The organism is Streptomyces sp. Ru72 (assembly GCF_002920635.1).
Taxonomy (GTDB): Bacteria; Actinomycetota; Actinomycetes; order Streptomycetales; family Streptomycetaceae; genus Streptomyces.
The window spans coordinates 55608-108484 of record NZ_PQSR01000019.1 but is presented as its reverse complement, the minus strand read 5'-3'; the positions used below and the strand labels follow the sequence as shown (position 1 = coordinate 108484).

Genomic DNA, 52877 nt, shown 5'->3' with positions numbered 1-52877 from the left:
AGGTGGTACGGCGGCGGGGTCGCCGCGGACTGCTGCGGCGCGTACCCGGCGTTCTGCGGGGGCGTCCGGTAGCCGCCCTGCTGCGGGTAGCCGTAGGTGGGCGACGGGACCGGGCCGCCGTACGGGCCGGGCTGGTACGGCGTCTGGACGGGACCCGCGGGGGCCGGCGTCGACTGGCCGACCGGCGGGACGACGGCCGAGCCGACGCCGGCGCCGCTCGGGGTCTGCGTGCCCGGCACGATGCTCGGCGCGGCGGCCGTGAGCGACGCGGCCACCCGCAGGCACCCGTCCCGCATCGTCTCGGCGCTCGGGAAGCGTTCGTTCGGGTTCTTCTTCAGCGCGCGGGCGACCAGCGCGTCCACCGCGGGCGGCAGTGAACGGTTGATCGAGGACGGAGCCACCGGCTCCTCCTGCACATGCGCGTACGCGATCGCGAGCGGTGAATCCGCGTCGAACGGCAGCCGCCCGGTGACCAGTTGGAACAGCATGATCCCGACCGAGTACAGGTCGGACCGCGCGTCCACGCCCCGGCCGAGGGCCTGCTCCGGCGACAGGTACTGCGGGGTGCCGACCACCATGCCCGTCTGGGTCATCGAGGTGACGCCGGACTGCATGGCACGGGCGATGCCGAAGTCCATGACCTTGACGACGTTGCGCTTCGTCATCATCACGTTGCCCGGCTTGATGTCCCGGTGGACCAGCCCCATCTCGTGGCTGATCTCCAGGGCCGCCAGCACATCCGCGGTGATCTTCAGCGCCTTGTCGGCCGGCATCGCGCCGTACTGCCGGATGTCCGCGTCGAGGACCGAGCCGAGCGGCCTGCCCTCGATGTACTCCATGACGATGTACGGGGTCGTCGTCCCCGCCAGTTCGTCCTCGCCGGTGTCGAAGACCGAGACGATGTTCGTGTGCGTGAGTTTCGCCACGGCCTGGGCTTCGCGGCGGAAACGCTCCCGGAAGGCCTGCTCGCGTCCGAGTTCGGTGTGGAGTGTCTTGATCGCGACCTGGCGGTCGAGGACCGAGTCGTACGCCAGGTGCACCGAGGCCATGCCGCCCTCGCCGAGCAAGTCGCGCAGCTGGTAGCGGCCGCCGGCGAGCGCGCGCCCCGCATACCGGCCGTGTGCGCCGTCCTGGCTCATGTTCTGCGTCCCCCATCGGCGCGGCGGCAGCGGCTGCTGGTGCTCCCGCGGTCCGTGATCGATATGCGTGTTGTCGACGTCGACAGCCACTGTTCCGTGATCGACTGGTCCATTCCCGGCCAAGTGTGCCCCAGGGCAAGGACACGTCAAGCTCGGTGCCCGTTCCGTGACCGTACGCGAAAGAAGCGTCGCGGAAGCGTTACAGGGGTCGAACGGCCGGCACACGGAATTTGCACGTGGGACAGGGCTCACGGTTGGATGGCCGGTCCATCTCGAATCCATCTCGGACCGGTGACTTGCGCGGAGCCTGTAGCGTGGCCCGTCGGAGACCGTAACAACCACCGCGCAGACCGCGGGCAGAAACGACGGCGAGGACCGATGGCACAGACGCAGCGCGCCCAGGGCCCGTCCGACCCCGAGGCGACTGGCGGCGGGATGTCGGACGCGCCGGAGACCTGGGGCAACGGCGGACTTGTCGGGGACGGCCGGTACCGGCTGACCCGCAGGCTCGGCCGGGGCGGCATGGCCGAGGTGTTCGCGGCCGAGGACGTGCGCCTCGGCCGGACGGTGGCGGTCAAGCTGCTCCGTTCCGACCTCGCCGAGGACCCGGTCTCCAAGGCGCGTTTCACCCGCGAGGCCCAGTCGGTGGCCGGGCTCAACCACCACGCGATCGTCGCCGTGTACGACTCCGGCGAGGACGTCGTGGGCGGCCAGTCGGTGCCGTACATCGTGATGGAGCTGGTCGAGGGCCGTACGATCCGCGACCTGCTGCTCAACGCCGAGGCGCCCGGCCCTGAGCAGGCCCTGATCATCGTCTCGGGCGTCCTGGAGGCGCTCGCCTACTCGCACCAGCACGGCATCGTGCACCGCGACATCAAGCCGGCCAACGTCATCATCACCAACAACGGCGCCGTGAAGGTGATGGACTTCGGCATCGCACGCGCCCTGCACGGGGCGTCCACGACGATGACGCAGACCGGCATGGTGATGGGCACCCCGCAGTACCTCTCCCCGGAGCAGGCGCTCGGCAAGGCCGTGGACCACCGCTCCGACCTGTACGCGACGGGCTGCCTGCTGTACGAACTGCTGGCGCTGCGGCCCCCCTTCGTCGGCGAGACGCCGCTGTCCGTCGTCTACCAGCATGTGCAGGACATCCCGGTGCCGCCCTCCCAGATCTCGGAGGGGGCGGCGCCGCCGGAGCTGGACGGGCTCGTGATGCGCTCCCTCGCCAAGGAGCCGGACGACCGGTTCCAGACCGCCGAGGAGATGCGCGGGCTGGTCCAGTACGCGCTGCAGATGCTCTACGACCAGGGCGGCCACACCGGCACCTGGAACACCGGCCCGGTGGGCGTGCACGACGGCCGGCACACTCCGGCCGCGGGCCTCGCCGGCACGGCGGTGCTGCCGCATCCGGGCGAGTCGGGCACCGCTCAGATCCCGCAGTCGATCCTGCCCGCGGGATACGGCTCCGGGGACGACGGCGGTTTCGAGGGACACGGCAACAAGGGCAGCGGGCGCGGCAAGCTGTGGGTCCTCGCGGTGCTCGCGGTCATCGCGATCGCGGCGGGTGTCGCGCTGGCGCTGCAGCACAAGGGGGACGGCCGCGATACCGGGCCGACGACGTCGCCGACCGTCACGAAGTCGCAGGAGGAGAAGCAGTCCAGCCAGACGCCGACGGACGAGGAGACCGCCACCACCCCGGGCGACGACTCGGACACGAGCGGCGACTCGAACTGGACGCCCACGTCCCGGCCGTCGCAGAGCTACAGCCAGAAGCCGCCGGTCGAGCCCTCGGTCACGCCGTCGCAGACGAGCGAGCAGCCGACCGAGTCGACACCTTCGCAGGAGCAGCCGTCCTCCACGTCCACGGACGGCGGGGGCGGCGGCTCCACCCCTCCGGCCGGCTCGACGAACGGCGGCGGCGACAGCTCGGGCGGGAGCAAGGGGCCCTGACGCCCCCGCGGTGAAGCGTCCTGCACGCGCGCGTGCCCCGGAGACGGGCTCCACGCGCGCGTGGCTTTTTCCGGCCGTGTCGAGGTCGTTGCCCAAGGCTTGTACCGGCTCATACTCGAACGCTTGCACCAGCTCGTGCTCCGACGCCTGTAACCGGTCGTGCTCCGGGCGTCACCTGGTGCGTGCCCACGATCATGTCCCTCCGGTCGTGCTCACGGGGCGGACCCGCGTACGACACCCGTGTCACTCCAGATGACGTCTTCCCGTGCTCCGGGCGGGCGGGATAACGTGCCGTTGTTCCGGCCCCCTGCAAGGCTGTGACCAGCACCTGTACCCGACTGACTCGATTTACTTGGATTTCCAAGCAAAATCCCAGGTCAGGAGGGGTTTCACAGAAATGTGGCGCGCTGGGTAACGTGCCCCTTGCAGGGTGCTCGCCGGGGCACCTTCCACGTCTGTTCGGGCGCGACGCACCCACCCCGTGCGTCCGTGCGCTGCAGGCGGAGCCGCTCCCACCGGCCCGAACGGGCCGAGGGGAACCCAGGCACCCGGCGAACCCGGGGGCCGGACCGACGGAGGAGCACACGTGACCGTGGAGAGCACTGCCGCGCGCAAGCCGCGACGCAGCGCCGGAAGCAAGGCCGGCACCACCGGCACCAAGCGCACCACCAGCAACACGCCCAAGAAGGACAGCGACCCCGACCTCGTCCAGTTGCTGACGCCCGAGGGCACGCGGGTCGCGAACCCCGAGTACGACCGGTACGTCGAGGACATCACGCCCGAGCAGCTGCGCGGGCTGTACCGGGACATGGTGCTGACCCGCCGCTTCGACGCCGAGGCCACGTCCCTCCAGCGCCAGGGCGAGCTGGGCCTGTGGGCCTCGCTGCTCGGCCAGGAGGCCGCCCAGATCGGCTCCGGCCGGGCCCTGCGCGACGACGACTACGTCTTCCCGACCTACCGCGAGCACGGCGTCGCCTGGTGCCGCGGCGTGGACCCGACCAACCTGCTCGGCATGTTCCGCGGTGTGAACAACGGCGGCTGGGACCCCAACAGCAACAACTTCCACCTCTACACGATCGTCATCGGCTCGCAGACGCTGCACGCCACCGGCTACGCCATGGGCGTGGCCAAGGACGGCGCCGACTCGGCCGTGATCGCGTACTTCGGTGATGGTGCCTCCAGCCAGGGCGACGTCGCGGAGTCGTTCACGTTCGCGGCGGTCTACAACGCCCCGGTGGTGTTCTTCTGCCAGAACAACCAGTGGGCGATCTCCGAGCCCACCGAGAAGCAGACCCGGGTGCCGCTCTACCAGCGTGCGAAGGGTTACGGCTTCCCCGGGGTGCGGGTCGACGGCAACGACGTGCTGGCCTGCCTCGCGGTGACCAAGTGGGCGCTGGAGCGGGCGCGCAACGGCGAGGGCCCCACCCTGGTGGAGGCGTTCACCTACCGCATGGGCGCCCACACCACCTCCGACGACCCGACCCGCTACCGCCTCGACGACGAGCGGGCCGCCTGGGAGGCGAAGGACCCGATCGCCCGCCTGCGCGCCTACCTCGAAGCCTCAAACCACGCGGACGAGGGATTCTTCGCGGAACTCGAGGCGGAGAACGAGGCGTTGGGAAGGCGGGTGCGTGAAGCGGTCCGTGCCATGCCGGACCCGGACCACTTCGCCATCTTCGAGCACGTGTACGCGGACGGGCACGCGCTCGTCGACGAGGAGCGGGCGCAGTTCGCCGCCTACCAGGCGTCGTTCGCGGACGTAGAAGGGGGACGGTGACATGGCCGAGAAGATGGCGATCGCCAAGGCGATCAACGAGTCGCTGCGCAAGGCCCTGGAGTCGGACCCCAAGGTCCTGGTGATGGGCGAGGACGTCGGCAAGCTCGGCGGTGTCTTCCGGGTGACGGACGGCCTGCAGAAGGACTTCGGCGAGGAACGGGTGATCGACACCCCGCTCGCGGAGTCGGGCATCATCGGCACGGCGATCGGTCTCGCGCTGCGCGGCTACCGGCCGGTGGCGGAGATCCAGTTCGACGGGTTCGTCTTCCCCGCCTACGACCAGATCGTCACCCAGCTGGCGAAGATGCACGCCCGCTCGCTGGGCAAGGTCAAGCTGCCGGTCGTCATCCGCATCCCCTACGGCGGCGGCATCGGCGCGGTCGAGCACCACAGCGAGTCGCCCGAGGCACTGTTCGCGCACGTGGCGGGCCTGAAGATCGTCTCTCCGTCCGACGCCTCGGACGCGTACTGGATGATGCAGCAGGCGATCCAGAGCGACGACCCGGTGATCTTCTTCGAGCCGAAGCGGCGCTACTGGGACAAGTCCGAGGTCAACACGGAGGCGATTCCAGGCCCGCTGCACAAGGCGCGCGTGGTGCGCGAGGGCACCGACCTGACCCTGGCCGCGTACGGTCCGATGGTGAAGGTGTGCCAGGAGGCCGCCGCGGCCGCGCAGGAGGAGGGCAGGTCGCTGGAGGTGCTGGACCTGCGGTCGGTCTCCCCGCTCGACTTCGACTCCGTCCAGGCGTCGGTGGAGAAGACCCGCCGTCTGGTGGTGGTGCACGAGGCGCCGGTGTTCTTCGGTTCGGGCGCGGAGATCGCCGCTCGCATCACGGAGCGGTGCTTCTACCACCTGGAGGCGCCCGTGCTGAGGGTCGGCGGCTACCACGCGCCGTACCCGCCGGCGCGGCTGGAGGAGGAGTACCTGCCAGGCCTGGACCGGGTGCTGGACGCCGTCGACCGCGCCCTGGCGTACTGAGGAGAGGGTCGTGACGACGATGACTGACGCGTCCGTGCGCGAGTTCAAGATGCCCGACGTGGGTGAGGGGCTCACCGAGGCCGAGATCCTCAAGTGGTACGTCCAGCCGGGTGACACGGTCACCGACGGGCAGGTCGTGTGCGAGGTGGAGACGGCGAAGGCGGCCGTGGAGCTGCCGATCCCGTACGACGGGGTGGTCCGCGAGCTGCACTTCCCCGAGGGCACCACGGTGGACGTCGGCACCCCGATCATCGCGGTGGACGTGACCGGTGGCGCCCCCGCCGGGGAGGCGCAGGCGCCCGTCGAGACGGCGGCGCCGGAGAAGTCCGAGGCGAAGGAGACCCAGAAGGAGGGCCGCAAGCCGGTCCTCGTCGGGTACGGCGTCGCCGAGACCTCCACCCGGCGCCGCCCCCGCAAGGCGCCCGCGCCGGTGGCCGAGGAAACCCTCTCCGTGTTGCAGGGCGACCTGAACGGGCACGGCAAGCAGGCCCGTCCGCTGGCCAAGCCGCCGGTGCGCAAGCTGGCGAAGGACCTGGGCGTCGATCTGGCGACGGTACGGCCGTCGGGCCCGGACGGGATCATCACGCGCGAGGACGTACAGGCGGCCGTGGCCTCCGCACCGGCTCCCGAGGCTCCCGCGGTCCCGGCGGCGCCCGCTCCCGTCCAGGCGCCGGTGGTGACGTACGACAGCGGGCGGGAGACCCGTATCCCGGTGAAGGGCGTCCGCAAGGCCACCGCGCAGGCGATGGTCGGCTCGGCGTTCACCGCGCCGCACGTCACGGAGTTCGTGACCGTCGACGTCACCCGCACGATGAAGCTGGTCGAGGAGCTCAAGCAGGACAGGGACTTCGAGGGTCTGCGTGTCAATCCCCTGCTGCTGATCGCCAAGGCCCTGCTGGTCGCCATCAAGCGGAACCCGGACATCAACGCGTCCTGGGACGAGGCCAACCAGGAGATCGTGCGCAAGCACTACGTGAACCTGGGCATCGCCGCGGCCACCCCGCGCGGTCTGATCGTGCCGAACATCAAGGACGCGCACGACAAGACCCTCCCCCAACTGGCCGAGGCCCTGGGCGAGCTGGTGGCCACGGCCCGGGAGGGCAGGACAAGTCCCGCGGCGATGCAGGGCGGCACGATCACGATCACGAACGTGGGCGTCTTCGGTGTCGACACCGGCACGCCGATCCTCAACCCGGGCGAGTCGGCGATCCTCGCGGTCGGCGCGATCAAGCTCCAGCCGTGGGTCCACAAGGGCAAGGTGAAGCCCCGACAGGTCACGACCCTGGCCCTGAGCTTCGACCACCGCCTGGTCGACGGCGAACTGGGCTCGAAGGTCCTCGCGGACGTCGCGGCGATCCTGGAACAGCCGAAGCGGCTCATCACCTGGGCGTAACCCGGGACGACATGCCTGTGGCGAAGGGGGTCTGCCGCTGACCAGCAGCGGCAGACCCCCTTGGCGTGTGGCCGATGTCAGCCGAGCCTGGCGAAGCCGTAGTTCAGCAGCTTCGTGGCGTCGGCGGCACGCTGATTGATCGACGACGAGGCGAGGACCGTGCCGATGACGGTCTTGCCGTTGCGGGTGGCGGCGAAGACGAGGCAGTACTTGGCCTCCGGGCCGGATCCGGTCTTCACGCCGATCGCGCCGCTGTAGCTGCTGAGCAGCGTGTTGGTGTTGGTCCACGGCGCCATGGTGCGGACGGTGCCGGACTTGGTGATGGTCTTCGCCGTGTACGACTTGGTCTTCACGATCGTGCGGAACGTGGAGTTCTTCATCGCGCTGCTCGCGATCTTCGTCAGATCGCGCGGCGTCGAGTAGTTGCTGCCGTTGCCGATGCCGTCGAACGAATCGAAGTGCGTGTTCCTCAGGCCGAGGCTCGTGGCGGCGCTGTTCATCTTGCCGATGAACGACTTCACGCGCGCGGCACGCGTCGTGCCGGAACCGAACTTGTCGGCGAGCGCGTAGGCCGCGTCACAGCCGGAGGGGAGCATCAGCCCGTACAGCAGCTGACGGACGGTGACCTTGTCGCCGACGATCAGGTGCGCCTGGGAGGCGTTGTTGGCGACGACGTAGTCGCTGTACGCCTTCTGGATCGTCACCTTGGCGTCGAGGTTGAGGTTCGGCTGTGCGAGCACGACCTTCGCGGTCATGATCTTGGTGGTGGAGCCGGTGGAACGCCTGGTGTCCGCGGCCTTCGTGTACAGCGTCGCGCCGTTCGCGTTGTTCATCGCGAAGCCGCCCGCGGCCACGATCGAGGGCGTGGTGACGGCCTGAGCGGGCGCCGCGGTGAGGGCTCCGGTGGTGAGCACGGCTCCGGTGGTGACCACTGCCGCGACTGCCCTGCGAACTCGCGTGCCCTTAATGCCGGTAATCAAAGTTGAACGCTCCGATTGCGTCTCTGATGCCTCTGAATGCATCCAAATGCCCCTGGAGGGCGGCCAGATGACGAGGCCGCCTTCTCGTGTGACTCGTAGGTAGCACAAAAGGATGTGCGGTTGCCCGGGTGAAATTCGAAACGGGTGTGCCGGGTCCACATGGTGGACGGTCATCGGCATGCGTACGTGTTGTATCTATGATGTGCTCATGCCTGCAGCACCGTCCGTCGCCCACGCCCCCGAGAAGATGCCCCTCAAACAACCCCCCGCCGCCGACCGTGTCTACACGCACGTCAAACAGGGTGTCCTGGAGCGCCGTTACCAGGGCGGGACGCTGCTGACCGAAGGTGAGCTGGCCGACGAGGTCGGCGTCTCGCGGACGCCGGTGCGCGAGGCGCTGCTGCGGCTGGAGGTCGAAGGGCTGATCAAGCTCTACCCGAAGAAGGGCGCTCTCGTCCTCGCCGTCTCCGCACAGGAGATCGCGGACGTGATCGAGACGCGCCAGCTCGTCGAGGAACACGCGGCCCGCAAGGCCGTTTCCGCCCCGCCGGGGCTGATCGAGCGGCTCGAGGAACTGCTCGCCCGCCAGAAGGAGCAGGCCGCCGCCGGTGATCTGGCCGGTGCGGCGCTCACCGACCGGACCTTCCACGCCGAGATCGTGCGCAGCGGCGGCAACGAGATCCTCTCCCGCCTGTACGACCAACTCCGCGACCGTCAGCTCCGGATGGGCGTCGCCGTCATGCACTCGCACCCCGACCGCATCGCCAAGACCCTCTCCGAGCACGAGGAGATCCTTCAGGCGCTGCGCTCCGGCGACGCCGAGGCGGCCGTGGACATCGTGCACCGGCACGTCAGCTGGTTCTCCCACCTGGCGCGGGGTGAGGTGCGATGAGGTCGGGGTCGGTGAGCTCCCGCTCCGTGTCCCTGCCCGGTGATCCGCCGGGCGGCCGGCGTGCCGTCGCCGTGTGGTCCATCGGCGTCTCGGTCTACTTCGTCGCCGTCATCTTCCGTACGTCGCTGGGCGTGGCCGGCCTGGACGCGGCGGACCGCTTCCACGTGAACGCGTCCGCCCTGTCCACCTTCTCCATCCTCCAACTGCTCGTGTACGCGGGCATGCAGATACCCGTCGGCCTGCTCGTGGACCGGCTCGGCACCAAGAAGGTGCTGACCATCGGGGTCGTCCTGTTCACGGCGGGTCAGCTGGGGTTCGCGTTCTCCCCGTCGTACGCGACGGCGCTCGCCTCGCGCGCGCTGCTGGGCTGCGGTGACGCGATGACGTTCATCAGCGTGCTGCGGCTCGGCGCGCGCTGGTTCCCGGTCCGTCGCGGCCCGCTGGTCGCGCAGCTCGCCGGTCTGGTGGGCATGGCGGGCAACCTCGTCTCCACGCTCGTGCTCGCCCGGCTGCTGCACGGGGTGGGCTGGACGGTGGCGTTCGGCGGCAGCGCGCTCGCCGGAGTGGTCGTCCTCGTCCTGCTGCTGGCGTTCCTGAAGGACCATCCGGAGGGGTACGAGCCGGAGCCGTTCCCGCACCGCGGTTCGGCGTACGTGCGGCGGCAGATCGTGGCGTCGTGGAAGGAACCTGGGACCCGGCTCGGCATGTGGGTGCACTTCACGACGCAGTTCCCGGCGATGGTGTTCCTGCTGCTGTGGGGCCTGCCGTTCCTGGTGCAGGCGCAGGGACTGTCCCGGGCCACGGCCGGTGAACTCCTCACCCTAGTCGTGCTGTCGAACATGCTGATCGGACTGGTGTACGGCCAGATCATCGCCCGCCACCACGCGGCGCGGCTGCCGCTGGCCCTCGGCACGGTCGGGGCGACGGCGGCGGTGTGGGCGGCCACGCTCGCCTACCCGGCCGCGCATGCGCCGATGTGGCTGCTCATCGTGCTGTGCACGGTGCTCGGGGCGTGCGGTCCGGCCTCGATGATCGGCTTCGACTTCGCCCGGCCGGCGAATCCGCCGGAGCGTCAGGGGACGGCGTCCGGGATCACCAACATGGGCGGCTTCGTCGCCTCCATGACGACGCTGCTGGCGATCGGGGTGCTGCTGGACGCGACGGGGGACGACTACACCGTTGCGTTCTGCGCCGTGTTCGTGCTCCAGGCGGTGGGGCTCAGCCAGATACTGCGGCTGCGGAAGCGGGCGGCGCGCAGGGAGCGGGAGCGGCTCGTCGCCAGCCGGGTGGAGACGGTTCACGTCCCTGCGTGAGGGGGGCTCCAGGTGCCGTCTAGAGCGGACGACGCGGGGGCTCAAGGCCCAGGACGCGGTCCTTCAGCGCCGGGAACTGCTCCCTCGTCGTCGCCACTCTCGCCGGGTCGAACTCCACCGTGAGGATCTCCTCCTCCGCGCCCGCCTCGGCGAGTACCTCCCCCCACGGATCGACCACGATCGAGTGACCCGCCTGCGGAACTCCCGCATGCGTTCCGGCCGTTCCGCACGCAAGGACGTACGCCTGGTTCTCGACCGCCCGCGCCTGGGCCAGCAACGTCCAGTGGGACCGGCGGCGCTCCGGCCAGCCCGCCGGGATCACGAGCGTCTCGGCCCCCGCGTCCACGAGCGAACGGAACAGCTCGGGGAAGCGGAGGTCGTAACAGGTGGCCACGCCGACGGTCGTCCCCGGCAGCCGCACCGTCACCTGCTCGGTCCCCGCACCCATCAGCACGGCCTCGCCCTTGTCGAAGCCGAAGCGGTGGATCTTGCGGTAGCACGCGGCCAGTTCACCGGAGGGGGAGAAGATGAGAGACGTGTTGTAGAGAACGCCCCCGGGTGCGCGCTCGGGGACCGATCCGGCGTGCAGCCACACGCCCGCGTCGGCCGCCGCCTTCGCCATCGCCTCGTGGGTCGGCCCTTCAAGCGGCTCGGCCTCGGCGCCGAACCGCTCGTAGGCGAACGCCCCGGTGGTCCACAGCTCGGGCAGCACCACGAGATCGGCTCCAGCTTGATCACGTACCAGCGAGGCGGCTCGCCGCCGACGGGAATCGACCGATTCGTCCTCGTCCACCCGCATCTGGATCAGGGAGGCGCGCACACTACCACCGTCCTGGTAATCGAGCCTTCTCAACGGGCCTACGATCGTCACACCAAAGCACTGCCGGGGTGCCTCGCAGCAGCGTAACTTAACGTCCCAAGACACCCGCTGACAGCCACCTCCCGCAGTACAACCACCGACAACGCCGTCGACCAACGCCCGTGCACCGACCGCCGAGGGGTCCCGTTCCGTGAGTCTGCATCCCACTCTTCAGCCCTACGCCGATGCCTGGACCCACTCCATCGAAGCGATATCCGAACTGGTGCAGCCGCTCGTGGAGGGCGAGTGGAACCGGCGGACACCGTGCCCCGGCTGGTCGGTGCGCGACGTGGTCTCGCACGTCATCGGCATGGACTGCGAGATGCTCGGCGATCCGCGCCCCATCCACACGCTCCCGCGCGACCTGTTCCACGTCACGAACGATCACCAGCGCTACATGGAGATGCAGGTCGACGTGCGCCGCCACCACACGGCGCCGGAGATGACGTCCGAACTGGAGTACACGATCATCCGCCGCAACCGCCAGCTGCGGAACGACTCGCGGGACCCGGGCACCAAGGTGCGCGGCCCGCTCGGCACCGAACAGACTCTCGAAGAGGCCATGCGGTACCGCGCGTTCGACGTCTGGGTGCACGAACAGGACCTGCGCACGGCGCTCGGCCGGCCGGGGAACCTCGACTCCCCGGGCGCGCACATCACCCGGGACGAGCTGCTGGCCGCCCTGCCGGAGGTGGTCGCCAAGGGCGCGGGCGCGCCGCCCGGCTCGGCGGTCGTCATCGACGTGCACGGTCCCGTGGAGTTCCTGCGCACGGTCCGGGTCGACGCGGAGGGGCGCGGCTCGATAGACGGCACGCCCTCGCTGGGCCCGGCGGTGACGCTGACGCTCGACTGGGAGACGTACGTCCGCCTGGCCTGCGGCCGGGTGGGCGCGGACGCCGCGGCCGACCGGATCAAGGCGGAGGGCGACCCGGAGCTGACGGCGGCGATCCTGCGCTCGTTCGCGGTGACGAAGTAGACGACGCGGACGGACCCTGGAGCGTCCTGGCGCACCCGGGGCCCGATCAGTCCTCCTCCCGCTCCTTGTCCGCCAGGTGGATCACGCACACGGCCACCGCGATCAGCAGTGCGGGGTCCGCGTCCTCCCGCACGATGTCGACGCCGTACGTCTCACGGACATGCAGCCAGCGCCGGGAGATCTGTGCGAGCAGTTCGCCGTCGTACTCGACGGCGAACTCACGGTCGAGGATCTTGCCGCTGACGTCGAGCTCCGTGCCGTCCGCCAGCGAGACGCGGTAGTGGTTGCGCAGCAGGGAGAGCCGCTTGCGCTTGATCGTGGCCAGCCGCTCGCCGTCACGCTCGATGATCATCGTGTCGCGCAGGGCGAACATCTTCTGGTGGATGTCGATCAGGACGCGCCCCTGCGGGTCCTTCAGCTCGAAGGTGTCCCTCAGCCGCATCGCCTTGCCGTCGACCAGGAAGACCTTGGTGCCGTCCTGGTCCTCGATCCAGTAGTCCTCGCCGATGCCGAGGAGCCGGTCGCGCACAAAAAATCTCATACGGTCAGAGCTTCCCCCGGGGCGGGCCCGAAACGCCGCCGGTAGGCCGACGGACTGAGCCCGGTCCCGGCTCGAAGCCGGGCCCGCAGATTGGCGGCCGTGCCGAGGCCGCTGCGCGCGGCGACCACGTCCAGCCGCTCCTCCCCGCGCTCGATCAGCCGGCAGGCGAGGGCCACCCGCTCCCCCGTCAGCCAAGCCAGTGGTGTGGTGCCGAGCTGGGCGCGGAACCGGCGGTGCAGGGTGGCGGGGCTGACCGCGGCGCGGGCTGCGAGGTCGCCGACGGTGAGCGGTTCGTCCAGTCGCTCCTGGGCCCAGGCCAGCACCGGGGCCAGCGACTCGTCCGGCACGTCCGGAACGGGCCGCTCCACGAACTGCCGCTGTCCGCCGTCGCGGTGCGCGGCGAAGACCAGGCGGCGGGAGACGGCGTTCGCGACCTCGGCGCCGTGGTCGCGGCGTACGACGTGCAGGCCGAGATCGAGTGCGGAGGCGCTGCCGGAGGCGGTCAGGATGTCGCCATCATCCACGAACAGTACGTCCGGCTCCAGCCTGACCTGGGGAAACCGCGCCCGGAACGAATCCGCCCACATCCAGTGGCAGGCCGCTCGCCGGCCGTCGAGCAGCCCGGCCTCCGCGATGGTGAACGCGCCGGAGCAGAAGCCGACCAGCCGTGCGCCCCGCGCGTGCGCCCGGCGTACCGCGTCCAGGACCTTCGGGGAGCGCGGGGTGTCGGTGTCGGGCCTGTTCGGCACGATCAGCGTGTCCGCGTCGTCGGCCGCCTCGAGCCCGGCGACATCGGAGAGCGTGAAGAAGCCGTCCCGCATCCGGATCCGGGGCCCGACCGCGCACAACCGGAAGTCGTACAACTCACGGCCGAGTTCCGGCCGCCGTAGGCCGAACACCTCGATGGCGCAGCTCATCTCGAAGGGATTCGAGTTCTCGTCCACGACGAGCACGACCCGGTGCCGGCGCGACGGCTGAGAGGATCCTTGCGGCATGTGCGATTTCTAGCACTCGTGCGGCGGCAGGTCACCCCGCAGGATGACGGCATGGAACCCAAGGAACCCGTCTCCCTCGCCGCGGCCCTCGCCTCCTTCGCCGAGCTGTGGAGCCCCCGCATCGTCACCACGGTCAACGACTACGACGTCCGCGTCGCGAAGGTCGAGGGCGAGCACCTGTGGCACACGCACGACCACACCGACGAGTTCTTCCTCGTCCTCGACGGTGAACTGCACATCGCGCTGCGCGAACCGGCCGGCGAGCGCACGGTCACCCTTGCCAGGGGCTCGGTCTTCACGGTTCCGCGCGGCACGGAGCACAAGCCGTCCGCGCCCGCCGGGGCATCGATCCTCCTGTTCGAGCCCACCGGCACGATGACGGTCGGCGACCGGCATGAGGAGGTCCCCGGCCACGTGGACGCGACGACCGGACACGCACTGGCCTGAGCCGGCTCCTTGCCGGCATCCGCCGCCCCGGGACGTGGACGAGTCCCCCGCACCGCGGCGGGGGACCCGTGAACGGACCGCGAGGGACCGCGCAGGCGCGAAACGGTCTACCGGTAGCCCTCGCGCCTGTCCTGCTCGTCGAGCTCGTCCTCGTCCCAGGACGAGCGCCGGTCCTCGCGGTCACCCCGCGTGCGGGACCTGTCCAGGTCCTGGTCCGAGAAGTCGGAGCCGCTCATGTCGGGGTCGCGGCGCTTCCGGTCGCGGATCTCCTCGCCGCTCGTCTCACCGCGCTCGCGGTCGCGGTTCGGGCGGCGCATCTGGTCGTCGATGTCACGAGGCATGGAACTGCTCCCTTGCACTGACCCCCCTGTGTGAGACGAGCATCTCTCCGTCACGCCATGTGCGCATCCCGTAGGAGAGGTTGTACGCACAGTCACCGAGTTGTCCACAGGCCCCCGGGGCATGCCGAACCCGGATGGCACCCTTGACCCATGAACGACTCCACTTCGCGTCGCGTCCGTGTCCGCGCCCCCGAGCTGATCGGCAAGGGTGGCTGGCTGAACACGGGCGGAGAGCAGTACAGCCTCGCCGACCTGCGAGGACGCATCGTCATCCTCGACTTCTGGACGTTCTGCTGCATCAACTGCCTGCACGTCCTGGACGAGCTGCGCGAGCTGGAGGAGAAGCACCGCGACACCGTGGTGATCATCGGCGTGCACTCTCCGAAGTTCGTCCATGAGGCGGAGCACCGGGCGGTGGTGGACGCGGTGGAGCGGTACGGGGTGGAGCACCCGGTCCTCGACGACCCGGAGCTCGCCACCTGGAAGCAGTACGCCGTCCGGGCCTGGCCCACTCTGGTGGTCATCGACCCCGAGGGTTATGTGGTCGCCCAGCACGCGGGTGAGGGCCACGCCCATGCGATCGCCCGGCTCGTCGAGGAGCTGGAGGAGGAGCACGCGGCCAAGGGCACGCTGCGCCGGGGCGACGGCCCGTACGTGGCACCGGAGCCCGAGCCCACGACCCTCCGCTTCCCGGGCAAGGCGCTCCTGCTGCCGTCCGGCTCCTTTCTGGTCAGCGACACCACCCGGCACCAGCTGGTGGAGCTTGCGGCGGACGGCGAGACGGTGGTGCGGCGCATCGGCTCCGGCGTACGGGGCTTCGCGGACGGCCCGGCTGGGGCGGCGAGCTTCAGCGAGCCGCAGGGCCTGGCCCTGCTCGGTGAGGGAGCGGTGGTCGTCGCGGACACCGTGAACCACGCGCTGCGCCGCCTGGACCTGGCGACCGGCGAGGTCAGCACGCTGGCGGGCACCGGCAAGCAGTGGTGGCAGGGCTCGCCGACGTCGGGGCCGGCCCTGGAGGTGGACCTCTCCTCGCCCTGGGACGTGGCGGTCTTCGGCGACCGGGTGTGGATCGCCATGGCGGGCGTGCACCAGCTGTGGACGTACGACCCCGCCACGGCCACGGCCGCGGTGGCGGCCGGCACCACGAACGAGGGGCTGGTGGACGGCCCGGGCGCCGAAGCCTGGTTCGCGCAGCCTTCGGGGCTCGCGGTGTCGCCCGACGGGGAGCGCCTGTGGCTGGCGGACTCCGAGACGAGCGCGCTTCGCTGGGTGGACCGGGACGGCGCGGTGCACACGGCGGTCGGGACGGGGCTGTTCGACTTCGGACACCGGGACGGCGCGGCGGAACAGGCGCTTCTCCAGCACCCGCTGGGGGTGACGGCGCTGCCGGACGGCTCGGTGGCGGTCAGCGACACCTACAACCACGCGCTGCGGCGCTACGACCCGGCGACGGGTGAGGTGAGCACGCTGGCGACGGATCTGCGGGAGCCGTCGGACGCGGTGCTCGTCGGCGAGGACATCGTGGTGGTGGAGTCGGCCCGGCACCGGCTGACCCGGCTGCGGCTGCCGGAGGAGGCGGTACAGGTCGCCGCGGTCGCCCACCGCACGCAGCGTGCCGCGACCGAGGTGACGCCCGGGAAGCTCCGACTCGACGTGATCTTCCAGGCCCCGGCCGGCCAGAAGCTGGACACGCGCTACGGACCGTCGACCCGGCTGCTGGTCTCCTCGACCCCGCCGGAGCTGCTGCTGAAGGGCGAGGGCGCCGGCACGGACCTGGAGCGCGAGCTGGAGCTGAACCCGGCGATAGCCGAGGGCGTCCTGCACGTCTCGGCGATGGCGGCGTCCTGCGACGACGACCCGGCCAACGAATACCCGGCGTGCCATGTCCACCAGCAGGACTGGGGCGTCCCGGTCCGCCTCACCGAGGGCGGGACGGACCGGCTGCCGCTCGTCCTGGCGGGGATGGACGACAACAGGTAGGCGGGGCGGCCCGAGCGTCCCCGGGCGGAGTCCCCGCCGGAGCGTCCCCCGGGCGCGGGAGGGCGCGACCGGGGGACGACGGCATCGCTGGGGTGTCAGCGGCGGCGCGGGCGCGGCGCCAGCTTGAACAGGGCCACTCCGGCCGCCACCAGGGTGGTGGCCGCCACCATCAGCGCCATGCTGTTCATCCACAGGCCGGTGGCGGCCAGTGTGGCGCCGCCCGCGCCGGTGGTGCCGGCGCCTATCACTCTTCCGTACATCGTCGAATCTCCTTGCTGCGGTGGTGCGAGAGAGGTGGGGGGCGGGCTCAGGTGGCCACCCACTTCTCCTCGCTGCGGCGCACGAGGCCCCACAGCGAGGTGAAGTAGACGGCGTGCTGGAACAGGTCGTAGAGCATCTCCGGGATCATCAGCGCGGCCACCAGGACGGCCAGGGGCCCGGCGCGGCGAACGGAGACGGTCTTCTCGACCACGAAGATCAGGCCGATCGCGGTCCAGAACGGCGACAGTCCGGGCCAGCCGTACATGGTCGTGTAGGTGCTCATGAAGACCAGGTAGACGAGGAAGGAGAGCGCGCCGAAACCCATCAGGAACTGCTGCATGAAGTAGCGGACGGTGACCCGGGTCCAGCCGTAGTCGCGCAGGTTCTCCAGAGCGCCCCGCTGCCAGCGCAGGCGTTGGTGCCAGAGCTTGCGCAGGGTGGGCATGACCTCGGTGGTGACCGCGCAGCCGGCCGGGGACATGGCGCGGTAGCCGAGAGTCTTGACCGCCTTGGTCATCTCGTCGTCCTCGGTGAGCGAGGCCAGGCTGTAGTAGCCGTCGCCGCCACCGATCAGTCCGGACAGGCGGGCGGCCCGGACCTCGCGCAGCACCCGGGCCCGGAACATGGTGCCGGTTCCGGTGAGCACCTGGGCCCGGCCGCCGGTGCGCTCGACTTCCCAGGCGTAGCGGTGGAACTCCATGCGCTGCAGCAGACCGAGGAATCCGCCGCCCGGTTCGCCGTAGAAGACGCCGCCGACCGCTCCCACCTTGCGGTTGAAGGTGCCCATGGCGGTCTCGTTGAACCACGGGTTGAGGACCGTGTCCGCGTCCTGCACGAGCAGGAGGTCGCGGTCGTCGAGGTGGGGGAGTATCCAGTCGATGGCCTGGTTGAGGGCACCCGCCTTCTTGTGGGTGTTGCCCCGGGTGTGGAAGACCTGCGCGCCGTGGGCGGCCGCGACGGCGGCGGTGTCGTCGGTGCAGTTGTCGGCGACCACCACGATCAGATCGGGGCGGTGGGTCTGGCGCCACAGGCCGTCGATGGCGGCGGCGATACGTTGCTGCTCGTTGTGGGCGGGGATCAGGACCGTCAGATACGGTCTGCCGCCCGTTGCCGCCGGGTCGTGCACGGCAGGAGCCCCCCGTCGTGAAGCTGTGGCACGCCCGGCACCTCCACCCCCCCGGGCGCTCATGAGGCCACAGTCTTCACGATTTTCACACAAAACGACAAGATGGCCCTGGTAACGGAATACCCAAGCTTGTCTGTTGTCGTCCCAAGGTCGGCGCATCGCCCCTTGCGTGCCGTACACGGGCTGAACGCCGTGCACGCCTTACTTCGCTTACAGCCCTTACGGAGCCTCTGCAGCCCTCGGCCTTACCGAAGTCGCAGCCCCTACACGCCGTATCCATCGGTGTAGCCGTCGCCGCGGTGGTGCCGGTTCTCCTCGACGACGGTCGTCGGGGGCGGCACGACGACCCGCCTGCGGCGGTAGATGCCGCTGAAGGTGGTCACTCCTATCAGCCCGACGATCATGAGTATGACGCCGACCAAGTGGATGTTGACGCCTTGCATGTGCCAGTCGGTCGCAAACGCGAGGATGGCCCCCACGGCGATCAGGATGATGCATCCACCCAGGCCCATGAGTCCTGCCCTCCCTGTGGGTCCGGTCCTTCCGGCCCCGAACCCGGGTACCCGGGACATCCGTGGACATGCCGGGACGGTCGGCGGCGGGCGGGAGTGTCAGCCTTCCAGGAACGCCGTCAGGGCGTTGGCCAGGAGGTACGGGTCCTTCGCGCCGCACAGTTCGCGGGCGCTGTGCATCGACAGGATCGCCGCGCCGATGTCCACCGTCCTGATGCCGTGGCGGGCCGCGGTGATGGGGCCGATGGTGGTGCCGCAGGGCATCGCGTTGTTCGAGACGAAGGTCTGGAAGGGCACGTCCGCCTTCTCGCAGGCCGCGGCGAACAGCGCCCGCCCCGAACCGTCGGTGGCGTAGCGGTTGTTGACGTTCACCTTGAGGATCGGCCCGCCGTTCGCGCGCGGGTGGTGCGTCGGGTCGTGCCGCTCCGCGTAGTTGGGGTGGACGGCGTGCCCGGTGTCGGAGGACAGACAGACCGTGCCGGCGAAGGCCCGCGCCCGGTCCTCGTAGGAGCCGCCCCGGGCGAACACCGAGCGTTCCAGGACCGACCCGAGCAGCGGGCCGTCGGCGCCGGTGTCCGACTGCGAGCCGTTCTCCTCGTGGTCGAAGGCCGCGAGTACCGGGATGTACGACAGGGCGGCATCGGAGCCGGCGACGGCCGCGAGCGCCGCGGTGCCCGCGTGCACGGACAGCAGGTTGTCCATGCGCGGCCCCGCCACCAGCTCCTTGTCGCGGCCCAGGTAGGCCGGCGGCTCCACCGAGTGGGTCATCAGGTCCCAGCCGGCCACCTCACCGGCGGCGAGCCCCAGCTCCTGCTCCAGGAACGCGATCAGGTCGCCGTCGCGCACGTCGTCGCCCAGGCCCCAGACGGGCTGGAGGTGGCGCTGCTTGTCCAGCTTCAGGCCCTCGCTGGAGACCGAGCGGTCCAGGTGGATGGCCAGCTGCGGTACGCGCAGCAGCGGTCTGTCGATGTTCACCAGGCGCGTCGAGCCGTCGCGCAGGGACAGCCGGCCGGCGAGGCCCAGGTCCCGGTCGAGCCAGGAGTTGAGCAGGGGACCGCCGTAGATCTCCACCGCGATCTGCCGCCAGCCGTGCGCGCCGCTGTCCGGCCGCGGCTTCACCCGCAGGTTGGGCGAGTCGGTGTGTGCGCCCACGATCCGGAACGGCGTGTGCGGGTCGGCGCCCTCGGGGACGTACCAGGCGATGATCGCGCCGCCGCGCAGCACGTACCGGCCGCCGGACGTGCCGTCCCAGGCGTCCGTCTCCGAGACCTGCCGGAAGCCGGCCTTCTCCAGTCGCTCGGCGGCGCATGCCACGGCGTGGTACGGCGACGGGCTCGCCGCCAGGAAGGACATGAGGTCGTCGGTGTGGCCGCGGTCGAAGCGCGCACTTGTGCTCATGGGTTCACCTTAACGACGGAGGAGGGCCCGCTCCCGGTGATGGGGAACGGGCCCTCGTAAGGGGTATGTGGAAGTGGTTCTAGAACGCGGCCTCGTCCAGCTCCATGAGGTCCAGGTCCACGCCCTCGGCGACCTTGCGGGCCAGGGTCACGCCCGGCAGGACGTTGGCCGCGAAGAACTTCGCCGCCGCGATCTTGCCCTGGTAGAACGCCTTGTCCTTGCTGGAGGCGCTCGGCAGCTTCTCGGCGGCGACCGCGGCGCCCTTCAGCAGCAGGTAGCCGACGACGACGTCACCGGAGGCCATCAGCAGACGGGTGGTGTTCAGGCCCACCTTGTAGATGTTCTTGACGTCCTGCTCGGTGGCCGCGAGGTCGGTCAGCATGAGGCCGACGATGGCCTCGAGCTCCACGGCCGCCTTGGCGAGGTGGTCGCGGGCCCCGGCCAGCTCCTCGCCGCCCTCGCCCACCGCCAGGAACTTCTTGATCTCCTCGGCGAGGGAGTTCAGCGCGGCGCCCTGGTTGCGGACGATCTTCCGGAAGAAGAAGTCCTGGCCCTGGATCGCGGTGGTGCCCTCGTACAGGGTGTCGATCTTGGCGTCGCGGATGTACTGCTCGATCGGGTACTCCTGCAGGAAGCCGGAGCCGCCGAAGGTCTGCAGCGACTGGGCGAGCTGCTCGTAGCCCTTCTCGGAGCCGTAGCCCTTCACGATCGGCAGGAGCAGGTCGTTCAGCGCGTGCTCCGTCGACGCGTCGTCGCCGTTCGCCTCCTTGACCGCGATCGCGTCCTGGACGGAGGCGGTGTACATCACCAGCGCCCGCATGCCCTCCGCGTACGCCTTCTGCGTCATCAGCGAACGGCGCACGTCCGGGTGGTGGGTGATGGTGACCTTGGGCGCGGTCTTGTCCATGAAGTTCGCCAGGTCCGGACCCTGGACGCGCTCCTTGGCGTACTCCAGCGCGTTCAGGTAACCGGTGGACAGCGTGGAGATCGCCTTCGTGCCGACCATCATGCGGGCGAACTCGATGATGCGGAACATCTGGCGGATGCCGTCGTGCTTGTCGCCGATCAGCCAGCCCTTGGCCGGGTGCTTGTCGCCGAACGTCATCTCGCAGGTGTTGGAGGCCTTCAGGCCCATCTTGTGCTCGACGTTCGTGGCGTACACGCCGTTGCGCTCGCCCAGCTCGCCGGTCTCGAAGTCGAACAGGTACTTCGGGACGAGGAACAGCGACAGGCCCTTGGTGCCGGGGCCGGCGCCCTCGGGACGGGCGAGGACGTAGTGGAGGATGTTCTCCTCCATGTCGTGCTCACCGGAGGTGATGAAGCGCTTCACGCCCTCGATGTGCCAGGAGCCGTCCTCCTGCTGGATCGCCTTGGTGCGGCCGGCGCCGACGTCCGAGCCGGCGTCCGGCTCGGTGAGCACCATGGTGGAGCCCCAGCGCTTCTCGACGGCTATCTTCGCGATCTCCTTCTGGACCTCGGTGCCCTCCTCGAAGAGGATGCGGGCGAACGCCGGGCCGGAGGAGTACATCCAGATCGCCGGGTTCGAACCGAGGATGAGCTCCGCGTAGGCCCAGATCAGGGACGGCGGGGCGGTGGTGCCGCCGATCTCCTCGGGCAGGCCCAGGCGCCAGTACTCGGAGTCCATGAAGGCCTGGTAGCTCTTCTTGAAGGACGCCGGGACCGGCGCGGTGTTGGTCTCCGGGTCGAAGACGGGCGGGTTGCGGTCGGCGTCCGCGAAGGACTCCGCCAGCTCGTTCTCCGAAAGGCGGGTCAGCTCCTCGAGGATGCTCTTGGCGGTCTCGGTGTCCATCTCCGCGAACGGGCCGGTGCCGTACAGCTTGTCGCGCCCGAGCACCTCGAAGAGGTTGAACTCGATGTCGCGGAGATTCGACTTGTAGTGCCCCATGGCGACGGCTCCGTAGAGGGATCGGCGAGGCACTGGCTCCTCGCAACTGGTTCATCTACCAACAAGTAGCTCCGATGATGCTACCCGTCGGTAATAAGAAGCAACCCCTCATGGCCCAGATGTGGCCCACTACTCTTTTGGGCATGTACGGCTACCAGAACGCGGGCGCTCAGCAGAGTTACGCCTCGGAGCAGATGCCCGGGCAGCAGATGCCGGGTGGGCAGATGCCCGGCGGGTACGGTCAGCAGCCGCCGCTCTACCCCGAGCCGTCGCCGCCGTCGCTCGCGGACGCGGTCCGTGCGTTCACCACAGGGTCGATGTCCGCGGAGGACTTCCAGCAGATCTTCGCCACGTCCAAGGTGTACTGCCCGCGCGGCGACAACCCCGGCTTCCTGGCGCTGCACAACACCCAGCAGCCCGTGATCCCCATGTTCACCTCGCTCAAGGAGTTGCGGCGCTACGCGGGCAAGGAGTCGAAGTACTTCGTGATCACCGGGGCCGAGGTGATCGACCTGCTGCCGACCGGCTACGGCTTCGTCCTGGACATGGAGGGCGAGCACCGCATGGTGTTCGACGCGAAGGCCGTGGAGCAGATGGTCGAGTTCGCCATGCGCCGGATGTACGGCTAGGGCCTGTTTGGGCCCCAGACGCCCTTGCCGCGCCGACGGCCGGGTGCCGTCCTGACCACTCTCGCGCCCCTGGCCGGGCGCGCCCCGAGCCCGGAGGGAATGCCCTCCGGGCTTTCTGCGTTTCGGGGTGGCAGAAAGTTCAACGGTCAACTAAACTCGGACCACAAGGAGGTACCGACATGCCCGCAGTGACCGTCGAGAACCCGCTGACCCTTCCCCGTGTGGTCGCACCCGCCGACGCGGTGGCCCGTCCCGTGCTCGGTGTCACGACCGCGCCCAGCGGCTTCGAGGGCGAGGGCTTCCCGGTCCGTCGCGCCTTCGCCGGGATCCACTACCGCCACCTCGACCCGTTCATCATGATGGACCAGATGGGCGAGGTGGAGTACGCGCCCGGTGAGCCCAAGGGCACCCCCTGGCACCCCCACCGCGGCTTCGAGACCGTGACCTACATCATCGACGGCGTCTTCGACCACCAGGACTCGCACGGCGGTGGCGGCACCATCACCAACGGCGACACCCAGTGGATGACCGCCGGCTCCGGCCTGCTGCACATCGAGGCCCCGCCGGAGTCCCTCGTCGTCTCCGGCGGCCTGTTCCACGGCATCCAGCTGTGGGTCAACCTGCCCGCCAGGGACAAGATGATGGCCCCCCGGTACCAGGACATCCGCGGCGGACAGGTCCAGCTGCTGACCACCCCCGACGGCGGCGCGCTGATCCGTGTCATCGCCGGTGAGCTGGACGGCCACCAGGGTCCCGGTGTCACGCACACCCCGATCACCCTGATCCACGCCACCGTGGCGCCCGGCGCGGAGGTCACCCTCCCGTGGCGCGAGGACTTCAACGGCCTCGCCTACGTCCTGGCCGGCCGCGGCAGCGTGGGCGCGGAGCGGCGGCCGATCCGCCTCGGCCAGACCGCCGTGTTCGGCGCGGGCTCCTCGATCACCGTCCGCGCGGACGACAAGCAGGACTCCCACACCCCGGACCTGGAGGTCGTCCTGCTCGGCGGGCAGCCGATCCGTGAGCCGATGGCGCACTACGGGCCGTTCGTGATGAACACCCGCGAGGAGCTCCAGCAGGCGTTCGAGGACTTCCAGAAGGGGCGCCTGGGAACCATCCCGGCGGTCCACGGGATGACCGACAGCGGCCCGCAGGGTTCCTGAACGTTCGCCTCCTGACACCGCGTCACCCGGGCGGGCCGTCCGTACAGGACAGCCCGCCCTCGGCGTGATCGGCTTAAGGGGTGCAGCTCCTCCCCGAACCCGTCCGCCGGCTCGCCGCCTGGTGCGCCGTCGTGCTGCTGGTCTCCGGGGTCGTCTGGATCGTGGTCCGGCTGTGCGGCCAGTTCCGTACGGCCGTCGTACCCGTGCTCCTCGCCCTGCTCGGCACCGCGCTGCTCGGGCCGCTGCACCGGCAGCTCGTGCGGGTCGGCGTGCACCGGTCACTCGCGGCCGGGATCACGTGTGTCGCCGTGGTGGCGGTGGTCGGCGGGGCGGTGTACATCATCGTCACCGCGCTCATCGACACCGGAGACCAGATCCTCGCCTCGCTCAAACGGGCCGCGAAGTCGCTCGGGCGGTACTTCGGGGCGGCCGGCACCTCGCTCGACGACCTGGCCTCCCACGCCAGGGACCTGCTGGGCAAGTTCGCAGGGACCGCCGCCTCCAACGTCATCAGCGGCGTCAGCGTCGTCGCCGAGTCCCTCGCGATGGCCGTCCTCGCCCTGCTGCTCGTCTTCTTCTTCCTGCGCGACTCCGACCGGGCCGTCGGGCTGCTGCGCTCGCTCGCCCCGCACGGCACCGCCGACGCCCTCGAGGCCACGGCACGGCGCGCCTTCCAGGCCGTCGAGGGGTTCATGCGCGGGACGACGGTCATCGCTCTCATCGACGCCACCCTGATCACCGTGGGGCTGGTGGTCCTCCATGTCCCGGGCGCGATCGGACTCGGCGCGCTCGTGTTCATCGGCGCGTACATCCCGTACCTCGGCGCCTTCATCTCCGGTGCGGTGGCGGTGCTGGTCGCCCTCGCCGACCGCGGGCTCGTCATCGCGCTGTGGACGCTCGGCGTCGTCATCGCCGTGCAGGTCCTGGACGGGCACGTGCTCCAGCCGGTGGTCCAGAGCCGGACCGTACGGATGCACCCGGCGGCGGTGCTGCTGGCCCTCACCGCCGGCGCGTCGGTGGCCGGAATCCTGGGGATGCTGCTGGCCGTACCGGCGACGGCGGCGGCGTTCGGCGTGTCGCACGAGCTGCGGGTGCGGTACGGGCACCGCCCCGAGGCTTCACAGGACCCGTAGAGCGGCCGGCGGTACCCGCCGCTGGGACACGCGACCCCGTGTCGCCTCGTGGGCCCCGCACGCCGTACGCCTACGCCTCCCCGTCCTCCTTCCCCGGCTCCTCCTCCAGCTCGAACCAGATGCTCTTGCCCTCGCCCCGGGGGTCGACGCCCCACGCGTCCGCGAGGAGCTCCATGAGGACCAGACCGCGGCCCGAGGAGGCCATCTCGCCGGGGTGGCGTCGGTGCGGGAGGTCGTCGCTGGCGTCCGTGACCTCCACCCGGACCCTGCGCCCGGCCCGGCCGCCCGGGCCGTCGACGTCGCCGGAGACCTCGGCGACCAGCAGCGCGTCCGCGTCGGTGTGCACCAGGACGTTGGTGAGCATCTCGGAGGCCAGGAGCACCGCCGAGTCGACCTGCTCGGCGGAGGACCAGTCGTGCAGCAGTTCGCGCAGCTGCTGACGGGCGCCCGCGATCCGCTCGGGCTCGGCCTGCGCGATCGTCAGCGCCGTACGCCGCATCACCGGCAGTACCGGAGTGACCGTGCCGCCGCAGACGCCCGCCCCGCTCGCACGGCACAGCAGCACCACGGCGATGTCGTCCTCGCGCCGGTCGGTCAGCGGCCCGGTGGCGTAGTGCGAGGAGGGTCCGTGCACGGCCTGGACCAGCGCGTCGGCCAGCTCCTCCATGTCACCCTCGTGCTCCTCGAGGATGCGCCGTATCCGCCGCCAGCCGGTCTCCAGGTCGTGCCCGCCCGTCTCGATGAGTCCGTCCGTGCACAGCAGCATGGTCTCGCCGGGTTCCAGGACGAGCCGGGTGGTCGGGTAGTCCGCGTCCGGGTCGATGCCGAGCGGAAGGCCGCCGGAGGTCGGCCGCATCAGCACGGTGCGGTCCGCCATGCGGATCGCGGGGTCCGGGTGGCCGGCCCGGGCGATCTCCAGCGTCCCGGTCGCCGGGTCCACCTCCACATAGAGGCAGGTCGCGAAGCGCAGGTCGGCGCCGTCCTCGCCGTAGGTCATGCCGTGCAGGAAGCGGGAGGCGCGGGAGAGGACCGCGTCCGGACGGTGGCCCTCGGCGGCGTACGCGCGCAGGGCTATCCGGAGCTGGCCCATGAGGCCCGCGGCGCGCACGTCGTGGCCCTGGACGTCGCCGATGGTCAGCGCGAAGCGGCCTCCCCCGGAGGGGGCACCCCCGGGCAACTGGATCATGTCGTACCAGTCACCGCCCACCTGGAGTCCGCCACCGGTCGGCACGTAGCGGGCGGCCACCGTCATGCCGGGTATCTGCGGGCCCAGCGTGGGCATCATCGAGCGCTGCAGCCCGTCCGTCAGCTCCCGCTCCGTCTCGGCGGCGCCCGCCCGGGTGAGGGCCTGGGCGAGCATGCGGGCGACCGTGGTGAGCACCGAACGCTCGTCGGGCGTGAAGGCGACCGGGTGCTTGAACGCCGCCATCCAGGCGCCCATCGTGCGTCCCGCGACGGTGAGCGGCAGGAACGCCCAGGACTGGCGGCTGAACTGCGCGGCGAGCGGCCAGGAGGCCGGGTAGCGGGCCTTGTACTCCTCGGGCGAGGACATGTACACGGCGCGGCCGGTGCGGACCACCTCGGCGGCCGGGTAGTCCGTGTCCAGCGACATCTGGGTGAAGGGCGCCTCGTCGCCGGGCTTGTGCCCGTGGTGGCCGATGACGGTCAGGCGGTCGGCCTCGACCCCGAAGACGGCCAGCCCGTCCGGCGAGAACCCGGGCATCGACAGCCCGGCCGCGACCCGCAGCACTTCTTCCGTGGAGCGTGCCTCGGCCAGCGCGCGCCCCGCGTCCAGCAGGAACGCCTCGCGGGAGCGGCGCCAGTCGCCGATGACGGGGGACCGGGCGGCGGCGCCGGGGACGGGCTCGGTGACCTCCTGGAGGGTGCCGACCAGCTTGTACTCGCCGGTGCGCGCGTCGAGCGACGGCTTGGAGCGGCTGCGGACGATACGGACGACACGGTTGTTCTCGTCCATGATCCGCATGCGGACCTCGGCGATGGTGCCCTCGGCGAGGGCGAGCTGGACCACCCCGTCGACCTCGTTCCAGTCGACCGGGTGGAACCGGGAGCGGATCTGGGCCTCGGTGAGCGTGGTCGGCTCCGGGGGCAGCCCCACGAGCCGCGCGGCCTCGGCATCCAGGGTGACGAGCCCGGCGGCGGCGTCGTAGCGCCACATGCCGGTCGCGAGGTCGGACAGGACCTCCCCCACGGCGGGCAGGGGCTCACCAGTGCGCATTGCCCCACTGTAAGAAGAGGGGATCGCAAGGTGCCACTGAAAGTGAGCAAGAGCCGATCTTGCGCGGGTTCGCGGTGATTCCGGCGCACCGGAAGAATCGGGGCGAGGCGATGTTGGGGCGGCCGGTACGCTTGATGGGTCCGGGCCGTGCCCGCCCGGATGCGCCGGGGCGAGCGGCCCCGGTGAGACCCCGATCCTGCGAAGACTGGATGAACGACGATGCACCGGTACAGGTCCCACACCTGCGGCGAGCTCCGCGCCTCTGACGTCGGCAAGGACGTCCGGCTGAGCGGCTGGCTGCACAATCGGCGCGACCTGGGCGGCATCCTGTTCATCGATCTGCGCGACCACTACGGCATCACGCAGCTCGTCGCCCGCCCGGGCACGGCGTCGTACGAGGCCCTGGACAAGCTCTCCAAGGAGACGGTCGTCCGCGTCGACGGCAAGGTCGTCTCCCGTGGTGCGGAGAACGTGAACCCGGACCTGCCCACCGGTGAGATCGAGATCGAGGTCGGCGAGGTCGAGGTGCTGGGCGCGGCCGCCCCGCTGCCGTTCACGATCAACACCGAGGACGGGGTCAACGAGGAGCGGCGCTTGGAGTACCGCTTCCTGGACCTGCGCCGCGAGCGCATGCACCGCAACATCATGCTGCGCACGGCCGTGATCTCGGCGATCCGCCACAAGATGGCGGCGATGGGCTTCAACGAGATGGCGACCCCGATCCTGACGGCGACCTCCCCCGAGGGTGCCCGCGACTTCGTCGTGCCCTCCCGCCTGAACCCGGGCAAGTTCTACGCGCTGCCGCAGGCGCCGCAGCAGTTCAAGCAGCTGCTGATGATCTCCGGCTTCGACCGCTACTTCCAGATCGCGCCCTGCTTCCGTGACGAGGACGCGCGCGCCGACCGTTCGCCGGGCGAGTTCTACCAGCTCGACGTGGAGATGTCCTTCGTCGAGCAGGAGGACGTGTTCCAGCCGATCGAGAAGCTGATGACGGAGATCTTCGAGGAGTTCGGAGGCGGCCGGCACGTCACCTCCCCCTTCCCGCGGATCCCGTTCCGTGAGGCGATGCTGAAGTACGGCTCCGACAAGCCGGACCTGCGCGCCCAGCTGGAGCTGGTCGACATCACCGACATCTTCGAGGGCTCGGAGTTCAAGGCGTTCGCGGGCAAGCACGTGCGTGCGCTGCCGGTGCCGGAGGTGGCCTCGCAGCCCCGAAAGTTCTTCGACCAGCTCGGCGAGTACGCGGTGGAGCAGGGCGCCAAGGGCCTGGCGTGGGTGCGGGTCGGCGAGGACGGCTCGCTGTCCGGCCCGATCGCGAAGTTCCTGACCGAGGAGAACGTCGCGGAGCTGACGAAGCGGCTGTCGCTGTCGGCCGGTCACGCGGTGTTCTTCGGCGCGGGCGAGTTCGACGAGGTCTCCAAGATCATGGGCGCGGTCCGGGTGGAGGCGGCCAAGCGGGCCGGCCACTTCGAGGAGGGCGTCTTCCGCTTCTGCTGGATCGTCGACTTCCCGATGTTCGAGAAGGACGAGGACACCGGAAAGATCGACTTCTCGCACAACCCGTTCTCGATGCCGCAGGGCGGCATGGAGGCGCTCGAGAACCAGGACCCGCTGGACATTCTGGCCTGGCAGTACGACATCGTCTGCAACGGCGTGGAGCTGTCCTCGGGTGCGATCCGGAACCACGAGCCGGACATCATGCTCAAGGCCTTCGGTATCGCGGGCTACGACGAGGAGACGGTCGAGCGCGAGTTCGCCGGCATGCTCCGCGCGTTCCGCTTCGGCGCCCCGCCGCACGGCGGCATCGCCCCGGGCATCGACCGCATCGTGATGCTCCTGGCGGACGAGCCGAACATCCGCGAGACGATCGCCTTCCCGCTCAACGGCAACGCGCAGGACCTGATGATGGGCGCGCCGACGGAGCTGGACGAGGCGCGGCTGAGGGAACTGCACATCGCGGTGCGCAAGCCGCAGGCGAAGTAGGAGACGCGGCGAGGCGGCTCGGAACCGGCGGACGGTTCCGAGCCGCTTTCGCATGGGTGGGGGACAGACGCAGCAGCGGCGGTCGCCCCGCCGGAGGCGGGGCCCGGGCCGGTCGATCCGGTTCCGGGCCCCTGCCGTAGGGCGTTCGTCGTGACCTCGGTGCGGAGTGGCGCGTTGATCACGTCGTACGGAAAGGAGAGCGGATGGTCAGCTCGTCCCACGAGGCGCTGCATCGGATCTTCCAGAAGGACCCGGCGCTGCTGACACGGGCCCTGCAGCAGGTGCTGAACGTCCCGTTCCCCGAGCCGCTGGAGTTCGCGGCCATGAACGTGGACCTGACGGAGGTCGAGCCGGTCGAACGCCGGGTGGACACGCTGGTGCGGGTGCGCACGGACCAGGGCGAGTACCTCCTGGTCGTCGAGTCGCAGAGACGGAAGGACGAGGCCAAGCGGGGCAGCTGGCCCTACTACCTGTCGTACTTGTACGAGAAGTTCCGTTGTGAGCCCGTACTGATCGTCATCACGCAGAGCAGCGCCACGGCCGCGTGGGCGGCCGAGCCCATCCATCGGGGACTCCCCGGCCGGCCTTCGATGACGGTACGGCCGTTGGTGCTGGGCCCCCACAACGTGCCGCTGATCGCGGACGCGCGCGAGGCGGAGCGGGACGTTTCGCTCGCCGTGCTCTCGGCGATGACACATGGCAGTGGCCCGAGGGTCGCGGCCATACTGGAATCCCTGGTAGCCGCTCTGCGCACCATCGACGCCGAGAGCGCGGCGGCCTTCGTGCAGTTCGTCGACTCATGCCTGGACGACCCCCGGGCCAAGGAGATCTGGAGGGACTTGATGGCTGCGGTCCAGTACTTCTGGCGGCATCCGCTGGCGGAGCAGGTGCGTGAGGAGGGCCGTGAGGAGGGCCGGGAGCAGGGCCGGGAGGAGGGCCGGTTGGAGGCTCAGGCCGAGATGACATTGCGCATCCTGGAGTGGCGCGGCATTCGTGTGCCGGACTTCGTCCGGGAGCGGGTGCGGGGCTGTACGGATCTGCGGCAGCTCGAACTCTGGGCCCGGCGGGCACTCCACGCGTCGGACGTCGCGGAGCTGTTCGACGACGAACGAGGAACTCAACTCACCGAGGCCCCCTAGGCGGTACGCGACGCACAGGGCCCGGGAGCCTTTCGGCTTCCGGGCCCCTTTCAGTGGGCGGGCGCCGCTACTCCGTCTCGCCGCCGAAGCGCTCCTTGTACGCCGCCAGGTCCTCGTCCGTCAGCTTCGCGAACAGGACCGGCGGGACCGTGAAGGGCGTCCCGGGTGTGACGGCGGTGAGGGACCTGGCCTCCTCCTGCGTGACCCAGGCCGCCGTGTCGTCCTTCAGGTCGAAGGCCGCGCGCATGGCCGCCGAGGACGTCGGGATGAACGGCTCCGATACGACCGCGTACAGGTGGATGAGGTTCATCGCCGTGCGCAGGGTGAGGGCCGCGCCCTCCTTGTTGGTCTTGATCTCCAGCCAGGGGGCCTTCTCCTCGAGGTACGAGTTGCCGGCCGACCACAGGGCGCGCAGCGCCGCTGCCGCCTTGCGGAACTGGATGGCCTCCATGTGCTCCTCGTACTCCGCGAGCAGGCGGGCGATCTCCTCGCCGAGCCGTGTCTCGGCCTCGCCCGGCGCGCCGCCCTCGGGGACGGAGTCTCCGAAGCGCTTGCGGGAGAAGGAGAGCACGCGGTTGACGAAGTTGCCCAGCGTGTCGGCGAGGTCCTTGTTCACCGTGGCCGTGAAGTGCTCCCAGGTGAAGGAGGAGTCGTCCGACTCGGGCGCGTTCGCCATCATGAAGTAGCGCCAGTAGTCGGCGGGCAGGATCTCCAGCGCGTCGTGTGTGAAGACGCCGCGCTTCTGCGAGGTGGAGAACTTGCCGCCGTAGTAGTTGAGCCAGTTGAAGGCCTTGATCACGTCGACCTTCTTCCACGGCGCGCGGGTGCCCAGCAGGGTCGCCGGGAACATCACGCTGTGGAAGGGCACATTGTCCTTGCCCATGAACTGGGTGTAGTGGACGTCCGCGTCCGACTCCCACCACCAGGAACGCCAGTCGCGGTTCTCCGGGTCCTTATCCGCCCACTCCTTGGTGGCGCCGATGTACTCGATCGGGGCGTCGAACCAGACGTAGAAGACCTTGCCCTCGGCGGCCAGGTCCGGCCAGGTGTCCGCCGGGACCGGGACGCCCCAGTCCAGGTCACGGGTGATCGCACGGTCGTGCAGGCCCTCGGTGAGCCACTTGCGGGCGATGGAGGAGGCGAGGACCGGCCAGTTGTCGGCGCGCTCGTCCACCCAGGCCTCGACCTCGCCGGCCAGGGCCGACTGCAGGAGGAAGAGGTGCTTGGTCTCGCGGACCTCCAGGTCGCTGCTGCCGCTGATCGCCGAGCGCGGGTCGATCAGGTCGGTCGGGTCCAGCACACGGGTGCAGTTCTCGCACTGGTCGCCCCGGGCCTTGTCGTAGCCGCAGTGCGGACAGGTGCCGATGATGTACCGGTCCGGCAGGAAGCGGCCGTCGGCGTTGGAGTACACCTGGCGGATGGCCCGCTCCTCGATGAAGCCGTTCGCCTTCAGTTCGCGGGCGATCTCCTGGGTGATCTCGCGGTTCTGCGGGGAGGAGCTGCGGCCGAAGTAGTCGAACGCCAGGTTGAAGCCGTCGTAGACCGCCTTCTGGGCGTCGTGCGCCTGGGCGCAGAACTCGTCCACCGGGAGACCCTGCTCCTTGGCGGCCAGCTCGGCCGGGGTGCCGTGCTCGTCCGTCGCGCAGATGTACAGGACGTCGTGGCCGCGCTGGCGGAGGTAACGGGAGTACACGTCCGCCGGGAGCATGGACCCCACCATGTTGCCCAGGTGCTTGATCCCGTTGATGTACGGAAGGGCGCTGGTGATGAGGTGTCGAGCCATCGCGGGCTGCTCCCAGGTCGATACGTGGGGTGACGACGGCCGGTCCTCGGGCCGGCTGCGCATCGTCTACGAACCTTGAAATCGTAGCCGACACGGGTACGCCGCCCGCTTCCCGTTTTGGGGGGTGAGAAGCGGGCGGCGTCCGAGGGGGCGTCCGGGAGGGGTCACGGGCGCCAGTTCGCCAGTACCCCTTCGTAGACCTCGGCGTCCGTGAGCTCGCGCGGGGTTTCACCGGCCAGGAAGTGGGACGTGTTGTCCGTCTTGAGCTTGCGGAGGTAGTCGAATGCCTTGTTCTCCGGGTCGCCGAAGGCGATGAAGGAGAAGAACAGGTGGGGGTGGCTCTTAGCGGCCTCGGTGAGGGACTGGGTGGCGGGGGTCTTCGCGTCCGGGGCGCCGTCCGTCTGGAAGATCACCAGGGCGGGGAGGGCCGGGTTCTCGGACTTGTCGTGGTGGGCGATCACCGCTTCCACGGCCGCGTGGTAGCTGGTGCGACCCATACGGCCGAGGGACGCGTGGAGGGTGTCGATCTTGTCCTCGTAGTCGGCGAGGGTGAGATCGCCGGTGCCGTCCAGTTCGGTGGAGAAGAAGACGACGGGGACCGTGGCCTCCGGGTCGAGGTGGGCGGCGAGGGCGAGGGCCTGCTCGCCGAGGGCCTGGGCGGAGCCGTCCTTGTAGTACGGGCGCATGGAGGCGGAGCGGTCGAGCACGAGGTAGACCTTGGCCCGGGTGCCGGTGAGGTGGCGGTCGTCGAGGACGGCGGCGGCGGCCTTGTAGGCGGTGAGGAGGCCGGGGGCGATGGCCTCCGGCTCGGGCCGGCGGTCCGTCCGCGGTGCGGGGGCGGGCTGCGCCTCGGCTTCGCCTTCGGCGGGGGTGTTCCCGTCGGCACCACCCGTGCGGGTGGTGGTGTCGGATGCGGGTGACTCCTGTGCGGCCTCCTCGGCGTCGGCGTCTGCCGGGGCGTCGGTGGTGGCGGTCGCGGGCTGCCCGGCGGTGGCCGGTTCCGGTGTCTCGGCCTCCGGCTCTGCCGTCACCTCGGCGGCGGGCTCCGCCTGGGCCACGGGTTCGGGGGCCGCGTCGGGCTCCGGCTGAGGCTCTGGCTCCGTCTCGGCCACCGGCTCCGGCTTGGCTTCGGCTTCCGGCTCTGTTTCGGTCTGAGGCGCGGGGTCTGCCTCGGCTTCTGCCGTGGCCTCGGCGGTGGGCTGCGTCTCGGGCTCGGGTTCGGGGGCCGCGTCGGGCTCCGGCTGAGGCTCTGGCTCCGTCTCGGCCACCGGCTCCGGCTCCGGTTCCGGCTTGGCTTCGGCTTCCGGCTCTGTTTCGGTCTGAGGCGCGGGGTCTGCCTCGGCTTCTGCCGTGGCCTCGGCGGTGGGCTGCGTCTCGGGCTCGGGTTCGGGGGTCGCCTCGGGCTCCGTCTCGGCCACCGGCTCCGGCTCCGGTTCCGGCTTCGCTTCGGCTTCCCGTTCCGGCTCAGTCGCCGCCTCGCCCTGTGCCTCGGCCTCCGGCTCGGTGGCCGTGTCGGGCGCTGCGTCGGCCTGTGCCTGGGTCTCCGGCTCGGTGGCCGTGTCGGGCGCTGCGTCGGCCTGTGCCTGGGTCTCCGGCTCGGTCGCCGTGTCGGTCGCCGTGTCGGCCTGGGGCTCAGCCGTCGGCTCCGTTGTCGCTGTCCGCTTCGGCGTCTCCGTGGCCGGTGGTTCGTCCCTGGAGGTCGGCTGCCTCGGTACCGTCACGTTGTCGAACGCCGCCGCCACCAGTTCGTGCTCGTCGTCCGTACGGCCCGAAGACTGCGCCGGTACCGCGGGCTCCGCGGCCGTCGCCGTGAGCTTCGGTTCGGTCGGCTGGGCCGGGACCTGTGGCTCCCGCGTGGGCTCCTCCTCGGCGGAGCGACCCTTGCGTGAGCGGCCGAACGCGTTCCGCAGGAGAGTGAGAATGCCCATGTGCGCAACCCTTCGCGTGAGTTGATGCCCGTCAATCCCTGGCCAGGACGGACACGTAAGGTTAGCGGCCGAAGGCGGCGATTCCGGGTACCGTCCGAACATCGGAACCGCCGCCTGTCAATACCGCGATTCCGCCGTTACACATCCTCGGGGGCGAGACGGCTCGGTTCGCGCGGCACGCCACGCCGAGTGCCGCCCAACCCCCGTACGGTTCCATCCGGTTCACCGATCGTTCATCCCGCTGCATTGCTCCCGCACACCCGATCCCCCTAGCGTCACGCCCACACCAAGGGTTCGTATGGGGAGAGTAAAGTGCGCAAACTGCTGCCGCTGATCGGCACGCCGTCCGGTTCGCACCCCGGCGGGCGGTCCGCCCTGACCTGCCGCTTCCGGTGCGGTGACGCCTGCTTCCACGAGGTGCCCAACACCAGCTCCAACGCGTACGTCGGCGACGTCATCACCGGCGCCCTCAGCCGCCGTTCCGCCCTCCGCGCCGCCGCCGTCGTCACCGTGGCCGCCACCACCGGTACGGCCGCGCTCGCGGCGGGCGCCCCGCGGGCCGAAGCCGCCGCCCCGGCCCGCACCGGCGCCGCCCGCGGCCTTCGTTTCACCCCCGTCGCGCCCAACACCGCCGACGCCGTCACCGTCCCCGACGGCTACCGTCAGAACATCGTCATCCGCTGGGGCGACCCCATCCTCCGCGGCGCCCCCGCCTTCGACCCCGAGCACCAGACCGCCGCCGCCCAGGCAGGCCAGTTCGGGTACAACAACGACTTCCTCGCCCTCCTCCCGCTCCCGGGCGAGCACCGCCGCCAACTCCTCGTCGCCAACCACGAGTACACCGATGAAGTGATCATGTTCCGGGGGTACGACCCGGAGAACCCCACCCGGCAGCAGGCCGAGGTCGCCTGGGCCGCCCACGGGCTCTCCGCCGTCGTCGTCGAGGAGGACGCGCGCACCGGGCGCCTGACCGCCGTCCCCCGTCATCCCCTCAACCGCCGCGTCACCGCCACCACCGAGTTCCGGCTCACCGGGCCGGCGGCGGGGTCGGAGCTCCTCAAGACCTCCGCCGACCCCTCCGGCCGCACGGTCCTCGGCACCCTCAACAACTGCTCCGGAGGCACCACCCCGTGGGGCACCACCCTCCACGGCGAGGAGAACTTCAACCAGTACTTCGCAGGCGGCAGCCGGGCCACGGACAAGCGGTACGGCATCGGGACCGGGGCCACCGAGCGCAAGTGGGAACGGTTCGACGAGCGGTTCGACATCGCGCGGGAGCCCAACGAGGCCCACCGTTTCGGGTACGTCGTCGAGTTCGACCCGTACGACCCCACCTCCACGCCCCGCAAGCACACCGCCCTCGGCCGCTTCAAGCACGAGGCAGCCACCGTGCGGCTCACCGAGGACGGACGGCCCGTCGTGTACTCGGGGGACGACGAGCGGTTCGACTACTTCTACAAGTTCGTCGGCAGCAAGCGGATGCGGCACGGGAACTCCCGGGCCGTGCGGGAGCACAACCTGTCCCTGCTCGACGAGGGCACGCTGTACGTCGCCAGGCTCACCGGCGACTCGCCGGCCGCCGAGATCGACGGGAGCGGGAAGCTGCCCGCCGACGGGGAGTTCGACGGGTCCGGAACCTGGATCCCGCTCGCCACCGCCACCGCCCACGGGGCCGTCTCGCACGTCGAGGGCATGACCGCGGAAGAGGTGTTCGTCTTCACGCGGCTGGCGGGCGACAAGGTCGGTGCCACCAAGATGGACCGCCCCGAGGACATCCAGCCCTCTCCGCACACCGGCAAGGTGTACGTCGTCCTCACGAACAACTCCAACCGGGGCAAGGCCGGACACGCGGCCGCCGACGAGGCCAACCCCCGCAATGCCAACAAGCACGGGCACATCCTGGAGCTCACCGAGCGCCGGGGCCGGCCGGACAGCACCGCCTTCGCCTGGTCCGTCTTCCTCGTCGCCGGTGACCCCGCCGATCCGTCCACCTACTTCGCCGGGTTCCCCAAGGACGGGGTGAGCCCCATCTCCTGCCCGGACAACGTGGCCTTCGACCCCCACGGCAACCTGTGGATCTCCACCGACGGCAACCAGCTCGGCTCCCACGACGGCCTGTTCGGCGTGGCGACGAGCGGTGACCGGCGCGGTGAGCTGAAGCAGTTCCTCACCGTGCCGACCGGTGCCGAGACGTGCGGGCCGATCGTGCAGGACCGGCGCGTGGTCGTGGCCGTGCAGCACCCGGGCGAGATCGACGGCGCCTCCGTGGAGAAGCCGGCCAGCACCTGGCCCGACGGTCCCGGGAAGATCGTCCGTCCGGCGGTCGTCGCGGTGTGGCGCGCGGACGGCCGGAACATCGGCGTCTGAGGCCGTACGCCGGTTGAGAAGCACGGCGGTAGGGCACGTGGGCGGTCGTGGTCTCAGTGCGGGGACGCGATCGCCCGTGCCGCCGCCACCTCCTGCCGCAGCGGCTCCAGGATGCTCTCCGCCGGGCCGGCGAGGTCGGTGCGGACCGGGACCAGCACCTCCGTCTCCCGCAGGCCCTGCGACAACTCCCGCAGCTGCAGGGTGATCTGGGCGACCTCGGCGGGCGACGGCGGGGGTGCCCCCTGTTTCACCCGTACCCGGGCCGCCGTCGTCGTGTCCACGATCCGTTCCACGGCGACGACCAGCGGCCACCAGGCTGCGGCCCGGCGGCCGGTCGGCGGCGGTTCGGTCAGGGCCCGCTGGAACTCCGTACGGATGGTGGACAGATCCCGGTACAGGCGCCGCCGCATCCGGGCGCGGGAGGCGGGGTCCGCGGTCTGTCCGAACGCCTTCTCCAGGTACAGCGCCGTGTCCGCGACCGCGGTCGCGAGCCGGTCGCCGACACGTGTCCGCCAGCTCTCCGGCCACAGCAGATACCCGGCCACGACGGCGATCGCACAGCCGATGAGGGAGTCGACCAGGCGGGGCACCAGGAGGGCCGTGCCCAGGTGGTTCAGGATGTCGGACAGGAGCAGGATCACCGGGGTGATCGCGGCGGTCTGGTAGCCGTAGCCGCGGGGCGTCAGCACGGGGATGAGCGGGGCGAGGAGCACGAGCGTCGGCACGTCCCACCAGCCGCGCGGCACCGCGGCGAGCACGACGGCCGCCACCAGCAGGCCCGCCACCGTGCCGAGCGCGCGGAGCAGGGCCCGGGAGAAGACCGAGCCGAAGTCGGGCTTCAGCACGAAGGTGATGGTCAGGGCGATCCAGTAGGAACGCGGGACCGGGACCAGGGACACCAGGGCCTGGGCGATGCCGATACACAGGGCGAGGCGCAGGCCGTAGCGCCAGGAGGTGCCGGAGAGCAGGACGTTGCGTGTCGTGCGGAGGACGCGGACGCGCAGGGAGGCGGGGCGGCCGAGGCGGTCGACGATGGTGCGGGGGTCGAGGTTGTGGGCCGTGACGACCTCGGCGGCATGGCGCAGCGCGTGGTCGAGGGCGCGGTCCGTCTCCCCGGCGGGGACCGGCAGGCCGAGGTCGAGGGGGTCGCGGCGGCCGGCGGCGATGGCGTCCGCGAGGAGCCGTACGGCGGCGGGGACCTGTTCGGGCAGCGGCCTGCCGTAGTGGTGGGCGGCCGGGGCGGCTTCCACGACCGGGGTGATCGCGTTCAACTCGGCGATCAGCCGGACCAGTTCGGGGCTGCGGCCGTGGTGGCGGGCGCGCCGGGCGAGGATGAGGTCGTAGGACTGGTTGAGGGACTGGGTGACGGCGAACCGGGCGGCGTCGTAGGCCTCCGTCCCGCAGGCGGCGAGCAGGTCGGCGACCGTGCGGTAGGTGCCCGACACGGCGGACCGTTCGGGTACGCCCGAGCGCAACGGCCAGGAGAGCAGGGCGAGGGCCAGCACGAGCAGGGCGCCGCCGGAGAGCAGCAGCGGGGGAAGCCACCAGGGCCGCGGCAGCGGAAGTCCGGCGCCGATCACGCAGTTGAGGAGCAGCAGCAGTCCGGAGACGGAGGCGACCGCGCCGATCGAGGAGATCAGTCCGGACAGCAGCGCGACCGAGGTCATGGCGGCGACGGCGAGCCAGCCCTGCCCGAACACAAGGGAGCCGACGGTGACGCCGACGGCGCCGAAGAGTTGGGGGACCGCGATGTTGAGGATGCGCATGCGGTACGCGTCCGCGGTGTCGCCGATGACGCCGGACAGGGCGCCCATGGAGGCGATGGCGCCGTAGGCGGGCTTCCCGAAGGCCAGTCCGATCGCCAGGGGCAGGGACATCGCGATGGCGGCGCGGACGGCGGCGGGCCGGTTGACGGGGGCCTGCTGAGGTTGGAGGTTCCTGACCAGCCAGTCGGGAGGGGTGAGGCCGATGGGAAACTCGCGGGGCATGCCCTCATTATCGCTAATGCGTGCGGGTGACCCTTTGGGCTGTTTGGCGCTCTGTGTAGGGACCGGACTCGTGGAGGGTGAGGTCGACGACCAGGGCGCGGTGATCGGTGTCGGCGATGTGCAGGAAGCGGGCCGAGCCCACGGAGAAGTCCGGCGAGACCAGCACATGGTCGATCTGGGCGCCGAACGGCGGTGCGGTGCGGGCGGGCCAGGAGGGCGTACGTGCGTGGTCGGCGAGGCGGGCGCTGTCGCGCAGGCCGGTGCTCAGGATGCGGCGGAAGGCGGCGTGGTCCTCGGTGGCGTTGAAGTCGCCGGCGAGGACGGTCGGGCCGTGACCGGCCGCCGCGTAGGCGCGGAGCTCCCCCAGTTCGCGGCGCCAGAGCGCGAGCTGGCCGGGGAGCGGGGGCATGGGGTGCGCGAGTTGGAGGCGTACCGGGTGCCCGTCGACGTCCGCGACGGCGCCGGGCATGCCCATGGTGCCGGGCACGCCGGGTGCGGGCCCGAGCGGGAACCGGCTGAGGATGACCGAGCCCTGCGAGCCGCCGCCGTCGACGGCCCTGCGGTAGGGGTAGGTGCCGTGCGGGCCGCCGAAGGCACGCTCCAGGAGGGCGGCGCAGCGGTGCTCGCACTCCTCGACGAACACGATGTCCGGACGAGCGCGGCGGATCGCGGGAACGAGGGAGGGGGCACCGCGACCGAACTCGACGTTCGAGGTCAGCACGCGGACGCCGGCGAGCGGGGCGCCGGTGGGTTCCGCCGCGCCGCCGTACGGCTCGGAGAACCACGCGAGCGCGATGAGCGCGAGGGCGCCCCACGCCATTCCGGTGCGCCAGCGGGCGAGCAGGGTGAGGAGGAGGGCGAGCGCGGTGGGGACGAGCAGCCAGGGCAGGAAGGCGAGCAGCTGGGGCACGGGGGTCACGCCGTCGGTGCCGGCGGCCCGGCACGCGATGACGACGCTCACTCCGGCCAGCAGAACACCACCGGACCAGGCCCCGGCGACCCGCCCCCGGGAGCGCCGCCGCACCTCGGCCCGCCGGTTCGTCTCCACGATCGTCGTCTCCACGCGCCGCCGCCTTGCCCCGGTGGACCGAATGCCCGAATCCTCCCTCAGGACGGGGAGTTGCGGGGGACGGTTGCCGACGTGGAGAGGGAAGAGGCGGTGCGGAAGCGGTGCTACCGGAGAGCTGCGGGGCCCGTCGGAGCGCTGCGGGGCCGGCGGAGAGCCGCGGGCTGCCGAGGTGCTGCGGGCTGCCGCCGAGCTACGGGACCCGTTCCGTGCGCGGCACCGTCACCAGGGACCAGATCACGAAGCCGCCGATCGCGATGGCGATGATCGACCAGATGGGGGCTACGGCAGGAACATGAAGTACAGGATCATGTAGAGGGCCGCCAGGCCCACACCCGCCCAGCGGGCCCACTCCAGGCCCTGCAGGACGCCCCACCCCGTGATCGCCACCAGAGCGCCGACGATCAGGTGGATCCAGCCCCACGTGGCGAGGCTGAACTGGTACACGTAGTCCCCCACGCGCACGTAGACGTTGTTCGTGGCGATGCCGGCGATGCCGTTCAGCACGCCGATGATGCCGCCGACCATCATCAGAACCCCGGCGAACGCCATGCCGCCGGTGGCCCACGCCGTCTGTCTGGCGTGCGTGGTGGATGCGGTGTGCTGGACCATGGGGTTGCCTCCTAGGGACGGGGCCTTCCCCCGCAGGTTCGCCCCGAGGAGGGTGCGCCGCAGGGCGGACCGGTCCGAACGGGTGAGTGCCGAACTCTCCCGGCCGCTCGGCGCGAAGAATGCCGTCGCGGACCGCGTCAGGCCTGGACCTGCGACGCTCGCTCCGCCGGAACCGGTGAGTGCTCTTCGGACGCGCGCCGGCGTCGCACGTACCGGCCCGTGAGCCAGGCGGCCAGGGCCACCAGGAGCCCGAGCCCCAGCAGCAGCCACGAGACCAGGCGCAGGGTCTCGGTGAGCGCGTCGTAGACCGCGCCGGCCGCCGGGTGCGAGACGTCCGGCGGCAGGTCCGCCAGCGTCATGCGACGCCCCACCGCGATCGCGACCCCGAGCAGGGCCGCGCCCAGCGCGGTGCCGAGGCCGGTCGCCAGCACGGCCCGGCGGCGGCAGACGGCCACCAGGATGCCGGTCACCGCGAAGGTCACGGCGGCGACGGGAAGCCAGAAGCCCGCGACTTCGAGCACGTGGAACCCCTTCCGGAGCTTCGTCAGGTCCTGCGACTGCAGCAGCGTGATCTCGGTGTGCGCGACGGGGATGCGGCCCGCGAACGGCACGTGCTCGTCCACGAGCTGCTGCTTCATGCGCTCGGCGACGGGGGCGAGGTCGAGGGTGACGGGCCCGTCGCCGCGGTCGTCGTCGTGCAGCGCGCGCATCACGGCGTCGTGCGCGCTGAGGTTCGCGGTGTCCCAGGCGGCGCGGAAGGCCTGTGTGTCCGTGAACGAGCGCACCGCGTCCTGGACGAAGGCGTGCATGGAGCCCCGCAGGGGAGGGCTGACGTGCACGTCGCGCATGATGCCGTCGGTGACGGCACCGGCGATGGCGTCGCGGACCTCCGAGTCGGAGGCGAGCGGGGCGGTGCTGGCCGCGTAGCGTTCGGCGTCCCCGATGCCGTACTTCGCCCACCCGGCGAGCACGCCGAGTGGCGCGAGCAGACACGCGAGGCCGATCAGAACGGCGGACAGGACGCTGCGAACACGTCGGGACACGCCACCAGGGAAACGTCGGCACGGACGGCGCGCGAGCGGACCGCCTGCAAACGGGTGGACAGGGCGCAAGGAGTGGGCGACGGCGGCCGGGCCGGTCCCGGCCGGGCCGGTGCCGGCCGGCGCCGGGACCGCGCGGTGACGTCCGGAGACGGGTCAGGCGGCCCGGCGGCCCTCTCCGCCCTCGTGCCGGGTGTAGTGGGAGAACGTCGAGTAGCGGTAGAAGTCGAACAGGAACGCGGCCAGCGCGACCAGGAGAGCCAGGCCCGCCGCGTGCAGCACGCTCACGTTGGCCTGGATGTAGAGGAAGCCGAGCGCGATGCCCGTGAACGCCCCCCACACCGCCGCGTGCGCTCCGCGCCCCAGGCGCGGCGCCACGACGAACAGGGCGGAGCACAGCACCGTGAAGACGATCGTGCACGCGAAGCCGAACACCAGGTTCCAGCCGGTGATGGGGCCGCCCTGGCGCTGGTTGGCCGCGGCCCAGTAGCCGTAGAGGAGCCCGATGGCCAGCGGCACGGCCAGTCGTCCGAGGCGGTGCACACGCCGGTCGAAGAGGTCCGGCGGCCGTGGGGCCGGGACGAAAGCGCGGGAGGTGGTGGCGGGTGGGTGCGGGGTCCCGGAAGCGGGTGCCACGTGAGCCATGGGAGCACTCCTCTCTCCTCGCCCCTGCACACCAGGGCACACCCTGGCGGGGGCGGCGGGCAAGTCGGGATGCGAGGCCATTCGGAGCGTGTTTCGCTGGGGCTCATGAGGATCGTCCTGTTCGGCGCGACCGGGATGGTGGGCAGCCGGATCGCCGCGGAGGCGACGCGGCGCGGACACCGGGTGACGGCCGTCAGCCGCTCCGGCCGGTCGCCGGTGCCGGGGGTGACCGCGACGGCGGCGGACGCGGCGGATCCGGCCAAGGTCGCGGAGCTGGCGAGGGGGGCGGACGCGGTGGCGAGCGCGTGCGCGCCGCCCCGGGACGGTACGGACCCGGAGGAGCCCTTCCTCGCCGTCAACCGGGCGATCGTGCAGGGCACCCGTGACGCAGGGGTGCGGCGGCTGGTGGTGGTCGGCGGCGCGGGCAGCCTGGAGGTCGCGCCGGGGGAGGCGCTGTACGACCAGCCCGGTTTTCCGGAGGCGGTCCGGGCGGAGGCGCTGACCCACGGAACGGCCCTGGACTTCTACCGCACGGTGGACGACCTGGACTGGACGTACGTCTCCCCCGCCGCCGAGATCGCCCCCGGGAAGCGCACGGGCCGCTTCCGGGTCGGCGGCGACCGGTTGCTGACCGATGCGGAGGGCCGCAGCCGGATCAGCGCGGAGGACTACGCGGCGGCGTTCCTCGACGAACTGGAACAGGGCGCACATGTACGCGCCCGTATGTCGGTGGCGTACTGACGAACCGACGAACCGCAGGCAGGCCCCGTGCCCACGAGACGAGCCCCCGACGACCGACCGCAGGAAGGCCGGAGGGAAGAGGGCGGCCCCGTACGCCATCGGGAGAACGTCCCACGGCTGGGCGCGCCGCGCCGGGGACCGGGACCGCGAGGCGCGGATGACCCTTCGCCCGGCTCCACGAGGGGCGGGGCTGCCCGCGACGGACCGGCCGGACCGAGCGGCCCCGCGGGTGACGGCCCAGACGGACCCCGCCGCGTGGGGCTCGAGGGACCGGCCCTGGACGGACCGGTACCGGGTGTCGTGACCCCGCCCGCGGGAGCCGCGGCATCGCGCGGGCCGCAGTCGTTGTTGCGGGTGCGTGGACGCAGCGTCGGCTGGGTGCCGCCGCTCTTGCTGCTCCTCACCATCTCCCTGCTCGACTGGAACAGCACGGGCGGCTTCCGGATGATCTCCTGGGTCGTGCTGGTGCCCGGCATCGCGGCGGCGATCTGCGGGGTGTGGGGCACGGGCGTCGCGGCCGCCCTGACCGTCGTCACCTACGAGATCGAGGACCACGCCTGGCCGCACGAGCTCCAGACCGGCCTGCCCGACTTCATCCTCGTCATCGCGGGCGGCGTCCTTGCCGTGCTGGCCTGCGCGGTCCGGGTGCGAGGCGAGCGGCGCATGCTGCACATGCAGGACATCGCCGAGACGACCCGGCACACGGTGCTGCGGCCCCTTCCCGCGGACTGGGGCGGTCTCGACCACGCGGCGGCCTACCTCGCGGCGGACAGCGTCGCCCGTGTCGGCGGGGACTTCTACGACATCCAGCCCGGCCCGCAGGGCACCCGCGTGCTGGTCGGCGACGTGCAGGGCAAGGGCCTCGGCGCGGTCGCCGCCGCGTCCGCGCTGCTCGGCACGTTCCGCGAGTCGGCGTACCACGAACCGCTCCTCGCCACGGTCGCCGAACGGCTGGAGACCCGGATGCTGCGGCATGTGCGCTACTGCACGTCGATCGGCCGCGACGACGGGGACCGCTTCGCCACCGCCGTCCTGGTCGGTTTCCCGCCCGCCGACCCCTGCTGCGTGGAGGTGGTCAACTTCGGGCACGAGCCGCCACTGGTGGTCGGCCCCGACGGCGTACGGTCCCTGCCGCCCGGCGAGGGGCTGCCGCTGGGCTTCGGCACACTGGCCGACGGACCGCCGCCCGTACGGCGCGTACCGCTCGCACCGGGCGAGACACTGCTGCTGGTCACCGACGGGGTGTGCGAGGCGCGGGACGGGGCCGGGGAGTTCTTCCCGCTGCGGGAGAAGGTGGCCCGCGCGGTCGCCGAGGACCCGCGCGCGGCGGACCCCGCCCGCCTGGTCCCGCTGGTGCGCGAGGGGACTTTGCACCACTGCCGCGGCCGTCTGGCCGACGACACGACGATCTTCGCGGTGCGGCCCCGCCCGTCCGTCGGCCACTGAGCGTTCGCCGGACTTCGTCGCACCTTTGCAGGCGCAGCGGTTACGGTGCTGACGTACCTGATCGATGGGGGAGGGAACGATGCCCGGAACCGTGCTGCTGCTCGCGGCCTCGCCGGCGGGCAAGGGATGCCTGGTGGACGCGGCCTCCGTGCTTCCGGTGCTCGCGGCCGTCGCCCCGCCGGTGCTGTCCGGCACGGACACGGCGAACGTGGTGGAACTCGCCGACCCGCTGGAGCCGCAGGCCGTCCTCACCCGGCTGCGGGCCGCCGCGGCCGCCCCCGTCCCGCTGACCGTGTTCCTCACCGGGCAGCTCCAGCTCGACCGCCGCCAGCACCTGCCCCACCTGGCGCTGGCCCGCACCACCCCCGCCACCGTCCGCTACACCGGCTTCCCCTGGCACTGGTTCCGCGAGGAGCTGAGACTGCGCCCGCCCGGTGCGACGACCGTGTTCGCCGATCTGCACGCGGATCCCGAGACCTGGCAGCACCTGCGCGGCATCGCGCCGGACTGCGGCCCCGCCGTCGCCCTCTACGGCCGCGTCGCCCCACCGCCCCCGCGCCGCGCGCTCGCGGCCCCCGCCTACATGAAGGCCGTCGCGACCCTGCTCCGCAGCGGCCACCGCCCGGACCCGGCCACCCTCCATCACCAGGCGGTGACCCGGGCCTACGGGGAGGACGGCACGCGGGGGGACATACTGCTCGCCCCCCATCAGCCGCCGGCGCAGCTTGCCGTCCGGAGAAGCCGGCAGCCCGTCCCCGCGCCGCCTCCGCCCCCGACCGCGCCCCCCGACCCCCACGCCGCCCTCACCGCCGCCGTCCAGGGCGGCCGGCACGCGGAGGCCGCCGCGCTCGCCGCGCAGTGGGAACAGGCCGCGCTGCGGCAGCACGGGCCCGGCTCGCAGGAGGTGCTGCACTGGATGGAGGTCCGCGCCGACCTCGCGATGCTCGCGGGCGACGCGGGCCGCAGCTGCGAGACCTGGCTGACGGTCGCGGGCGCCCGCCTCGCGGCCGGCCAGTCCCCCGAGGACCCTGCGGTGGAGGCGGCCGTCGACCGCGCCCACCACCAGTGGGGCCGCATGACCGACGCCGCCCGCGCCCGCGAACTGGGGCCCGTCCTGGCTCAGTTGCGCGAACGGGTACCGGGGCGCCGCGAGGGAGCGCTCCGCCACGTCCGTCAGCACCTCGAGGAACTCAGGCAGTCGCAGCGCGTGCCGGGGTAGCGACCGACGGCCCTCCCGAGGGCCGGGCCTGGTTCAGCGTGTACGCGACCCGGCAGGAGTGTCGGGCCGTCAGCCGGCTCCAGACCGTGTTACCGGCACATGGGCCAGCGCCCCCGACACCAGCGTCCGCACCCCGGGGACGAGGGTGGACAGGTCGGGTGCGAAGTGGGGGCTGTGGTTGCTGGGGACCGCCGCGAACTTCTCCATGAGGTCCGTGCCGGGGGCCGCCTCCCAGACGTCGGCGGGGGTGGTGGTGACGAACCAGTACGCGTACGGCACCCCGTCCGGCGCCAGGTGCGGGAAGTCCTCGCTGCCCATCGCCGGTCCGGGGTCGAAGACCCTCTCCGGGCCGAACACCTCCCTGTGCACCTCGGTGACGCGGTGGTCCGTGGTGGGGTCGTTGACCGTCACGGGGAAGTCCGCGCCCACGGTCACCTCCGGCTCGCGCGGGCAGCCCGCGGCCAGGCACTCGCCCGCCGCGATGCGCCGGATCGCGGCGATCATGCGGTCCCGGACCCCGGCGGACCGGGTGCGCAGGTTCAGGGCGATGTGCGCCTGGGAGGGGATGACGTTGGGCCGGGTGCCCGCCTCGATCCGGCCCACCGTCAGTACGGCGGACTCGCGCGGGGCGATCTCGCGGCTGACGACGGTCTGCAGCCGGGTCACCAGGTAGGCGGCCGTGACCACGGGGTCGACGGTCGCCTCGGGGCGCGAGCCGTGGCCGCCGCGGCCGTGCACGACGATGTCCACGTCCGTGGAGGCGGACAGGATCAGGCCCGGCGAGTGCGCGTAGAGCCCGGCCGGCCCGGGGGCCGCGTGCTGGGCGAGCAGCACGTCGGGGCGCGGGAAGCGCTCGTACAGCCCGTCCGCGACCATCGCCCGCGCGCCCTCGCCGGACTCCTCGGCCGGCTGGCCCACCACGACCAGCGTCCCGGACCAGGTCTCCCGCCCTGCGGCCAGCGCGCGGGCCGCCCCCGCGAGCCAGGTGACGTGCAGATCGTGCCCGCAGGCGTGCATCACCCCGGGGACCTCGGAGGCGTAGGGCAGTCCCGTCTCCTCGGCGACCGGCAGTGCGTCCATGTCGGCGCGCAGCAGGACGGTGGGACCGTCGCCGTTGCGCAGGACGCCGACGACGCCGGTGCCGCCGATGCCCTCGGCGGTCGCGTACCCGGCCGCGCGCAGCCGCTCGGCGAGCTTTCCGGCGGTTCGGTGCTCGCGCTGGGACAGCTCGGGGTGGCGGTGCAGGTCCCGATAGCAGTCCGCCAGGTCGGCGAGCGGCACGTCGGCGGTGAGGTCCAGCGCGGTGCGTGCGGCGGGGGAGGTCACGAGGTCAGCGTAGGGGGCCCGGGGAGCCTCTGGGGGGAGTGTGCCCACGGTGGGCCGTCTGGGCGGGCCGGGGTTCCGCGGCCCGGGCCGGGCCCGCGTTGGCGGCGGTGACCAGGGCGGCCACGGCGACGACGGCCGCGCCGAATCCTCTGACGTGACGCGCCGATATGCGTCCGTGGCGCACGGAAGGGCGTGGGGGCACGGCAACCGACCTCGCAATGACAGCCGCGGATTAAGCATGCTTAATGCGTCTTCCAAGCTAGGGGCTGGGGCGGGTGCCGGGGAAGAGCCTCAAGACAGTTGGCATGTGCCGACAGGCGATTGACCAATCGTCAGAGAACACTCGTCGGTAAGTGGGCTTACTGGCATGATGAATCGCATGGTGAAGCGGGACGACCCGGAGACCATCGGGCGCAGGGTGCAGCGGCTGCGGCGGGAACGCGGACTGACCCAGCGGCAGTTGGCAGAGCCCGCCTACACCCCGGCGTACGTCTCCACCCTGGAGGCCGGCCGGGTCCGCCCCTCCGACGAGGCGCTCAGGCACCTCGCCGAGCGGCTCGGTGTGGCGTTCGACGAGCTCGCCACCGGCCGTCCGGCCCACCTCGCCACCGGGGTGCGGCTCAGGCTCACCGACGCCCAGCGCACTCTGGCCACCGGTGAGGCCGAGGTGGCCGCCGAGCAGTACGCCGCTCTGCTGGCCGAGGCCGAGGAGTACGGGCTCACCGCCGAGCGGGCCGCCGCGCTGCTGGGCCTCGGCGAGTGCGCGATGGAGCTGGGCGATCTGGTGGCGGGGCGGCAGTACTTCGAGCGGGCCGAGAAGTGCCTGCACGACGCACCGCTGCCGGCCCGCGTCCCGGCACTGCGCGGCCGTGCCGTCTCGCACTACCTCGCCGGTGAACTCCGCTACGCCTGCTACCTGCTGGAGACCACCCTCGACGAATTGAACCGCTCGGGTCTGCACGATCCGGACGCCCTGCTGCTGCTCTACGCGAGCGCCATCGGCCCGTACATGGACATGGGAGCGCACGTGAGGGCGGCCCAGGCGGCCGAGTTCGCCCTCGCGCTCGCGCCCCAGGTCCAGGACCCGGCCCTGGTGGCCCGTATGCACCGTTCCGTCGCGCGCACCCTGCTCGCCGAGGGGCGCCTGGCCGAGGCGGACTCCAACCTCGCCAAGGCCGCCGAGCTGTACCGGCAGCTGCAGATCCGCACCGAGCTGGCCAACTGCCACTGGATGCGGGGCTACCTGTACGCGCAGAACGGCGAACTGGAGCGTGCCGAGCGGGAGTTGCGCGAAGCCCTCACCATGCTGTCGGAGAAGCGGGCCGCCCTCTACAGCAGCCAGGTCGCGGTCGAACTGGCGGACGTCCTGCACCGGCGCGGCAGGTCCGCGGAGGCCGCTCGGCTGCTGCACGACGTCCTCGGTGACATCGGACCCGAGCGCGGCGCGGTGCACTCCGCCGCCGCGCACCGTCTCCTCGGCATCATCGCCGAGGACGGGCACGACACGGAGGCCGCCGAGGAGCACTATGTGCGCGCCCTCAGCCTGCTGGAACGGGCGGGCGCCGCGGGCGACCTCGCGGACCTGTGCCGGCTGCTCGGCGATCTGCTGCGCCGCACCGGCCGGGTGGAGGCCGCCCTGGACGCCTACCGCACCGGCCTCGGCCACCGCACCGCACCCGGTACCACGACCCTGGGTCCGGCCCCCGCCCAGCCGCCGCTGTGACAGCCCCGGGCCCTCCCTACGGGGTGACGATCGGGAACCCCCGGTCCGGCCGGGTGACGTAGGAGAACAGGCGCTTGAGCAGGCCCCGGTCGCCTTCGGTCCCGATGCCGGCGAGGCCGTGGCCCGCGAGCAGGCCGAGCAGTTCGGGACGGGTCAGGGTGAGCGTCAGGCCCGCGTGCGGCCTCGGGGTGCGGTGCAGCGGCATACTGCGGTGGGTGAGCGCGCCGTGCTCCAGGTTGATCCGGTGGCGGCGTTCCTCGTCGATGACCACCAGGTCGATGATCAGGCGTGGCTCCTGGGCCGCGCGCGGACCGTCGATGCGCACCGCGAGGGCGTCGAGGAGCATGCTCACGGTCAGTTCAGAGGTCAGCTCGGGCGTGTCCGAGATGACGGCGGGGGCGCTCGCCCCCTCGCGCAGTTCCAGGGCGCCGGTCAGGTAGATGTTCCGCCAGGGTCCGTTCTCGGCGCCGTACCCGAGGCGTTCGTAGACGCCTGCCAGGGTCTGCTTCGCCACCTCGTCGCCCGGATCGGCGAAGACCAGGTGGTTCAGCAGGGTCGCGGCGAAGCGCAGGTCACCGGCATCCACGTACCGCCGGGCCGCCGCGAGCGTCGCCTCGGGACCGCCCGCCACCTCCACGTAGCGCCGCGCGAGGGCGGCCGGGGGGTGCTCCCACAGGTGGGCGGGGTTGCCGTCGTACCAGCCCAGGTAGCGCTGGTAGACGGCCTTGACGTTGTGGCTGAGGGACCCGTAGTAGCCGCGGGCGTGCCAGGCGCCCTCCAGCACGGGCGGCAGCCGCAGCTCCTCCGCGATCTCCGGGCCGGTCAGACCGCTGTTGAGCAGCCGCAGCGTCTGGTCGTGCAGGTAGGCGTACAGGTCGCGCTGCTCCGCCAGCAGGCGTACGACGCTCTCGTGCCCCCAGGTCGGCCAGTGGTGGGAGGCGAAGGCCACGTCGTAGCCCTCGCCGAAGAAGTCGATGGCCTCGTCGAGGTAGCGGGACCAGAGGCGGGCGTCCCGGACGACGGCGCCGCGCAGGGTCAGGATGTTGTGCAGGGTGTGGGTGACGTTCTCCGCCAGGCACAGGGCGCGCTGCTCGGTGAGGAGGAAGTTCATCTCGGCCGGCGCCTCGGTGCCCGGCGTCAGCTGGAACAGGATGCGCACGCCGTCGACGGTCTCCGTCTGCCCGGTGCGGGTGATGTCGACGGTCGGCGGGACGAGGGTGACCGTGCCGGTGGACATGGTCAGGCCGAGGCCGGTGCCGATCTGCCCGTCGGGCGCCTTCGCCAGCCGTTCGCCGTACATGAACCCGGCGCGGCGGGACATCGCGGGCCCCGCGTACACGTTCTCGCTGACCGCGTGCTGGAGGAACCCGGCCGGCGCGAGCACCGGCACGCCCGCCTCCGCCTCGCGCGGCAGCACCCCGCGGGCGCCCCCGAAGTGGTCGACGTGGGAGTGGGTGTAGATCAGCGCGGTCACCGGCCGCTCACCGCGATGCCGCCGGTACAGGGCGAGGGCGGCCGCCGCGCACTCCGCGGAGATGAGCGGGTCGACGACGACGACTCCCTCACGGCCCTCGACGAGCGTCATGTTCGCCAGGTCCAGGCCGCGCACCTGGTAGACGCCCTCGCACACCTCGTACAGCCCCTGCCGCGCGCACAGCTGCGACTGCCGCCACAGGCTCGGATGCGCGGTGCCCGGGCAGTCCCCGTCCAGGAACCGGTACGCGTCCCCGTCCCACACCACCCGCCCGTCGCGGTCGGTCACCACGCCCGGCTCCAGGGCGGCGACGAAACCGCGGTCGGCGTTCTCGAGGTCTCTCCGGTCCTCGAAGGGCGGCAGGCCGTCACGGGGCGGGGCGTCCATGCGGCCAGCCTGGGGCCGGGGCGGACGGCGGGCCAGCGGTGGGGGACCGTTCGGGGTGCCGGGTACCGGGTGCGGTGTGATCAACCGCACCGGCGCCGCCCCGCGCGTCCGGCCGCACTCCCGCGGAGGCCCGCTCCTAGGATCCCGAGCATGGACATGCCGAGCTTATTGGCGGTGCTCGCCCTGCTCATGGCCGGTTTCGCGGGGGTCGAGGCGAGGATCAAGCGCACCGACCGCCGGATGGCCCGGGTCGAGCGGAAACTCGACCTGGTCCTCGACCATCTGGGGCTCCACCAGGCCGACCCGGACCTGGAGCGGGTCGCCGCCCTGCTGCGGGACGGCAGGAGGATCCAGGCCGTCAAGGTGTACCGCGAGATCACCGGGGCCGGCCTGAAGGAGGCGAAGGAGGCCGTGGAGCGGATGGGGTAGGTGCCGCACGCCCTCGGAGGCTTTACTGCGACTTTCTTGCAAGTAGAACTGACCTGCATGAAAGTGGGGGGCGCAGCACCCAGAGAAGAAAGGCCCCGCTCCATGCCTCCGTCCTCCTCCCGGACGCGCCTGTCCGTCACGCGGCAGGAGTGGGGCCGGCTCGGCGGCATGGCCGCGTTCGTCCTGGCTCTGCACGTCATCGGGTGGTTCACCCTCGTCGGGATCGTCGCGCCCGAGCACTACACCATCGGCGAGAAGTCGTTCGGCATCGGCATCGGCGTGACCGCGTACACGCTCGGCATGCGGCACGCGTTCGACGCGGACCACATCGCCGCGATCGACAACACCACCCGCAAGCTGATGAGCGAGGGGCAGCGGCCGCTGTCGGTCGGCTTCTGGTTCTCGCTCGGCCACTCCAGCGTCGTCTTCGGACTGGCGCTGCTGCTCTCGCTCGGCGTCAGGACGCTGGCCGGACCGGTCCGCGACGACAACTCCGAGCTGCACGACGTGACCGGCCTCATCGGTACGACGGTCTCCGGCGCGTTCCTCTACGTCATCGCCGCGATCAACCTCGTCATCCTGGCCGGAATCTGGAAGGTGTTCCGGCAGATGCGGTCGGGCGAGTTCGACGAGGCGGCGCTGGAGGAGCAGCTGAACAACCGCGGCTTCATGAACCGGATCCTCGGCCGCGTGATGAAGTCGATCACCAAGCCGTGGCAGATGTACCCGCTGGGCCTGCTCTTCGGCCTCGGCTTCGACACCGCGACGGAGATCGCCCTCCTCGTCCTGGCCGGCTCGGGCGCGGCCTCCGGGCTGCCCTGGTACGCGATTCTGTGCCTGCCCGTCCTGTTCGCGGCCGGCATGTCGCTGCTCGACACGATCGACGGGTCGTTCATGAACTTCGCGTACGGGTGGGCGTTCTCCAAGCCGGTCCGCAAGGTCTACTACAACCTCACCATCACGGGCCTGTCCGTGGCCGTGGCGCTGATCATCGGCACGACGGAACTGCTCGGCCTGCTCGCCGAGAAGCTCGGCCTGCACGGGGCCTTCTGGGACTGGATCGCCGGCGTCGACCTCAACACCCTGGGCTTCGTGATCGTCGGCCTCTTCTTCGCCACGTGGGTGCTCGCACTGGTGGTGTGGAAGGTGGGCCGCATCGAGGAGAAGTGGACGGCGGGGCTGGGCCGGCCGGAACCGCAGCCGGTGGAACACGTGGTGAAGTAGCACCCGCACGAGCGCCGCGAGGCGGGTGCTCCTCGCGGAGGTCCGCCCAGCGGATCGTGCTGTTCCCGATCCGTAGCGGACCGCGCCATTCCTGATGTGGCCGAAACGTGATCGTTTTCTGAACTCGTCTAGGTTTCAACGAGGTTGACAGTGTCGTCACCGTGATCGAATATGTGCTCGCGCTGTGGCTCATGTGACCAATGAGTCATCCGTTTCTCTCGACCACTTCTTTCCCGGCCACGGTCCCGGCGGCTTCGTGCTGCCCGCTGCCGTCGGCCGGGTCCGGCCCGTCAAGATGGGGGACCGAATGTCCGACACGAGACGTGTCACCGTGCGCCGTCTGCTGGGGGCGGGCGCCGCGGCGCTCACCCTCACCGCCGTCACCGGGGGCGCCGCCTGGGCCTCCGGTACGCCCGGTGGTGGCGGCTGGGACCATGGGAGCCGCGCGTACGCGTCCGGTAATGGACCGGGCACCGTCACCGGGGCCGACCACTGCCAGTTCTCGCTGGACGGAACCACGTTCACCGACTCCGTCCGGGTGGACGACCAGAACCTGAAGCCCACCGAGGACGGCAAGGTCCACATCAAGGTGCGTGCCGCCGGCGACGCCACGACCTGCACCGCCTCCCTCGCCTCCTACCGCACCCACGGCGCCACCTTCAACACGTCCGGGCTGCAGGTCTTCCACGACTTCGACTCGGTGACGGTGAAGCAGGGCGAGACCGACTCCCTCGACATCGCCGTGCCGGACGCCGGCTGCTTCGCGCAGATCGACCTGTACCGGGGCAAGGTGAAGTTCGACGGCAACCTCGACGCGAAGGACGGCTTCGAGCACGGCGACGTGCCCAAGGGCCCGGACCGCCCGGTCATCAAGGACAAGCTGATCGCGTCCTGGAACGGCGGTACGAAGGACTGCACGGCCCAGCCGCCGAGCACCCCGGCCACCACGCCGCCCGCGTCGACCCCGGCCACCACCCCGCCCGCGTCGGCCCCGGCCACCCCGGTGACGCCCGCCTCTCCGTCCGCCTCCGTCTCGACCCCGCCCGCCACCGGCGAGTCGAGCACGCCCCCGGCGCCCACCCCGAACGGCGGCACGTCCACCCCGCCCGGTGGTCTCGCCGAGACCGGTGGCGGCAGCACCGCGCTGCCGATCGCCGCGGGCGCGGCGGCCCTCGTCGCGGCCGGTGCGGGCATCGCGGTCGCCGCCCGGCGCCGTACGTCCCGCGGTCGCGCCTGACGCCTCCGGGCGTCCGCTGAACCATCCCCGAAGGGCCCGGCGCTCTTGTCCCCCGGAGAGCGCCGGGCCCGTTTTTCGCGGCTTGGGCCGGTCCCGGACCGTCAGCCCGCGGTCGGCGCCGACCCGGGGGCCACGGCCGCACCCGGAGTCGTCGACGGCGGCGGGGTGAAGCCCGGCGGCGGGGAGAGGACCAC

At 71.4% G+C, this 52877-nt stretch carries 43 protein-coding genes and 1 pseudogene (1 of these 44 only partly in view); 22 read left to right on the top strand and 22 right to left on the bottom strand.

The features are described 5' to 3' along the window. Window positions 1–1139, bottom strand: a 1139-nt coding sequence (locus tag C3488_RS12410) for a protein kinase (RefSeq protein ID WP_103839449.1), incomplete at its 3' end; no start/stop codon positions are given. A gap of 378 nt (window positions 1140–1517) precedes the next feature. Here C3488_RS12410 and C3488_RS12405 point away from each other — a divergent pair. The 4 genes from C3488_RS12405 (at window position 1518) to C3488_RS12390 (ending at window position 7241) form a co-directional block, all read left to right on the top strand. After that, window positions 1518–3092, top strand: a complete 1575-nt coding sequence (locus C3488_RS12405; protein WP_103839439.1) for a protein kinase — start codon at window positions 1518–1520, stop codon at window positions 3090–3092. Window positions 3093–3678: 586 nt separating this feature from the next. After that, on the top strand, window positions 3679–4869 hold the full coding sequence (gene pdhA / locus C3488_RS12400; RefSeq protein ID WP_103839438.1) for a pyruvate dehydrogenase (acetyl-transferring) E1 component subunit alpha: 1191 nt from the start codon (window positions 3679–3681) through the stop codon (window positions 4867–4869). Window position 4870: 1 nt separating this feature from the next. Further along, window positions 4871–5848, top strand: a complete 978-nt coding sequence (locus tag C3488_RS12395) for an alpha-ketoacid dehydrogenase subunit beta (RefSeq protein ID WP_103839437.1) — start codon at window positions 4871–4873, stop codon at window positions 5846–5848. A gap of 10 nt (window positions 5849–5858) precedes the next feature. Then, the gene (locus C3488_RS12390) at window positions 5859–7241 is read left to right on the top strand and encodes a dihydrolipoamide acetyltransferase family protein (protein WP_103839436.1); all 1383 of its coding nucleotides are present in this window, start codon (window positions 5859–5861) and stop codon (window positions 7239–7241) included. A 77-nt stretch (window positions 7242–7318) separates the two neighbouring features. Here C3488_RS12390 and C3488_RS12385 read toward each other — a convergent pair whose 3' ends face one another. Beyond that, on the bottom strand, window positions 7319–8221 hold the full coding sequence (locus tag C3488_RS12385; RefSeq protein ID WP_103839435.1) for a D-alanyl-D-alanine carboxypeptidase family protein: 903 nt from the start codon (window positions 8219–8221) through the stop codon (window positions 7319–7321). Between the two features lie 208 nt (window positions 8222–8429). On the opposite strand from C3488_RS12385, the gene C3488_RS12380 reads away from it, so the two are divergent. After that, a complete protein-coding gene (locus C3488_RS12380) occupies window positions 8430–9113 on the top strand; it encodes a GntR family transcriptional regulator (protein ID WP_181138987.1) in 684 nt (227 codons plus the stop codon). Continuing rightward, complete coding sequence (locus C3488_RS12375; protein ID WP_103839434.1) at window positions 9110–10426, top strand: nitrate/nitrite transporter; 1317 nt, start codon at window positions 9110–9112, stop codon at window positions 10424–10426. Before C3488_RS12380 ends, C3488_RS12375 begins: the two co-directional genes overlap by 4 nt. 19 nt (window positions 10427–10445) lie before the next feature. Here C3488_RS12375 and C3488_RS12370 read toward each other — a convergent pair whose 3' ends face one another. Next, window positions 10446–11246, bottom strand: a complete 801-nt coding sequence (locus C3488_RS12370) for a carbon-nitrogen family hydrolase (RefSeq protein ID WP_103839433.1) — start codon at window positions 11244–11246, stop codon at window positions 10446–10448. Between the two features lie 190 nt (window positions 11247–11436). Between C3488_RS12370 and C3488_RS12365 the strand changes: the two genes are divergently transcribed. Continuing rightward, window positions 11437–12261, top strand: a complete 825-nt coding sequence (locus C3488_RS12365) for a maleylpyruvate isomerase family mycothiol-dependent enzyme (protein ID WP_103839432.1) — start codon at window positions 11437–11439, stop codon at window positions 12259–12261. Window positions 12262–12307: 46 nt separating this feature from the next. Here the strand turns inward: C3488_RS12365 and C3488_RS12360 are convergent, their stop codons facing one another. Both C3488_RS12360 and C3488_RS12355 read right to left on the bottom strand, forming a co-directional pair. After that, complete coding sequence (locus tag C3488_RS12360) at window positions 12308–12802, bottom strand: LURP-one-related/scramblase family protein (RefSeq protein ID WP_103839431.1); 495 nt, start codon at window positions 12800–12802, stop codon at window positions 12308–12310. Then, window positions 12799–13797: a GlxA family transcriptional regulator gene (locus C3488_RS12355; RefSeq protein ID WP_103839430.1), complete on the bottom strand. Its 999-nt coding sequence runs from the start codon at window positions 13795–13797 to the stop codon at window positions 12799–12801. The genes C3488_RS12360 and C3488_RS12355 overlap by 4 nt, the downstream gene beginning before the upstream one ends. A 51-nt stretch (window positions 13798–13848) precedes the next feature. Between C3488_RS12355 and C3488_RS12350 the strand changes: the two genes are divergently transcribed. After that, complete coding sequence (locus C3488_RS12350; protein ID WP_103839447.1) at window positions 13849–14244, top strand: cupin domain-containing protein; 396 nt, start codon at window positions 13849–13851, stop codon at window positions 14242–14244. A gap of 107 nt (window positions 14245–14351) precedes the next feature. Here C3488_RS12350 and C3488_RS12345 read toward each other — a convergent pair whose 3' ends face one another. After that, window positions 14352–14585: a hypothetical protein gene (locus tag C3488_RS12345; protein WP_103839429.1), complete on the bottom strand. Its 234-nt coding sequence runs from the start codon at window positions 14583–14585 to the stop codon at window positions 14352–14354. A gap of 150 nt (window positions 14586–14735) precedes the next feature. On the opposite strand from C3488_RS12345, the gene C3488_RS12340 reads away from it, so the two are divergent. Further along, on the top strand, window positions 14736–16565 hold the full coding sequence (locus C3488_RS12340) for an NHL domain-containing thioredoxin family protein (protein WP_103839428.1): 1830 nt from the start codon (window positions 14736–14738) through the stop codon (window positions 16563–16565). A gap of 95 nt (window positions 16566–16660) precedes the next feature. Here the strand turns inward: C3488_RS12340 and C3488_RS40455 are convergent, their stop codons facing one another. The 5 genes from C3488_RS40455 to C3488_RS12320 form a co-directional block, all read right to left on the bottom strand. Further along, window positions 16661–16825, bottom strand: a complete 165-nt coding sequence (locus C3488_RS40455; RefSeq protein ID WP_181138986.1) for a hypothetical protein — start codon at window positions 16823–16825, stop codon at window positions 16661–16663. A gap of 47 nt (window positions 16826–16872) precedes the next feature. Continuing rightward, window positions 16873–18015: a glycosyltransferase family 2 protein gene (locus C3488_RS12335; RefSeq protein WP_103839427.1), complete on the bottom strand. Its 1143-nt coding sequence runs from the start codon at window positions 18013–18015 to the stop codon at window positions 16873–16875. 200 nt (window positions 18016–18215) lie between these two features. Then, window positions 18216–18464 (bottom strand): DUF6458 family protein, encoded by a 249-nt coding sequence (locus tag C3488_RS12330; protein ID WP_103839426.1) that lies wholly within the window; start codon window positions 18462–18464, stop codon window positions 18216–18218. A gap of 99 nt (window positions 18465–18563) precedes the next feature. Beyond that, complete coding sequence (locus tag C3488_RS12325) at window positions 18564–19862, bottom strand: M18 family aminopeptidase (protein WP_103839425.1); 1299 nt, start codon at window positions 19860–19862, stop codon at window positions 18564–18566. Window positions 19863–19941: 79 nt separating this feature from the next. Then, complete coding sequence (locus C3488_RS12320; protein WP_103839424.1) at window positions 19942–21768, bottom strand: acyl-CoA dehydrogenase; 1827 nt, start codon at window positions 21766–21768, stop codon at window positions 19942–19944. A gap of 143 nt (window positions 21769–21911) precedes the next feature. Here C3488_RS12320 and C3488_RS12315 point away from each other — a divergent pair, with 143 nt between their 5' ends. The 3 genes from C3488_RS12315 (at window position 21912) to C3488_RS12305 (ending at window position 24690) form a co-directional block, all read left to right on the top strand. Beyond that, the gene (locus C3488_RS12315) at window positions 21912–22397 is read left to right on the top strand and encodes an SseB family protein (RefSeq protein ID WP_103839423.1); all 486 of its coding nucleotides are present in this window, start codon (window positions 21912–21914) and stop codon (window positions 22395–22397) included. 179 nt (window positions 22398–22576) lie between these two features. Then, window positions 22577–23557 carry a pirin family protein gene (locus C3488_RS12310; RefSeq protein WP_103839422.1) on the top strand — a complete coding sequence of 327 codons (981 nt, stop codon included), beginning with the start codon at window positions 22577–22579 and terminating at the stop codon, window positions 23555–23557. 80 nt (window positions 23558–23637) lie between these two features. Continuing rightward, entirely contained in the window at window positions 23638–24690 is a 1053-nt protein-coding gene (locus tag C3488_RS12305) for an AI-2E family transporter (protein ID WP_103839421.1), read from the top strand. Window positions 24691–24760: 70 nt separating this feature from the next. Here the strand turns inward: C3488_RS12305 and C3488_RS12300 are convergent, their stop codons facing one another. Next, on the bottom strand, window positions 24761–26926 hold the full coding sequence (locus tag C3488_RS12300) for a SpoIIE family protein phosphatase (protein WP_103839420.1): 2166 nt from the start codon (window positions 26924–26926) through the stop codon (window positions 24761–24763). Window positions 26927–27145: 219 nt separating this feature from the next. Here C3488_RS12300 and aspS point away from each other — a divergent pair, with 219 nt between their 5' ends. Further along, complete coding sequence (gene aspS / locus C3488_RS12295) at window positions 27146–28909, top strand: aspartate--tRNA ligase (RefSeq protein ID WP_103839419.1); 1764 nt, start codon at window positions 27146–27148, stop codon at window positions 28907–28909. A 203-nt stretch (window positions 28910–29112) separates the two neighbouring features. After that, the gene (locus C3488_RS12290) at window positions 29113–30048 is read left to right on the top strand and encodes a hypothetical protein (protein ID WP_103839418.1); all 936 of its coding nucleotides are present in this window, start codon (window positions 29113–29115) and stop codon (window positions 30046–30048) included. Window positions 30049–30115: 67 nt separating this feature from the next. Here C3488_RS12290 and metG read toward each other — a convergent pair whose 3' ends face one another. Beyond that, window positions 30116–31831 carry a methionine--tRNA ligase gene (metG, locus tag C3488_RS12285; protein WP_103839417.1) on the bottom strand — a complete coding sequence of 572 codons (1716 nt, stop codon included), beginning with the start codon at window positions 31829–31831 and terminating at the stop codon, window positions 30116–30118. Between the two features lie 164 nt (window positions 31832–31995). Then, the gene (locus C3488_RS12280; protein WP_103839416.1) at window positions 31996–33759 is read right to left on the bottom strand and encodes a VWA domain-containing protein; all 1764 of its coding nucleotides are present in this window, start codon (window positions 33757–33759) and stop codon (window positions 31996–31998) included. Between the two features lie 312 nt (window positions 33760–34071). Between C3488_RS12280 and C3488_RS12275 the strand changes: the two genes are divergently transcribed. Then, window positions 34072–36126, top strand: a complete 2055-nt coding sequence (locus C3488_RS12275) for a PhoX family phosphatase (protein WP_103839415.1) — start codon at window positions 34072–34074, stop codon at window positions 36124–36126. Window positions 36127–36179: 53 nt separating this feature from the next. Here the strand turns inward: C3488_RS12275 and C3488_RS12270 are convergent, their stop codons facing one another. The 5 genes and pseudogenes from C3488_RS12270 to C3488_RS12250 form a co-directional block, all read right to left on the bottom strand. Further along, a complete protein-coding gene (locus C3488_RS12270; RefSeq protein WP_103839414.1) occupies window positions 36180–38114 on the bottom strand; it encodes an FUSC family protein in 1935 nt (644 codons plus the stop codon). A gap of 13 nt (window positions 38115–38127) precedes the next feature. Next, window positions 38128–39177 (bottom strand): endonuclease/exonuclease/phosphatase family protein, encoded by a 1050-nt coding sequence (locus tag C3488_RS12265; protein ID WP_103839413.1) that lies wholly within the window; start codon window positions 39175–39177, stop codon window positions 38128–38130. 196 nt (window positions 39178–39373) lie between these two features. Continuing rightward, window positions 39374–39792, bottom strand: a pseudogene (locus C3488_RS12260) (hypothetical protein). Window positions 39793–39929: 137 nt separating this feature from the next. Further along, window positions 39930–40835: a hypothetical protein gene (locus C3488_RS12255; RefSeq protein WP_103839412.1), complete on the bottom strand. Its 906-nt coding sequence runs from the start codon at window positions 40833–40835 to the stop codon at window positions 39930–39932. 153 nt (window positions 40836–40988) lie between these two features. After that, window positions 40989–41477: a hypothetical protein gene (locus tag C3488_RS12250; RefSeq protein ID WP_181138985.1), complete on the bottom strand. Its 489-nt coding sequence runs from the start codon at window positions 41475–41477 to the stop codon at window positions 40989–40991. A gap of 105 nt (window positions 41478–41582) precedes the next feature. Here C3488_RS12250 and C3488_RS12245 point away from each other — a divergent pair, with 105 nt between their 5' ends. The 3 genes from C3488_RS12245 (at window position 41583) to C3488_RS12235 (ending at window position 44883) form a co-directional block, all read left to right on the top strand. Continuing rightward, window positions 41583–42218 carry an NAD(P)-dependent oxidoreductase gene (locus C3488_RS12245; protein ID WP_103839411.1) on the top strand — a complete coding sequence of 212 codons (636 nt, stop codon included), beginning with the start codon at window positions 41583–41585 and terminating at the stop codon, window positions 42216–42218. A 300-nt stretch (window positions 42219–42518) separates the two neighbouring features. Further along, window positions 42519–43664 carry a PP2C family protein-serine/threonine phosphatase gene (locus C3488_RS12240; protein ID WP_258053379.1) on the top strand — a complete coding sequence of 382 codons (1146 nt, stop codon included), beginning with the start codon at window positions 42519–42521 and terminating at the stop codon, window positions 43662–43664. A gap of 79 nt (window positions 43665–43743) precedes the next feature. Next, window positions 43744–44883 (top strand): hypothetical protein, encoded by a 1140-nt coding sequence (locus C3488_RS12235; RefSeq protein WP_103839410.1) that lies wholly within the window; start codon window positions 43744–43746, stop codon window positions 44881–44883. A 69-nt stretch (window positions 44884–44952) separates the two neighbouring features. Here C3488_RS12235 and C3488_RS12230 read toward each other — a convergent pair whose 3' ends face one another. Continuing rightward, complete coding sequence (locus C3488_RS12230; protein WP_103839409.1) at window positions 44953–46209, bottom strand: amidohydrolase; 1257 nt, start codon at window positions 46207–46209, stop codon at window positions 44953–44955. A gap of 379 nt (window positions 46210–46588) precedes the next feature. Between C3488_RS12230 and C3488_RS12220 the strand changes: the two genes are divergently transcribed. Beyond that, a complete protein-coding gene (locus C3488_RS12220) occupies window positions 46589–47932 on the top strand; it encodes a helix-turn-helix transcriptional regulator (protein ID WP_103839407.1) in 1344 nt (447 codons plus the stop codon). A 16-nt stretch (window positions 47933–47948) separates the two neighbouring features. Here the strand turns inward: C3488_RS12220 and C3488_RS12215 are convergent, their stop codons facing one another. Continuing rightward, window positions 47949–49793, bottom strand: a complete 1845-nt coding sequence (locus tag C3488_RS12215) for an alkyl/aryl-sulfatase (RefSeq protein ID WP_103839406.1) — start codon at window positions 49791–49793, stop codon at window positions 47949–47951. 150 nt (window positions 49794–49943) lie between these two features. On the opposite strand from C3488_RS12215, the gene C3488_RS12210 reads away from it, so the two are divergent. The 3 genes from C3488_RS12210 (at window position 49944) to C3488_RS12200 (ending at window position 52683) form a co-directional block, all read left to right on the top strand. Continuing rightward, window positions 49944–50222 carry a ribosomal protein L7/L12 gene (locus tag C3488_RS12210; protein WP_103839405.1) on the top strand — a complete coding sequence of 93 codons (279 nt, stop codon included), beginning with the start codon at window positions 49944–49946 and terminating at the stop codon, window positions 50220–50222. Between the two features lie 102 nt (window positions 50223–50324). Continuing rightward, a complete protein-coding gene (locus C3488_RS12205) occupies window positions 50325–51446 on the top strand; it encodes a HoxN/HupN/NixA family nickel/cobalt transporter (RefSeq protein ID WP_103839404.1) in 1122 nt (373 codons plus the stop codon). Between the two features lie 307 nt (window positions 51447–51753). After that, a complete protein-coding gene (locus C3488_RS12200; RefSeq protein WP_103839444.1) occupies window positions 51754–52683 on the top strand; it encodes a hypothetical protein in 930 nt (309 codons plus the stop codon). Between the two features lie 101 nt (window positions 52684–52784). On the opposite strand, the gene C3488_RS12195 is transcribed toward C3488_RS12200, so the two are convergent. After that, a protein-coding gene (locus C3488_RS12195; protein ID WP_103839403.1) for a DUF4142 domain-containing protein crosses the window boundary here: on the bottom strand, window positions 52785–52877 show its final stretch. 669 nt of this gene lie beyond the right edge of the window; 93 of the gene's 762 nt are visible here — the last part of the coding sequence; its start codon lies beyond the right edge, outside the window; it ends in the stop codon at window positions 52785–52787.

Excerpts from the sequence above, each read along its gene's own strand:
- C3488_RS12300 (WP_103839420.1), bottom strand. The coding sequence starts at position 26,926 with ATGCGCACTGGTGAGCCCCTGCCCGCCGTGGGGGAGGTCCTGTCCGAC.
- C3488_RS12290 (WP_103839418.1), top strand. The coding sequence starts at position 29,113 with ATGGTCAGCTCGTCCCACGAGGCGCTGCATCGGATCTTCCAGAAGGAC.
- C3488_RS12350 (WP_103839447.1), top strand. The coding sequence starts at position 13,849 with ATGGAACCCAAGGAACCCGTCTCCCTCGCCGCGGCCCTCGCCTCCTTC.
- C3488_RS12360 (WP_103839431.1), bottom strand. The coding sequence starts at position 12,802 with ATGAGATTTTTTGTGCGCGACCGGCTCCTCGGCATCGGCGAGGACTAC.
- C3488_RS12210 (WP_103839405.1), top strand. The coding sequence starts at position 49,944 with ATGGACATGCCGAGCTTATTGGCGGTGCTCGCCCTGCTCATGGCCGGT.
- C3488_RS12395 (WP_103839437.1), top strand. The coding sequence starts at position 4,871 with ATGGCCGAGAAGATGGCGATCGCCAAGGCGATCAACGAGTCGCTGCGC.
- C3488_RS12205 (WP_103839404.1), top strand. The coding sequence starts at position 50,325 with ATGCCTCCGTCCTCCTCCCGGACGCGCCTGTCCGTCACGCGGCAGGAG.
- aspS (WP_103839419.1), top strand. The coding sequence starts at position 27,146 with ATGCACCGGTACAGGTCCCACACCTGCGGCGAGCTCCGCGCCTCTGAC.
- C3488_RS12270 (WP_103839414.1), bottom strand. The coding sequence starts at position 38,114 with ATGCCCCGCGAGTTTCCCATCGGCCTCACCCCTCCCGACTGGCTGGTC.
- C3488_RS12330 (WP_103839426.1), bottom strand. The coding sequence starts at position 18,464 with ATGGGCCTGGGTGGATGCATCATCCTGATCGCCGTGGGGGCCATCCTC.
- C3488_RS12220 (WP_103839407.1), top strand. The coding sequence starts at position 46,589 with ATGGTGAAGCGGGACGACCCGGAGACCATCGGGCGCAGGGTGCAGCGG.
- C3488_RS12325 (WP_103839425.1), bottom strand. The coding sequence starts at position 19,862 with ATGAGCACAAGTGCGCGCTTCGACCGCGGCCACACCGACGACCTCATG.
- C3488_RS12235 (WP_103839410.1), top strand. The coding sequence starts at position 43,744 with ATGCCCGGAACCGTGCTGCTGCTCGCGGCCTCGCCGGCGGGCAAGGGA.
- C3488_RS12380 (WP_181138987.1), top strand. The coding sequence starts at position 8,430 with ATGCCTGCAGCACCGTCCGTCGCCCACGCCCCCGAGAAGATGCCCCTC.
- C3488_RS12355 (WP_103839430.1), bottom strand. The coding sequence starts at position 13,797 with ATGCCGCAAGGATCCTCTCAGCCGTCGCGCCGGCACCGGGTCGTGCTC.
- C3488_RS12335 (WP_103839427.1), bottom strand. The coding sequence starts at position 18,015 with ATGAGCGCCCGGGGGGGTGGAGGTGCCGGGCGTGCCACAGCTTCACGA.
- C3488_RS12405 (WP_103839439.1), top strand. The coding sequence starts at position 1,518 with ATGGCACAGACGCAGCGCGCCCAGGGCCCGTCCGACCCCGAGGCGACT.
- C3488_RS12340 (WP_103839428.1), top strand. The coding sequence starts at position 14,736 with ATGAACGACTCCACTTCGCGTCGCGTCCGTGTCCGCGCCCCCGAGCTG.
- C3488_RS12215 (WP_103839406.1), bottom strand. The coding sequence starts at position 49,793 with ATGGACGCCCCGCCCCGTGACGGCCTGCCGCCCTTCGAGGACCGGAGA.
- C3488_RS12320 (WP_103839424.1), bottom strand. The coding sequence starts at position 21,768 with ATGGGGCACTACAAGTCGAATCTCCGCGACATCGAGTTCAACCTCTTC.
- C3488_RS12310 (WP_103839422.1), top strand. The coding sequence starts at position 22,577 with ATGCCCGCAGTGACCGTCGAGAACCCGCTGACCCTTCCCCGTGTGGTC.
- C3488_RS12250 (WP_181138985.1), bottom strand. The coding sequence starts at position 41,477 with ATGGCTCACGTGGCACCCGCTTCCGGGACCCCGCACCCACCCGCCACC.
- C3488_RS12375 (WP_103839434.1), top strand. The coding sequence starts at position 9,110 with ATGAGGTCGGGGTCGGTGAGCTCCCGCTCCGTGTCCCTGCCCGGTGAT.
- C3488_RS40455 (WP_181138986.1), bottom strand. The coding sequence starts at position 16,825 with ATGTACGGAAGAGTGATAGGCGCCGGCACCACCGGCGCGGGCGGCGCC.
- metG (WP_103839417.1), bottom strand. The coding sequence starts at position 31,831 with ATGGCTCGACACCTCATCACCAGCGCCCTTCCGTACATCAACGGGATC.
- C3488_RS12200 (WP_103839444.1), top strand. The coding sequence starts at position 51,754 with ATGTCCGACACGAGACGTGTCACCGTGCGCCGTCTGCTGGGGGCGGGC.
- C3488_RS12280 (WP_103839416.1), bottom strand. The coding sequence starts at position 33,759 with ATGGGCATTCTCACTCTCCTGCGGAACGCGTTCGGCCGCTCACGCAAG.
- C3488_RS12245 (WP_103839411.1), top strand. The coding sequence starts at position 41,583 with ATGAGGATCGTCCTGTTCGGCGCGACCGGGATGGTGGGCAGCCGGATC.
- C3488_RS12315 (WP_103839423.1), top strand. The coding sequence starts at position 21,912 with ATGTACGGCTACCAGAACGCGGGCGCTCAGCAGAGTTACGCCTCGGAG.
- C3488_RS12345 (WP_103839429.1), bottom strand. The coding sequence starts at position 14,585 with ATGCCTCGTGACATCGACGACCAGATGCGCCGCCCGAACCGCGACCGC.